Source organism: Paraconexibacter antarcticus (genome assembly GCF_024220175.1).
GTDB classification, from domain to species: Bacteria; Actinomycetota; Thermoleophilia; order Solirubrobacterales; family Solirubrobacteraceae; genus Paraconexibacter; species Paraconexibacter antarcticus.
Genome location: NZ_CP098502.1, coordinates 4,351,790 through 4,406,462, shown reverse-complemented (window position 1 = coordinate 4,406,462; position 54,673 = coordinate 4,351,790). Strand labels below are relative to the sequence as shown.

General features: G+C 70.6%; 61 protein-coding genes and 3 pseudogenes (2 of these 64 cut by a window edge). 43 read left to right on the top strand and 21 right to left on the bottom strand.

Annotation, left to right across the window (positions count from 1 at the left end; genetic code table 11):
* The 8 genes from NBH00_RS21605 to NBH00_RS21570 form a co-directional block, all read left to right on the top strand.
* Positions 1-440, top strand: the 3' end of a protein-coding gene (locus NBH00_RS21605; protein WP_254570642.1) for a lysozyme family protein. It extends 811 nt beyond the left edge of the window; 440 of the gene's 1,251 nt are visible here — the last part of the coding sequence; the start codon falls outside the window, past its left edge; its stop codon occupies positions 438-440.
* 286 nt (positions 441-726) lie between these two features.
* Positions 727-3,621, top strand: coding sequence for a type IV secretory system conjugative DNA transfer family protein (locus tag NBH00_RS21600; RefSeq protein ID WP_254570641.1), 2,895 nt, complete (start codon positions 727-729; stop codon positions 3,619-3,621).
* A complete protein-coding gene (locus NBH00_RS21595) occupies positions 3,618-4,508 on the top strand; it encodes a replication-relaxation family protein (protein WP_254570640.1) in 891 nt (296 codons plus the stop codon). The genes NBH00_RS21600 and NBH00_RS21595 overlap by 4 nt, the downstream gene beginning before the upstream one ends.
* Positions 4,505-5,575, top strand: a complete 1,071-nt coding sequence (locus NBH00_RS21590) for a DNA-methyltransferase (protein ID WP_254570639.1) — start codon at positions 4,505-4,507, stop codon at positions 5,573-5,575. The genes NBH00_RS21595 and NBH00_RS21590 overlap by 4 nt, the downstream gene beginning before the upstream one ends.
* Positions 5,572-5,883 (top strand): helix-turn-helix domain-containing protein, encoded by a 312-nt coding sequence (locus tag NBH00_RS21585; RefSeq protein WP_254570638.1) that lies wholly within the window; start codon positions 5,572-5,574, stop codon positions 5,881-5,883. Before NBH00_RS21590 ends, NBH00_RS21585 begins: the two co-directional genes overlap by 4 nt.
* A 45-nt stretch (positions 5,884-5,928) precedes the next feature.
* Positions 5,929-7,239: a tyrosine-type recombinase/integrase gene (locus tag NBH00_RS21580; RefSeq protein WP_254570637.1), complete on the top strand. Its 1,311-nt coding sequence runs from the start codon at positions 5,929-5,931 to the stop codon at positions 7,237-7,239.
* A complete protein-coding gene (locus NBH00_RS21575) occupies positions 7,236-7,538 on the top strand; it encodes a hypothetical protein (RefSeq protein ID WP_254570636.1) in 303 nt (100 codons plus the stop codon). Before NBH00_RS21580 ends, NBH00_RS21575 begins: the two co-directional genes overlap by 4 nt.
* A gap of 493 nt (positions 7,539-8,031) precedes the next feature.
* A complete protein-coding gene (locus NBH00_RS21570; RefSeq protein ID WP_254570635.1) occupies positions 8,032-8,670 on the top strand; it encodes a winged helix-turn-helix domain-containing protein in 639 nt (212 codons plus the stop codon).
* A gap of 255 nt (positions 8,671-8,925) precedes the next feature.
* Here NBH00_RS21570 and NBH00_RS21565 read toward each other — a convergent pair whose 3' ends face one another.
* Positions 8,926-9,177, bottom strand: coding sequence for a hypothetical protein (locus NBH00_RS21565; protein WP_254570634.1), 252 nt, complete (start codon positions 9,175-9,177; stop codon positions 8,926-8,928).
* A 133-nt stretch (positions 9,178-9,310) separates the two neighbouring features.
* On the opposite strand from NBH00_RS21565, the gene NBH00_RS21560 reads away from it, so the two are divergent.
* Positions 9,311-10,285 carry an ankyrin repeat domain-containing protein gene (locus NBH00_RS21560; protein WP_254570633.1) on the top strand — a complete coding sequence of 325 codons (975 nt, stop codon included), beginning with the start codon at positions 9,311-9,313 and terminating at the stop codon, positions 10,283-10,285.
* Positions 10,286-11,133: 848 nt separating this feature from the next.
* Here NBH00_RS21560 and NBH00_RS21555 read toward each other — a convergent pair.
* Complete coding sequence (locus tag NBH00_RS21555) at positions 11,134-12,045, bottom strand: hypothetical protein (protein WP_254570632.1); 912 nt, start codon at positions 12,043-12,045, stop codon at positions 11,134-11,136.
* Between NBH00_RS21555 and NBH00_RS21550 the strand changes: the two genes are divergently transcribed.
* The 4 genes from NBH00_RS21550 to NBH00_RS21535 all read left to right on the top strand — a co-directional run bounded on the left by NBH00_RS21550 (position 12,025) and on the right by NBH00_RS21535 (position 15,707).
* A complete protein-coding gene (locus NBH00_RS21550; RefSeq protein ID WP_254570631.1) occupies positions 12,025-12,621 on the top strand; it encodes a GIY-YIG nuclease family protein in 597 nt (198 codons plus the stop codon). The two genes, NBH00_RS21555 and NBH00_RS21550, sit on opposite strands and share 21 nt — an antisense overlap.
* Complete coding sequence (locus tag NBH00_RS21545; protein ID WP_254570630.1) at positions 12,618-13,115, top strand: hypothetical protein; 498 nt, start codon at positions 12,618-12,620, stop codon at positions 13,113-13,115. Before NBH00_RS21550 ends, NBH00_RS21545 begins: the two co-directional genes overlap by 4 nt.
* A gap of 207 nt (positions 13,116-13,322) precedes the next feature.
* Positions 13,323-14,606 (top strand): IS1380 family transposase, encoded by a 1,284-nt coding sequence (locus tag NBH00_RS21540; protein WP_254570445.1) that lies wholly within the window; start codon positions 13,323-13,325, stop codon positions 14,604-14,606.
* 314 nt (positions 14,607-14,920) lie between these two features.
* A protein-coding gene (locus NBH00_RS21535; protein WP_437126619.1) for an IS5 family transposase occupies positions 14,921-15,707 on the top strand; the annotation gives its coding sequence in 2 pieces (ribosomal slippage) (positions 14,921-15,255 and positions 15,254-15,707; 789 coding nt in all).
* A 3-nt stretch (positions 15,708-15,710) separates the two neighbouring features.
* On the opposite strand, the gene NBH00_RS21530 is transcribed toward NBH00_RS21535, so the two are convergent.
* Positions 15,711-16,175: an IS1096 element passenger TnpR family protein gene (locus NBH00_RS21530; protein WP_254569050.1), complete on the bottom strand. Its 465-nt coding sequence runs from the start codon at positions 16,173-16,175 to the stop codon at positions 15,711-15,713.
* A 243-nt stretch (positions 16,176-16,418) separates the two neighbouring features.
* Positions 16,419-17,554, bottom strand: a pseudogene (locus NBH00_RS21525) (IS3 family transposase); the annotation flags it as partial.
* Between the two features lie 40 nt (positions 17,555-17,594).
* Here NBH00_RS21525 and NBH00_RS21520 point away from each other — a divergent pair.
* A complete protein-coding gene (locus NBH00_RS21520; protein WP_254570629.1) occupies positions 17,595-18,119 on the top strand; it encodes a zincin-like metallopeptidase domain-containing protein in 525 nt (174 codons plus the stop codon).
* 23 nt (positions 18,120-18,142) lie between these two features.
* Here the strand turns inward: NBH00_RS21520 and NBH00_RS21515 are convergent, their stop codons facing one another.
* Genes NBH00_RS21515 through NBH00_RS21505 form a run of 3 tightly spaced genes read right to left on the bottom strand, consistent with a single transcriptional unit; the run spans position 18,143 to position 19,585 of the window.
* Positions 18,143-18,529 carry a DUF6262 family protein gene (locus tag NBH00_RS21515; RefSeq protein ID WP_254570628.1) on the bottom strand — a complete coding sequence of 129 codons (387 nt, stop codon included), beginning with the start codon at positions 18,527-18,529 and terminating at the stop codon, positions 18,143-18,145.
* Entirely contained in the window at positions 18,522-18,905 is a 384-nt protein-coding gene (locus tag NBH00_RS21510) for a hypothetical protein (protein ID WP_254570627.1), read from the bottom strand. The genes NBH00_RS21515 and NBH00_RS21510 overlap by 8 nt, the downstream gene beginning before the upstream one ends.
* Complete coding sequence (locus tag NBH00_RS21505; protein ID WP_254570626.1) at positions 18,836-19,585, bottom strand: tyrosine-type recombinase/integrase; 750 nt, start codon at positions 19,583-19,585, stop codon at positions 18,836-18,838. The genes NBH00_RS21510 and NBH00_RS21505 overlap by 70 nt, the downstream gene beginning before the upstream one ends.
* Positions 19,586-19,662: 77 nt before the next feature.
* On the opposite strand from NBH00_RS21505, the gene NBH00_RS21500 reads away from it, so the two are divergent.
* Positions 19,663-19,965, top strand: a complete 303-nt coding sequence (locus NBH00_RS21500; RefSeq protein ID WP_254569053.1) for a transposase — start codon at positions 19,663-19,665, stop codon at positions 19,963-19,965.
* Positions 19,962-20,852 (top strand): IS3 family transposase, encoded by an 891-nt coding sequence (locus NBH00_RS21495; protein WP_254569052.1) that lies wholly within the window; start codon positions 19,962-19,964, stop codon positions 20,850-20,852. The genes NBH00_RS21500 and NBH00_RS21495 overlap by 4 nt, the downstream gene beginning before the upstream one ends.
* On the opposite strand, the gene NBH00_RS21490 is transcribed toward NBH00_RS21495, so the two are convergent.
* Complete coding sequence (locus NBH00_RS21490; RefSeq protein ID WP_254570625.1) at positions 20,816-22,186, bottom strand: hypothetical protein; 1,371 nt, start codon at positions 22,184-22,186, stop codon at positions 20,816-20,818. The two genes, NBH00_RS21495 and NBH00_RS21490, sit on opposite strands and share 37 nt — an antisense overlap.
* Complete coding sequence (locus NBH00_RS21485; protein WP_254570624.1) at positions 22,183-23,196, bottom strand: tyrosine-type recombinase/integrase; 1,014 nt, start codon at positions 23,194-23,196, stop codon at positions 22,183-22,185. The genes NBH00_RS21490 and NBH00_RS21485 overlap by 4 nt, the downstream gene beginning before the upstream one ends.
* A 284-nt stretch (positions 23,197-23,480) precedes the next feature.
* Between NBH00_RS21485 and NBH00_RS25655 the strand changes: the two are divergent.
* The 11 genes and pseudogenes from NBH00_RS25655 to NBH00_RS21435 all read left to right on the top strand — a co-directional run.
* Positions 23,481-23,684: pseudogene (locus NBH00_RS25655) on the top strand (ArdC family protein); the annotation flags it as partial.
* A 21-nt stretch (positions 23,685-23,705) separates the two neighbouring features.
* Complete coding sequence (locus NBH00_RS21480; RefSeq protein WP_254570623.1) at positions 23,706-24,221, top strand: hypothetical protein; 516 nt, start codon at positions 23,706-23,708, stop codon at positions 24,219-24,221.
* A gap of 311 nt (positions 24,222-24,532) precedes the next feature.
* Positions 24,533-25,642 (top strand): hypothetical protein, encoded by a 1,110-nt coding sequence (locus tag NBH00_RS21475; protein ID WP_254570622.1) that lies wholly within the window; start codon positions 24,533-24,535, stop codon positions 25,640-25,642.
* A 4-nt stretch (positions 25,643-25,646) separates the two neighbouring features.
* The gene (locus NBH00_RS21470) at positions 25,647-26,495 is read left to right on the top strand and encodes a hypothetical protein (RefSeq protein ID WP_254570621.1); all 849 of its coding nucleotides are present in this window, start codon (positions 25,647-25,649) and stop codon (positions 26,493-26,495) included.
* A gap of 134 nt (positions 26,496-26,629) precedes the next feature.
* Positions 26,630-27,217, top strand: coding sequence for an RNA polymerase sigma factor (locus tag NBH00_RS21465; RefSeq protein ID WP_254570620.1), 588 nt, complete (start codon positions 26,630-26,632; stop codon positions 27,215-27,217).
* A 21-nt stretch (positions 27,218-27,238) separates the two neighbouring features.
* The gene (locus NBH00_RS21460) at positions 27,239-27,397 is read left to right on the top strand and encodes a hypothetical protein (protein WP_254570619.1); all 159 of its coding nucleotides are present in this window, start codon (positions 27,239-27,241) and stop codon (positions 27,395-27,397) included.
* A complete protein-coding gene (locus NBH00_RS21455; protein ID WP_254570618.1) occupies positions 27,394-27,657 on the top strand; it encodes a type IV toxin-antitoxin system AbiEi family antitoxin domain-containing protein in 264 nt (87 codons plus the stop codon). Before NBH00_RS21460 ends, NBH00_RS21455 begins: the two co-directional genes overlap by 4 nt.
* Positions 27,658-27,728: 71 nt before the next feature.
* The gene (locus NBH00_RS21450) at positions 27,729-27,893 is read left to right on the top strand and encodes a helix-turn-helix transcriptional regulator (RefSeq protein ID WP_254570617.1); all 165 of its coding nucleotides are present in this window, start codon (positions 27,729-27,731) and stop codon (positions 27,891-27,893) included.
* Positions 27,890-29,236 carry a tyrosine-type recombinase/integrase gene (locus NBH00_RS21445; RefSeq protein ID WP_254570616.1) on the top strand — a complete coding sequence of 449 codons (1,347 nt, stop codon included), beginning with the start codon at positions 27,890-27,892 and terminating at the stop codon, positions 29,234-29,236. The genes NBH00_RS21450 and NBH00_RS21445 overlap by 4 nt, the downstream gene beginning before the upstream one ends.
* A gap of 68 nt (positions 29,237-29,304) precedes the next feature.
* A complete protein-coding gene (locus tag NBH00_RS21440; protein WP_254570615.1) occupies positions 29,305-29,832 on the top strand; it encodes a mismatch-specific DNA-glycosylase in 528 nt (175 codons plus the stop codon).
* A gap of 39 nt (positions 29,833-29,871) precedes the next feature.
* Positions 29,872-30,297 carry a hypothetical protein gene (locus NBH00_RS21435; protein ID WP_254570614.1) on the top strand — a complete coding sequence of 142 codons (426 nt, stop codon included), beginning with the start codon at positions 29,872-29,874 and terminating at the stop codon, positions 30,295-30,297.
* A 355-nt stretch (positions 30,298-30,652) separates the two neighbouring features.
* On the opposite strand, the gene NBH00_RS21430 is transcribed toward NBH00_RS21435, so the two are convergent.
* From NBH00_RS21430 to NBH00_RS21420, 3 genes are all read right to left on the bottom strand, one after another.
* Positions 30,653-31,081 carry a hypothetical protein gene (locus tag NBH00_RS21430; protein WP_254570613.1) on the bottom strand — a complete coding sequence of 143 codons (429 nt, stop codon included), beginning with the start codon at positions 31,079-31,081 and terminating at the stop codon, positions 30,653-30,655.
* Entirely contained in the window at positions 31,078-31,872 is a 795-nt protein-coding gene (locus tag NBH00_RS21425; protein ID WP_254570612.1) for a nucleotidyltransferase domain-containing protein, read from the bottom strand. Before NBH00_RS21425 ends, NBH00_RS21430 begins: the two co-directional genes overlap by 4 nt.
* Before the next feature lie 319 nt (positions 31,873-32,191).
* On the bottom strand, positions 32,192-32,911 hold the full coding sequence (locus NBH00_RS21420) for a hypothetical protein (protein WP_254570611.1): 720 nt from the start codon (positions 32,909-32,911) through the stop codon (positions 32,192-32,194).
* A 185-nt stretch (positions 32,912-33,096) separates the two neighbouring features.
* Here NBH00_RS21420 and NBH00_RS21415 point away from each other — a divergent pair, with 185 nt between their 5' ends.
* On the top strand, positions 33,097-33,699 hold the full coding sequence (locus tag NBH00_RS21415; RefSeq protein WP_254570610.1) for a hypothetical protein: 603 nt from the start codon (positions 33,097-33,099) through the stop codon (positions 33,697-33,699).
* 24 nt (positions 33,700-33,723) lie between these two features.
* Positions 33,724-34,101, top strand: a complete 378-nt coding sequence (locus tag NBH00_RS21410) for a hypothetical protein (protein WP_254570609.1) — start codon at positions 33,724-33,726, stop codon at positions 34,099-34,101.
* Positions 34,102-34,516: 415 nt separating this feature from the next.
* Here NBH00_RS21410 and NBH00_RS21405 read toward each other — a convergent pair whose 3' ends face one another.
* A complete protein-coding gene (locus NBH00_RS21405) occupies positions 34,517-35,230 on the bottom strand; it encodes a helix-turn-helix transcriptional regulator (protein ID WP_254570608.1) in 714 nt (237 codons plus the stop codon).
* Positions 35,231-35,322: 92 nt separating this feature from the next.
* Between NBH00_RS21405 and NBH00_RS21400 the strand changes: the two genes are divergently transcribed.
* Complete coding sequence (locus tag NBH00_RS21400; protein WP_254570607.1) at positions 35,323-35,592, top strand: 4Fe-4S dicluster domain-containing protein; 270 nt, start codon at positions 35,323-35,325, stop codon at positions 35,590-35,592.
* Positions 35,593-35,697: 105 nt separating this feature from the next.
* Here the strand turns inward: NBH00_RS21400 and NBH00_RS25650 are convergent, their stop codons facing one another.
* Positions 35,698-36,231, bottom strand: coding sequence for a hemerythrin domain-containing protein (locus NBH00_RS25650; RefSeq protein ID WP_367401270.1), 534 nt, complete (start codon positions 36,229-36,231; stop codon positions 35,698-35,700).
* Entirely contained in the window at positions 36,204-37,676 is a 1,473-nt protein-coding gene (locus NBH00_RS21390; protein WP_254570605.1) for an ArnT family glycosyltransferase, read from the bottom strand. The genes NBH00_RS25650 and NBH00_RS21390 overlap by 28 nt, the downstream gene beginning before the upstream one ends.
* Before the next feature lie 96 nt (positions 37,677-37,772).
* Here NBH00_RS21390 and NBH00_RS21385 point away from each other — a divergent pair, with 96 nt between their 5' ends.
* Both NBH00_RS21385 and NBH00_RS21380 read left to right on the top strand, forming a co-directional pair.
* Positions 37,773-38,957, top strand: coding sequence for a benzoate/H(+) symporter BenE family transporter (locus NBH00_RS21385; RefSeq protein ID WP_254570604.1), 1,185 nt, complete (start codon positions 37,773-37,775; stop codon positions 38,955-38,957).
* A gap of 295 nt (positions 38,958-39,252) precedes the next feature.
* Entirely contained in the window at positions 39,253-39,750 is a 498-nt protein-coding gene (locus tag NBH00_RS21380) for a hypothetical protein (RefSeq protein ID WP_254570603.1), read from the top strand.
* Here the strand turns inward: NBH00_RS21380 and NBH00_RS21375 are convergent.
* A complete protein-coding gene (locus NBH00_RS21375; RefSeq protein ID WP_254569017.1) occupies positions 39,741-40,610 on the bottom strand; it encodes an IS982 family transposase in 870 nt (289 codons plus the stop codon). The two genes, NBH00_RS21380 and NBH00_RS21375, sit on opposite strands and share 10 nt — an antisense overlap.
* A 317-nt stretch (positions 40,611-40,927) precedes the next feature.
* On the opposite strand from NBH00_RS21375, the gene NBH00_RS21370 reads away from it, so the two are divergent.
* From NBH00_RS21370 to NBH00_RS21355, 4 genes and pseudogenes are all read left to right on the top strand, one after another.
* Positions 40,928-41,878, top strand: a complete 951-nt coding sequence (locus tag NBH00_RS21370; protein WP_254570602.1) for a sensor histidine kinase — start codon at positions 40,928-40,930, stop codon at positions 41,876-41,878.
* Positions 41,770-42,258: pseudogene (locus tag NBH00_RS25345) on the top strand (response regulator); the annotation flags it as partial. The gene NBH00_RS21370 and the pseudogene NBH00_RS25345, both read left to right, overlap by 109 nt.
* A gap of 371 nt (positions 42,259-42,629) precedes the next feature.
* Positions 42,630-44,339 (top strand): putative bifunctional diguanylate cyclase/phosphodiesterase, encoded by a 1,710-nt coding sequence (locus tag NBH00_RS21360; RefSeq protein WP_254570601.1) that lies wholly within the window; start codon positions 42,630-42,632, stop codon positions 44,337-44,339.
* Between the two features lie 21 nt (positions 44,340-44,360).
* Positions 44,361-44,741: a DUF1330 domain-containing protein gene (locus NBH00_RS21355; RefSeq protein ID WP_254570600.1), complete on the top strand. Its 381-nt coding sequence runs from the start codon at positions 44,361-44,363 to the stop codon at positions 44,739-44,741.
* Positions 44,742-44,803: 62 nt separating this feature from the next.
* On the opposite strand, the gene NBH00_RS21350 is transcribed toward NBH00_RS21355, so the two are convergent.
* Positions 44,804-46,030, bottom strand: coding sequence for an acyl-CoA dehydrogenase family protein (locus tag NBH00_RS21350; protein ID WP_437126629.1), 1,227 nt, complete (start codon positions 46,028-46,030; stop codon positions 44,804-44,806).
* A gap of 113 nt (positions 46,031-46,143) precedes the next feature.
* Positions 46,144-46,557: an SCP2 sterol-binding domain-containing protein gene (locus tag NBH00_RS21345; RefSeq protein ID WP_254570598.1), complete on the bottom strand. Its 414-nt coding sequence runs from the start codon at positions 46,555-46,557 to the stop codon at positions 46,144-46,146.
* 234 nt (positions 46,558-46,791) lie between these two features.
* Between NBH00_RS21345 and NBH00_RS21340 the strand changes: the two genes are divergently transcribed.
* The 4 genes from NBH00_RS21340 to NBH00_RS21325 are packed head-to-tail and all read left to right on the top strand — an operon-like array spanning position 46,792 to position 50,533.
* Positions 46,792-47,196 (top strand): nitrogen regulation protein NR(II), encoded by a 405-nt coding sequence (locus tag NBH00_RS21340; protein ID WP_254570597.1) that lies wholly within the window; start codon positions 46,792-46,794, stop codon positions 47,194-47,196.
* Positions 47,197-47,198: 2 nt separating this feature from the next.
* Complete coding sequence (locus NBH00_RS21335) at positions 47,199-48,062, top strand: MBL fold metallo-hydrolase (RefSeq protein ID WP_254570596.1); 864 nt, start codon at positions 47,199-47,201, stop codon at positions 48,060-48,062.
* Between the two features lie 59 nt (positions 48,063-48,121).
* Positions 48,122-48,997: a hypothetical protein gene (locus NBH00_RS21330; RefSeq protein WP_254570595.1), complete on the top strand. Its 876-nt coding sequence runs from the start codon at positions 48,122-48,124 to the stop codon at positions 48,995-48,997.
* Between the two features lie 9 nt (positions 48,998-49,006).
* A complete protein-coding gene (locus tag NBH00_RS21325; protein ID WP_254570594.1) occupies positions 49,007-50,533 on the top strand; it encodes a flavin-containing monooxygenase in 1,527 nt (508 codons plus the stop codon).
* A 60-nt stretch (positions 50,534-50,593) separates the two neighbouring features.
* On the opposite strand, the gene NBH00_RS21320 is transcribed toward NBH00_RS21325, so the two are convergent.
* A complete protein-coding gene (locus NBH00_RS21320; RefSeq protein ID WP_254570593.1) occupies positions 50,594-51,100 on the bottom strand; it encodes a universal stress protein in 507 nt (168 codons plus the stop codon).
* Between the two features lie 185 nt (positions 51,101-51,285).
* Here NBH00_RS21320 and NBH00_RS21315 point away from each other — a divergent pair, with 185 nt between their 5' ends.
* Positions 51,286-51,900: a hypothetical protein gene (locus tag NBH00_RS21315; RefSeq protein WP_254570592.1), complete on the top strand. Its 615-nt coding sequence runs from the start codon at positions 51,286-51,288 to the stop codon at positions 51,898-51,900.
* Here the strand turns inward: NBH00_RS21315 and NBH00_RS21310 are convergent.
* Positions 51,834-52,553: a transglutaminase-like domain-containing protein gene (locus tag NBH00_RS21310; protein ID WP_254570591.1), complete on the bottom strand. Its 720-nt coding sequence runs from the start codon at positions 52,551-52,553 to the stop codon at positions 51,834-51,836. The genes NBH00_RS21315 and NBH00_RS21310 overlap by 67 nt on opposite strands.
* A gap of 76 nt (positions 52,554-52,629) precedes the next feature.
* On the opposite strand from NBH00_RS21310, the gene NBH00_RS21305 reads away from it, so the two are divergent.
* The gene (locus NBH00_RS21305; protein ID WP_254570590.1) at positions 52,630-53,448 is read left to right on the top strand and encodes an ABC transporter ATP-binding protein; all 819 of its coding nucleotides are present in this window, start codon (positions 52,630-52,632) and stop codon (positions 53,446-53,448) included.
* Positions 53,445-54,251, top strand: coding sequence for an ABC transporter permease (locus NBH00_RS21300; RefSeq protein WP_254570589.1), 807 nt, complete (start codon positions 53,445-53,447; stop codon positions 54,249-54,251). Before NBH00_RS21305 ends, NBH00_RS21300 begins: the two co-directional genes overlap by 4 nt.
* A 256-nt stretch (positions 54,252-54,507) precedes the next feature.
* On the opposite strand, the gene NBH00_RS21295 is transcribed toward NBH00_RS21300, so the two are convergent.
* On the bottom strand, positions 54,508-54,673 hold the 3' portion of the coding sequence (locus tag NBH00_RS21295) for an acyl-CoA dehydrogenase family protein (RefSeq protein ID WP_254570588.1). Its footprint extends 1,034 nt past the window's final position; 166 of the gene's 1,200 nt are visible here — the last part of the coding sequence; its start codon lies off the right edge, out of view; the stop codon is at positions 54,508-54,510.

Below are 54,673 nucleotides of genomic sequence, written 5' to 3'. Positions count from 1 at the left end.
TGCGGTGCGACGCGAGGATCGTCCCGGACGTGGTCTGGCTCGCGCGGCGCTTTCACGTGCAGGTCACTGCCTGCCAGAGCATCCACTCCCAGGCCGGCGAGCACCCCCTCGGCGCCGCCACCGACCTCGTCCCTGAGCCCGGTTACACATGGCCCGAAACGACTGGTGCGCTCGCCCACGCGATCGGCTGGAAGAGCACCTGCGCCGCCTCAGGTGTCACCCCGGATTGCGCCCGGCCACCGTTCCACTTCGTGGGCTACAACGGCTACCCCGGGCACGGCGACCCCGGCCACTGCAGTCCCTGCGGCGGCGGGCCGCACCTCCACCTTTCCTGGCTCACGAGCGCTTCACCGGGCCAGGCGCAGAACGCCCCGCGGTCCTCATATTTCGCGGCGGCCTGGATCGACACCTTCACCCCCACACAAGGAGCAACCACATGACCACAGCCATCTGCCACCCCGGACCTCTCCTGAGGAGCAGCCCCTCGCCCGACACCATCGCGCCCGTCCACACCACGTCAAGGAGCACCGCCATGCCCGCACCGATCCACCCCGCCTGCACCACCACGATCAGCGCCCGGAGCGTTCGGCGAGCGCCGCGCACGACGCTCGCGGGCTGCCGGTCCTCGGCGGCATCGTGCTGCCGCAACATCCGAGCATCGGCGGCCCGTCGCGGCCACGCATCGCTGAACTCTTGGGGCCGGCTCCGCCATACCATCGCCGCGCGGTGGCCCGCGCTGGTGGGGGCGTCGGCGGGGGCGTTGGCCCCGGCGTCGGTGGGGGCGTCGCTGCCCGAGCGACGTTTGCCGTCTCGGCCACTGCTGGTCGGCGATCTGGCGCCCTTCGGGCGGCTCGACATCTATATGTCGGGAGTGGTCTCGTGAGGGGCACGGGCCCCCGCGATGCCGCTGGCCTTCTCGCCGTCGTGGCCGCCATCGCCGTCTTCACCATCGTCCGCCACGCCGCCGGCTGGCTCTCCCAGCTCCATCAACAGACCGACCATCTCACCCAGGCGGTCGCGTCTCCCGAGGTGCTGGGGTGCGCCGTCCTGACCGGGCTGCTGGTCGGGGTGGTGGTGGTGTGGCGCCGCCGGCTCGTTGACGGTCTGCTCGCTGATCGCCTCCAGCTGCTCATCGTCCCGACCGGGGATCTCGACGTGTCACTGGAGGCCGTGAGCCGTTTCGCATCGCAGCTCTCTCGTACCCGACGTCGGGGTCGCGGCTGGCTCGAGCGTCCCGCCGCCGGCATCCGCATCCGCATCTCCTCAGACGAGGAAGGCCGCCTGACCTACCACGTCAGTGCCCCTGGGCATGCCCGGTCGATCCTCCACGCCGCGCTCGGCGAGTACCCAGACATCGAGCTCCAGGAGACCTCCCCGGAGGTGCCCGATGCGGAGGCCGCGGTGACTGCGAAGGCTGGGCCTGGTCGGCGCCTTCCTGGGCGGCGCGGTCGTGCCGGCGTCGGGGTGGTGCGGTGTGAGCTGGTACTCGCTCGTGCGGCCCATGAGCCGCTCGGTCTGCTGGGCCTGGATCCCGATCCGCTGCAGCCCCTGGCGGCGGTCGTCGCCGGCCTGCAGAGCGGTCGCGGAGAGCGGGCCGCGGTGCACGTAGACGTCCTGGCGATGACGCCGGGTGAGGCGCGTCGCTGGCGGACCCGCACCCAGCGGACCGTCCGCCGCCAGCAACGCCGCGACGAACCCACACCCTCAAGCCCCGGCCGGTCGGGTGGCTCGGCGGGGCCGCTGAACCTCAACGACCTATTCGCCCGCCCGGAGTCAGCGTCCCGGAACGACGTGGTCCACGCCGCCCGACGGCAGAACGTCATCGAAGGGCTGCGCGCGAAGGCGGCCGGCCACGGGCAGCTCCTCGCCGTTCAGGTCCTGCTCGAAGTCCGCTCCCCGGACCGCGGCACGGCCCGGTCGCACCTGCGCGCGCTGCTCGCCTGCTTCGATCAGTTCGCTGCGCAGAACCACTGGCGCGCCGTCGGCGTCGACCTACCGGGCCTCGGCTTCACGGGGTCGGACGGGCCGCTGCGCCGGCGCCGCTTCGACGCCCGCCTGGCCACCGGCCGGTTCAGTCCGCCGAGGCGGAATGTGGTTGGGGTGGGGGAGATCGCCGGCCTCTTGAAGCCGCCGACCAAGCACTGCCACGCCCCGAACGTCCTACGGACCGCCGGCACCATCGCACCCCCGCCCGCGGGCCTGCCGACGTTCAACCACGAGGCGGAGCTGTTGCCGCTGGGCCGGGTCCGGGACCGGCATGGCGAGCGCGTCGTCGGGGTCCGGCTTGAGGACACGTTCTTCTCCTATATGGCTGGCCGTTCGCGGTACGGGAAGACGGAGTTGGGGCTGGTGCAGTTCATCCACCTGATGCGCTCAGGTCACGGCGGCCTGTTCCTGGACCCGCACGCGGACGCGATCACCGAGATCAAGCACTACCTCACCGACCACGGTCTCCGCGACCGCGTGGTCGAGATCAACCTCTCCGGCCCCCAAGCCCGAGAGCGGCAGCCCGGCTGGAACCCGCTCGCGATGCACGGGCACCCACCGGAGGCGGCCGAGGCGAAGGTCGAGGCGCTCGTGGATGCGTTCGCCTCCGCGCTGCAGTGGGATGAGCGGAACACCCGCGCCCTCGCGTTGACGACACAGGCCACGCAGGCGCTGATCGACCTGTCGATCAAGCTCCCCGCTGAGACGGCGCCGACGCTGTTTCAGATCCCGACGCTGCTCGGCAACGAGGACTGGCGAAGGGCCGTCCTGCCGCACGTGAGCGTTCCGACCCGCCGGTTCTTCCAGGAGCGCTTCCCCAGGCTGCCGGCCGAGGCGATCACGCCGGTGACGAACCTCATCGACCGGCTTCGCGCGTCAACACCGGTCGCCGGTTTGCTGGGGTCGTCGGTGAGCACGTACGACATCCGGGCGGCGATGGACGAGGGCAAGATCGTCCTCGCCTGCCCCGGCTCAGGCGGCACCCGCGACCGCCTCCTCGCGAACTTCCTCGTCTACGACCTCCTCCACGCCGCGAAGGCCAGAGCCGACACCCCGGCCCAGGAGCGGCGGCGGTTCTTCGTCTACCTCGACGAGGTGCAGACCTACGACGGCGCCAGCAGCGGCAACCTGGCGGCGCTGCTGGAGCAGACGGCGAAGTACGGGGTACGGGCGTTCCTGTTCAACCAGAACCCCGAACGCCTCACCCCCGCCACATTGAACGCAGTCACCACGAACCGATCGCACCTGCTGACCACGACGGTCAACGCGAAGGCCGCCGCACTGCTGGTCAAGGAGTGGGGCGGCACCCCGACCGCGCAGACCGTCACGCAACTGGCGCGGTACACCTACCTGGCCTCGGTCACCCTCAATCACGAGCCGACGACGCCGTTTCTCGTGCACGGCATCCCCGCCACCACAATGCACGCCGCGCATCGCCATCCCGAGCAGCTCCCGGAGCTTGAGGCGGCGATGGACCGTACGCTGCAGCGCCGTCCCGTGGCCGGGACGATCAGGGCGCTCGACACGCTCGATGACCGGATCCTGGGGCTCCTGGCGAAGCTCCCACGCACCGCCGGGACCGGGGCGCCAGCGGTGGCGCTGTCGGGCCGCTACAAGGGCGAGGACCGCTCATGACCCCGGCGACCTCGACGCTCTCCGGCCGTGCGAACCTCGTCCTTGCGTGCCTGCACCAGCACCGGCTGCTCACGACCCGGCAGCTCCACACGATGACCAACAGCGGCCCACGGCTTCGCGGGACGCAGCAGCTGCTGGCAGACCTCGCCGGCCGGGGGCTCATCTCAAGCGTCGCGGTCGGCGGCGGCCGCCGCGGGCGAGAGCTCGTGTTCCATTTGACCCCGCTCGGTGCGGGGGTGGTCCACGTCGCGCCCACACCGGCGGAGCCCCGCCGCAAACCGGTCACGCCGGAGATGGCCGCTGGTCCGCTGCAGCGCCACACGCTTGCCGTAAACCAGACGGGGATCGCGTTCATGCAGGCCGCGCGCCAGCGAGGGGACGAGTGCGGGCCGCTCGCGTGGCGGCACGAGGTCGCGCACCGCATCAGCCCCAACCGGACCGACGTGGTCATCGCCGACGCGGTGCTGCGCCACCAACCGGTGGCCACCGCGCCCGGAAAGGGGGTGGCGATGGACTATCGCTTCATCGAGCTTGACCGCGCAACGACCGCGGTCGATCAGCTCGCCTCAAAGCTCGGCCGCTACGCCGAGCTGGCCACCTATACCCCCGCCGGTGCGGCCAGGCCTGGGTGGGCCCGCGACTACCTCGCGCTGCCCGAGCTACTCGTCGTCTTCTCAGGCGCCTCGCCCGCCCGGCTTACGCTGCGGGCCGCGCACGTGGTGTCGCTGTGCCGCCAGCGGCGCGGCCTCGGCCTTGACCCGGCGATCCTCGTCTCGCTCTGCGAGCTGACCGACCTCACCGCTCGCGGGCCGTACGCGCCGATCTTCACCCGCCTGCACCAGCCACAGATCCGCTGTGACTGGCTCGGCGCGGAGGCCGGCTCATGACCCCGCTCCCGCTGAGTCACGGTCAGGCGTGGACGGTCATCACCGCCGACACCCTCACCCTCCTCCCACAGCTGCCCGACCAGTGCATCGACGCCGTCGTCTGTGACCCCCCGTACGGCATCGACTTCCAACAAGCCGCCTGGGACGGACGGACCATCCGCACCGCCGGCGCCACGGCCGCCGGCCGGCCGCTCACCAGCGGCCAGGCCTTTGAGCAGTGGACGGGCATCTGGGCCCGCGAGCTCGCCCGGGTCGTCAAGCCCGGCGGGCACATCGCCTGCTTCGCCGCCCCCCGCATGACCCACCGCCTCACCAGCGGGCTGGAGGATGCGGGCCTGGAGATCCGGGACGTGCTGATGTGGCTCTACGGCACCGGCATGCCCAAATCCCGACGCCTTCCCGGTGGCCGCGGCACGGCGCTGAAACCGGCCTATGAGCCGATCGTCCTGGCCCGCACCCCGCTGGCCGGCACGACCGCCGCAACCGCCGCCACGTGGGGAACCGGGGTCTTGAACACGGAGGCCTGCGCCATCCCCGACCCCGCCTCGTCGACGGAGGCGGCGATGGTGCGGTGGCCGGCGAACGTCTGCCTCACCCACCAGCCAGGCTGCCAATCCGGCCGATGCTCGACGGGGTGCGCGGCCGGCGACCTTGACCGGCACGCCCAGCGGGTGCGGCCGAGCCGGTTCTTCTACTGCGGCAAAGCCTCCCGCCGCGAACGCGACGCCGGCTGCCAGCAGCTCCCCGCCAAGACCCTGGACCTCTTCCCCTCCGCCGCCGGTCGTTCGCGCCGCCAGGTCCGAAACCCCCATCCGACGGTCAAGCCGATCGAGCTGATGCGCTGGCTCACCCGCCTCATCACCCCGGAGGGCGGCGTCGTGCTCGACCCGTTCTGCGGGTCGGGGTCCACCGGGTGTGCCGCCACCCTCGAGCGGCGACTGTTCATCGGCATCGAACGCGACCCCGACCACGCCCAGGTCGCCCGGGCCCGCATCACCCACCACCACCCCAAACCCGCAGCACCGGCCAGCCCGGCCGCGTCCACGCCGCCGACGGCTCGGCCATGACCGCCGCCGAGGGCCGCACGATGAACGTGACGATCACCGATGAGCTGGTCGAGGAGATCGCCCAGCGCGCCGCCAGCATCCTCACCGAGCAACGCGCACAGGCCAACCCGGAGACCGATGCCGAACCTGTCGACGGGTACCTGCCTCCCACGCGGGCAGCTGCCTACCTCGGCATCTCGCGGCAGCGGATCTACCAGCTCACCAGCGGCCGAGCGCTCTGTCCCGACGGCCGCGACGGCCGCACACCGCTGTACACGCGGCGAACCTTGGACCGCTACGTGAGGCAGTGCGCGGGGCGCGAGCGATGACTCTGACACCCGACTCGCTTACCAGCGGTAGTCGAGCTACGTTCGTTGAACACCGCCGCAAGTTGGGCGGGCGCCGCACGAACGGCCCCGCCCACGGCAGACGACGAAAGGACCATCGTCATGCTCGCTGAACCTACCGCCCGCAACGCTGCCCGCGTACGCCCACCCCCACCCGCGCGTGTCCGTGAGGACCTGCGGAAGCTGAAGAAGACCGGCACCCCCGGCATCTTCAAAAAGGGCAACACCTACATCGTCGTCTACCGCGCCGCCGGCCGGCAGCGCAAAGAAGCCGCCGACACCCTCGAAGAGGCACGCGCGCTCAAGCGCTCCCGCGAGACCGACCTTGACCGCGGCGAGTTTCAGCCCCAGGCCAAGGTCACCCTCAACGCCTACGCCAACGAGTGGATCGACCGCTACCAAGGCAACGGCCGCCGCGGCTTCAGGGAAGGCACCCGCGACGAATACCGCCGCCTCTTGGATCAGTACGCCGACAAGTTCTTCTCCCCATCGCTGCGGCTGACCGACCTCACACCGCTGCTGCTGGCGCAGTACGTCGGCTGGGTCGCCGACGACAAAGAGCAGGGCAAGCACCTCTCCGACTCCTCGATCCGCAACGTCCTAAACCCCACCCGGGCGATGCTCTCCACCGCCGTGCGAGAAGGCCTCATCCGCTACAGCCCCGCCACCGGCCTCGTGCTGCCCAAACGCGACCAGAACCAGGTCACCGACGAAGACGAAGAGGAAATCCGCACCTTCACCCGCACCCAGCTGCGCACCTTCCTGCAGGTCGTCGACAAAGACCACCAGCTGCTGTTCACCACCCTCGCCACAACCGGACTGCGGATCAGTGAAGCGATCGCGCTGCGGTGGCGAGACCTCTACCTCGAAGCCGACGAACCACACCTGCGCGTGCGCCGTGCACTGGTCAAAGGCCGGGTCGAGCCGCCGAAGACCAAGCACGGCCGCCGAAAGGTTCCGCTCCCCGCCGACCTCGTCGCGCAGATCACCCACGCCCGCCAGACGCTCGAGACCGCTGTGCAGGACGACGACCTCGTCTTCACCACCACGCAGTCGCGCACGGCGATCGACCCCGACAACATGCGCCGACGCGTCCTGAACCCCGCCACGAAGAAGGCCGGCGCCGCCTGGGCGGGCTACCACGCCTTCCGGCACACCTACGCCTCGCTGATGCTCGCCCGCGGCGCGAACCTGCTGCAGCTCTCCCGCGCCCTCGGCCACCACAGCCCCGCCTTCACCCTCGAGACCTACACCCACCTGCTCAAAGGCGAACACGCACCCGCCCTCGACCTCGCCCTCGAACTCGCCGATCACGACACCAAGGAGAACCGGTCATGACCGCCCTCACCAGCGCCGCCGCGCTTGCCGCGATCCTCGCCCTGACCGCCTGGACACTCGGTGGCCTCCTGCTCCGAACCCTCGGCAGCATGACCGTTCTCGCCGGCCTACTAATCACCGCGACCGGCCACCCCGCCGGTCTCCTCCTCACGACCGCCGGACTCGCAACTTGGCTCGCCGGCCACTACCTCTACGCCGCCCGCCACCACGCCTACAAATCGCCGCTCGCCCGCCGCATCTGCACCCACCCGCGCCTCACCAAGCTCGACGTCACCCGCGGCTGGACACCACTGCCATGACGAGGAACGCGCCGCGCCCCGGGCGGCACACGCCCGGCTACGGGCGCGCGCAGGGCCGTACGCCACGTCGCTAGGCAAGGTCAGTGACGAGCCGACACACCGCCCAACCCTGCCCCACCGAGGGGGCGATCCATGACCGCAAAGATCGCTGCCCCATGCGGCGCTCGCGCTTTGCCCGCAGACCCCACCAGCCTGTCCTTACCGCCGCCGCTCGGTGCCCTGGCTCCGTGAGTGGCATTCCGCCGCCACCACGAGCACCGGTCCCCGCTCGCCCCTCGCCTCCTCACGAGGACACCGCAGCCGCACGCCGCTTCTGACGCGGGGCAGCCGGCCGCGCGCCCGTGCGTGGTCGGCTCGGCACCGAGCAGCAGGGCCCCGGCAACCTGGTATGGACAGCAGCATCCGAGTGAATCCGCGTTGACTTCGCGGGCGACCCGAGCGACTGATGGACACGCCGCCGGACTTCCCCGGTAGCCCACCCACAGGAGCCAGCATGCCCACTCCGAGCAAGCCCGCCAGCACCCCTAAGACCAAGCCCGACAAGATCGCCGCCGTCGCCGCGAACGCTAGCCACAAGACGGGGGACGGCGCTAAGCCGCAGAGGGTCGCGGCGAAGCCGGCGGCGGCGGCGAAGCCCAAGACCGACGCGAAGCCGGCTGCCGTAGGCAAGCCCGCGGCGCGAGCGAAGAGCACACCCGCAGCCAAGGGCGCGACCCGCGCGAAGGCTGCCGCGAAGCCGGTCGCAGCGCACCCGACCACCGCCGAGCCGGCGATCACCGCGGCGCCCGCCGGGGCGCCCTCGGCCGGCACGGCGGCACCGGCCGCGACGGCCACGCGCGTTGCGCCGACTGCCACAGCGGTGCCGCCAGCGCCCTCTGCGCCCGCTGACGCGAAGTCTCCGCGCGCGCCGCGCGAAGGGACGGCCATGCACGCGGCGCTCACGATCCTGCGCCAGGCCGACGGCCCACTCACGCCCACCGAGATCTTCGACCGCGCCTCCAAGGCCGGCCTGACCAAGAACCTCAAGGGCAAGACCCCGATCGCCACCCTCGGCGCCCAGCTCGCCGTCGCCAACAAGAACGGACGCCACGTCGAACGCGCCGCCCCCGGCCGCTACCAAGCCCGCACCTAACCAGGAGCGCCGCTGGAGGCGACGCGCCGTCAGCGGCGCGCGCCGCCCGGACGATTCGGCGGCGCGCAATAGCCGCAGCTCCACCACCACGGCCCCAGGAGAACGCGGCACGCCTCCGACGGCGCGAGCACGTACCGCGACTCGTGTTCTGCGTCAGTAGGGCGCGGCGGTTATCTCGAGCCGTCGTGTCGTGGACGGGTTGATGCGGGGCGGGGGGATGGCGACATGTCGCCGACGGCCTCGCGACCGCGGTGCTCATCTTCGGCGGCAGTACCCGTCGAGGGCGAGCTTGATCGTTTCGGGCTGCAGCGGCAGTGTCTCGGCGAGTGCGAGGACGTAGCGGGACTCGGCGAGGTCCAGGCCGCGCTCGGTCGTGATCCGGGCGGCGAGCCGGGCGGCGGCTCGCGGGAACCGCGGGTCTCGTTTCTCGGCCATCACGACCAGGACGCGGAGCGCGTCTTCGAGCCCGATCTGTGGAAGTTCGCGGGCTGCGGCGTCGATCAGCATCAGATTCTTGGTCAGAATCGCGCGGCGGAGCCGGGAGTGGGCGGATCCTTGACTGGTCAAGACGAACACATGTTCGCATGACGGTCGATGTGCGTCCGCTGGACAGGTGTCGGTGGTCGGGGAGAATGGCCGGGTGACCTGGTGCCTTCCGGCTCAAGCTGACTTTGCGGCGCTCGACGAAGTCGTCGCTCAGCAGGAGACGGCCGATCTGGATGAGGCTCGGCGGCTGGTTGGTGCGCGGTTCGGGTTCGCGTCGTGGGATGCGTTGCGTGACCAGGTCGACCGCCGGCTCATGTTGAACGCTCGCGATCTGGAAGGTGCGCGTGCGCGAATCGCCGTGGACGCGGAATGGGCGACAAGGGACATGACGGGGTGGTGTGATCACTGCCTCGGCGCGGCGCCGCTGAACTACATGGCGATGCTCCGCTTCGACGCGCCGCGGCTCGGGCTCAGCGGCCCGCTCGAGGGGACCGGCGAGATGGCCAAGCTGCTGCTCGATGCCGGCGCCCCGGTGAACGGGAACCCCGGCGAGAGCGAGACCCCGTTGATGACCGCGGCCAGCTACGGCGACGCGGATGTCGCGAAGGTGTTGATCGCGGCGGGCGCCGATGTCGATGCGCTCGCGTCCCCGGATGCTGGCGGTGTTCGGAGCGGAAGCGCGCTGCTGCACGCGGCGGTGTTCGGGATGACCGATGTCCTCGACGCGGTCGTCTCCGCCGGTGCAAAGGTCCGGTCCTTGGTGGAGGCCGCGGCCGCCGGCGACCTCACCGGCTGGCCGATCGCAGCGGCCGACGCTGAGGAGCGGCTGCGCGCACTGATCATGGCCGCCGACCACCAGCGCTTCGCGGTGATCGACGCGCTCCTCGAGGCCGGGGCTCCGATTGACGGCATCGATCCGGCGTGGGGTCGCCAGGCGCTGTGTGTCGCGGCCGAGCACGGTCGCCCGGCCAGCGTCCGGCATCTGCTTGAGCGGGGTGCTGACCCGGCCGCGACCGATGGTGAGGGCCGCACACCGGTCGATCTCTGCCAAGGCGAGCTCCGCTATCTGCCGGGCCCACACCATGACGAGGTCCTCGCGCTGCTCACCGCCGCGCTCGAAGCACCCTGAGGCGGAGGCCTCGGTCCGCGGCCGCTGGTTCTCGGCGAGTTGCTCGATCTCGACGCGGATCTGGGGCTGGCGATCGAGCCATCTGGCGTTGGGGAGCTGCTGCGCCGCCAAGGGCGAGACGTCCGCGAAGCGCGACCAACGATGCGGTCAAAGCGGCGAGCGGAACTCTGTCTGTTCAGACGGTGGTTTTTCGGCCACCGTACCTCGGAGGCGCTCGGAGCGCCGATCCCTTCTTGAGGCGAAGCGAGCGCCTATCCGGCGCGTATCCGCAGCGTCCGCGCGATTCGCTCGCCGCTGGCTACGCTCCGGCCATGTTCTTTCCGCTCCAGCTCCTGACAAGCGCGCTACGCCGCGCGCTCGCCGTGCTCCACCCACACGACACGAACGCGTCGAGCAAACCGGCGGCAGCGCCGGCGCCTTCCCCCGCCACGAGCGGTCGCACGCAAGCAAAGTCAACTGCAGCGAGCCGCACGAAGTCCACCGGCACGCAGCAGCTCTGGTGTGAACGTGGCGCCCACGAATGGACGCGCCCCTCGGCACCCGGTCGCAAGCCGAAGGCCTGCCCCGCCCACACCTGAGCCGTCGAGGCGGTGCCGACGCCCCAACTAGCGATAACCCTTAGTTATCCGAAGAGTCGGTCATGTCTGCGTGATCGTAGAGGACAACTCGATTCCAGCAATCGAGTTGGTGATGCGTTGTGCACGCGCGTCGAGCCGGCGTGCCCTGGCTCAGGCCGCCAAACCGCACGGGTCACCTCGGTGTCAGCGGTGGCGAGCTTGCAGGGATGCAACGACGGCACAGGTGCCGCCTGCCGTGTCGTGATGGTCGCGGCAACACTCTGCGACGGGTCACTCCCAGGGGTAGCCTGTGAGGGCGCGCCGGGCGCAGGTCGTGACTGCCTGCGCCGCGGACTTCGCAACCTGCTGGGACTGCAGCTGGATCTTGTCGCCTAGCTCGCGACGCCGCGAGCCCTGGGCCTTCTTGCGCGCTGCCTGGTACCGCTTTAGCTTCACCCGCGCGTTGGCCGCGTGCTTGCGAGCGGCCGAGCACTGTTCCGTCGGCGCAAGACGCGTGCCGAGGACACCGGCCGGCGCGATCGCAAACGAGTAGCGAGCGCCTGGGCAACCGGACTGCGTGACGTGGAGGTAGTAGCGACGGCCAACGTCGGAGGTGAATGAGGCGGTGTCGATCGTCACCGGTGCGTCGGGTGTCGCGTAGCTGTATCCGACCTTCATCGACGCGAAGGGGAGGCTGCCGCCGCCGTCGGGATCCAGGAGGTCGAAGGTCACCGAGCCGTACGACTTGTCGCAGCCAGCGATGAGACCGGCGATGATCCCGACCTGCCGCACTCCTTGAGGCTGCAGCAGGTACCAGTCTTCATCCTGGGGAGTCTCAAGGCTCGCATCAACGCGTGGCGCGGTCAGCGGAGCGGCGATCATCAGCGCGGTCTCGTTCGGCTCGAACGGCCCGTCCGCCGAAGCTACAGCGGTCAGACCGCTGATGCAGAATGCCGCGAGAAATGGGGCGATGCAAAGGTGACGCACTCGCGTGGTGTCGGCAATACGACCTTCCGGCGCGCGCGAAGCCGGACGGATGTTGTCGGTGTGGCCTCGCCGCGGTGCCGCGTCTGCCGCCTTGCGATTTTCCCCCAGCCGCCGTGGGCGCGACCCGGTCTCGAGGGCGGAGTAGCCTGCCGCTGGCGGAAATGGTGCGCTCGGCGTCCATTTGCGCTCTAACGAATGAGTGAGATCGACGAACATCCGCCTGTCGCGCTGGTGCGGTTCCCGCCAGCGGCTACGCATCCGATCATCGTGCGCTTCGAGGGAGTCGAGATCGAAGCCGCGATCTGTGCGAGGCAAACGTATGGTGCCAAGCGCGATTTGCCGCCGAGTCGGTGGAGTGTTCTCGGCGTGTACGTCCTGAGCGGCCTGGTCGGCGACGGCAGCCGTGAGGTGAGCGCGCGCCCCGGCACGGTGCAAACCCGGCCGTTGCTTGAGCGGGTCGATGAGCATTTCCGGGACGCGGAATGGTGGGACCAGGTCATCCTTATCCGTCGAGTAACTCGGGCATTCGACAACGCCGAGACGGGTTACCTCGAGCGTCTCATCCACGATGTCGTTGACCAGTCCGCTTACCTTCGCCGTCGCGCCGGGGACAACACTTCCAACTACGGTGGTCCTTCGAGTAGCGATGCAAAAGCAGACCTCGAGAATCGAATCTTGCCGGCAATCAAGATCGCGCTTCGCCTCGGCGGTCTGAAGATCGAGACCGCAGCCGAGATGACCGCGCTCAATGACCTGCCGACTGTCCGGCGCGCGGTAGGAGGCGACCTATGACGAACTTCGACGAGTTCATTCTCCGATTCCACGGTTTCGCGAGCACGCTGAGCACATGTCACGCGATGGTGGCGCCGGGGCTCGGCGTGGTACTCGGTGAGCTCGACGACAATGAAGGCACATCTCTCACCAACGCGCTCGAACTCGCGTGCGCTGCAGTTGCTTTCAGGGACTTCGGGGGTAGGTCGGACTTCGAAGTGTTCGAGTGGTTGCCGTCTGACCCTGTCAATCGGCGGTCGTCGATGTTGAAGATCGAGTGGCGAGCTCCCGGCATCCGTATGCCGCTCTGGGTGGACTCGTCGGACCCGCCGGCGTACGTGCGGCAAGCCTTGTCAAGGATCAGAAACGTTGTCCCCTACACGGCTAGAGCATTGGACCTGCTCGGCGTTCCGGTCTTCGACGCCGGCGACACGCGCGAGCAACTCGCCGAAATCAGGCAGCGGTACCCGTCTAACGAACCACCCGCGCCAGAAATCGCACCCCGCCGCTCGTAAGGCTCCAGCGCCAGCTCGCAGTGCTGCGAGCTTAGGCCGCGTCGAGCCAGGCCTCGTGCCGCGGACGCCATAGATCGAACTCAGGGCACCGTGCGGTCTTAGCCTTGATCCACCGTTCCGCCGGACGGTTCGCTTAAGTGACCTCCCAAGCAGGGCTTGAAAGCGACAGATTGCGCCTGTCGCGGCTCTGCTCAGGAGGTCACCCTCATGGTGAACGAGTCGGCGGTCGTGGTGTTCGATGATGCGCGGGCGGTGGCGAACGCGGGCGTGATGCTCCCGGCACTGCTCGCCGGCCGCCTCGGCCTGGAGGCGCTGGTCGACGATTGTGTTGATCTCGGCGACCGTCCGGGCGCGGCGAACCCGGGCCGGAAGGTCATGACGATGTGCTCGGCGATGGTTCTCGGCGCGGACTGCATCGATGACTGCGACCTGCTTCGGTCGGGGCAGACCGCGGCGGTGCTCGGGCATCGTGTTGCGGCGCCCTCGACCTTGGGGACGTTCCTGCGGGCGTTCACGTTCGGGCACGTCAGGCAGCTGGACCGGGTGCTCGGCCTCGCGCTTGAACGCGCGTGGGCGGCGGGCGCCGGCCCGGGCGATCAGCGGCTGGTGATCGACGTTGATTCGTTCGTCGGTGAGGTCCACGGCTACAAGAAGCAGGGCGCGGGCTACGGCTACACCCGCCAGCTCGGCTACCACCCACTCCTGGCGACCCGCGCGGACACCGGTGAGGTCCTCCACATCCGGCTGCGAAAGGGCTCGGCGAACACCTCCCGCGGCATGCTCCGCTTCTGCGAGGAGCTCATCGCCCGCGTTGACCGCGCCGGCGCCACCGGCCAGAAGCTCATGCGCACCGACTCGGGGTTCTGGGCGAAGAAGACGTTCGTGCGGCTTGACCGGGCCGGCTGGCAGTTCTCGATCGGGATCCGCATGCAGCCCCATGTTCGCGCGCTCGTAGAAGCGATTCCCGAGGACGCCTGGGCCACGTTGGAGGACTACCCCAAGACGTCGATCGCGCAGATCGCCGAGACGACGATCGGCGACTTTCGGATGATCGTCAGGCGGGTTCGCACGCTCTCCCAGCAGGGCGAGTTGCTCCCGAGTTGGGAGCACTACCCGTTCGCCACCAACCGCACCGACGACCTCCAGATTGTCGAGGCCGAGCATCGCCAGCACGCCGTCGTTGAGCTCGCGATCCGCGACCTCAAAGACCAAGCGCTCGCGCACTTCCCTTCGGGCAAGTACAACGCCAACGCCGCCTGGACCGTCATCGCCGCGATCGCGCACAACCTGCTGCGCTGGACCCAGAAGATCGCCCTCCCCGACGCCACCACCCGCACCGCGCGGACCCTCCGCCGCAGGCTGCTCACGATCCCCGGACGACTCGCCCGCAGCGGCCGCAAAACGCTGCTGCGGATGCCCGCCCGCTGGCCCTGGGCCCACGACTTCCTCACCGCCCTACAGCACATCCGGGCGCTCCCGCCACCCACCTGACACTCGCCGGCCACCGACGATAATCAGCCGCAGCACTGCCGGCCTCGGCCTGCCCGCCACCGGCCGCAATCACGCTGGCGCGACGGCCTCAACTGGCCCCACCCGCACGCCGAGTCCCTCAGCGCGCTCGATCACCCGCGCCGCCACTCCGAGCTGACCCACTCGGCCGCTGACGCGGCCGACCGCAGGGGCGAACGGTGGATCGAGGCTTAGAAGCTGTCTCAATACCTCGGCGGGGAGGGCTTGGGGGCGGCGTGGCGAACGTAGCCAGGGAGACATAACCCTGGCTGTGGAGGTGGCTGGTGGCCGCGTCGATGTGGAAGGTCCGCGACGAGCTTTGGGAGGTCGCGGCACCGCTGCTTCCGGTGCACCGACCTGATCCTCGGGGCGGGCGGCCGCGCGTGGATGATCGGGTGTGCTTCAACGCGATCGTGTTCGTGTTGTTCACCGGGATCGCGTGGCAGCATCTGCCCCGTGAGGTCGGCTGCTCGCCGGCGACCGCGCACCGCCGCCTGGCCGAGTGGCAGGCCGCCGGGGTGTTCCACCGACTCCATCAGGAACTGCTGCGCCGACTGAACACCGCCGGGCGGATCGACTGGTCCACCGGGGTTGTCGACGGCAGCCATGTCCGTGCTCTTCAAGGGGGCCTTGACCGGGCCCTCGCCGGTTGACCGTGCCCGCACCGGGTCAAAGCACCACCTGCTGACCGACAGTCACGGCATTCCGCTGGCGATCAGCCTGACCGGCGGCAACCGCAACGACGTCACCCAGTTGCTGCCGCTCGTCGACGGCGTCGGCCCGGTCCGCGGGAAGGTCGGCCGCCCCAGGACCCGCCCCGACAAGGTCCTCGCCGACCGCGGCTATGACCACGACAAGTACCGCCGCGAACTGTGGAAACGCGGCGTGAAGCCGGTCATCGCCCGTCGCGGGGTCGAGCACGGCTCACACCTGGGCCGCGAGCGCTGGGTCGTCGAGCGGACCTTCGCGTGGCTGCACAACCTGCGCCGGCTGCGGATCCGCTACGAACGCTCCGGTGAGCTGCACCTGGCGTTCATGCTGCTCGGCTGCGCCGTGGTCTGCCAGCGCAAGCTCGCTGAGTGACGGTCACTCACCATCGTCATCGAAGGCGCGACGGCCGTACTGATCGGGGATCGAGCCCCACCCCCAGATCGCCACCGGGCCCGGGGGCACCGGCCCGTACTCCTCGGCGGGGTCGGCCTTCTCTGGAAGCACGGTGCAGTGGTGCTGCCAGTTGTCGCCGAAGTCAAAGACGTACTCAAACTCATCACCGGGCTTCAGCTCCCGCGCGACCTTCAGCTTCGCGTGGTCAAGCCACGTCATCTCCGGGCCGAACGAGTCGTCGGGGTAGCCGATCAGCCGCTCGTCCGCGAGCTCGAAGTTATGCAGATGCGAAAGGTCCCACCGCGCGAACGCGGAGTTGATCGCATCCGCGAACTGCTGAAACGTGTGCCCCGGACCAACGATGAAGATCCGACCCGGCGAGGGACGACACCGCACTCCACGCCCACCGACCAGGTCGACCTTGATCTGCAACCACGTCCGCGCCATCCCCGCGACAGCCTACGCAGGTATTGAGACAGCTTCTTAGGTGGTGGTCGACATCAACCCAAGACGTTGCGCGCCGCGCCGCTGAGCGTCGTTCCACGCCCCGGCCGGCAGGCCAAACGATGGAAGTCCCCCGGTCTGGTGGACAGGTCGGGGTTAGGCCGCGTGAGCGGCCGTTGTTGTAGTCAACAGGGTCTGGTCGGGGGAGGGGGAGAAAGCCGTTCCCGTATCGCGTAGAGGGGTGTTCTCGTAGTCCACGGGGCTGAGCATCCCGAGGCGGGAGTGGCGTCGGCGGCGGTTGTAGAACGTCTCGATGTAGCCGAACACCGCTGTTCGCGCCTCGGTCTTGGTCGGCCACGAGCGGCGGTGGATGAGGTCCTTCTTCAGGCTCGCGTGGAAGCTCTCCATCGCGGCGTTGTCGTAGCAGTCGCCCTTGGATCCCATCGAGATGTCGATGTCCACGCTGCGGCAGCGCTGGGTGAAGATCAGAGACGTGTATTGCCCGCCCTGGTCGCTGTGATGTATCGGCCGCCCGTCGGGCCGGCGCCTGGCGACGGCCATCTCCAGCGCGTCGATGACGAGCTCGGCGCGCATGTGATCGGCCATCGCCCAGCCGACGATCCGGCGGCTGTAGCAGTCCATCACCGACGCCAGGTAGAGCCACCCTTCCCACGTGCGGATGTAGGTGATGTCGGCGACCCACAGCTGGTTGATCCGGGTCGGGTTGAAGTCGCGCTCCACCAGATCGGGTGCGGTCCGCACGCCCTGCACGCGGATCGTGGTGCGTCCGCGCCGTCGTTTGTGCAGGCCCGAGAGGCCGGCGTTGCGCATCAGCCGCTCCACGCGTTTGCGGCCGACCAGAACGTCGTGCTGCAGCCGCAGCTCGGCATGGATCCGCGGGGAGCCATAGGTCTTCAGCGCGTCCGTGTGGATGACCGAGATCTGGTCGGTGAGCGCCGCGTCAGCGACGGCCCGGGCCGACGGCGGCCGAACGATCCAGGCGTGATAGCCCGAGCGCGAGACCGCGAGCACACGGCACATCAGGCTGATCGAGTGGCAGGCCTTGTTCGCCAGAACGAACCGGAAGGCGATCACCGGTTCTTGTTCTCTGCCACGAAGAAGGCCGCTGCTTTTTTTAGGATCTCACGCTCCTCCGCGAGGATCCGGTTCTCCTTGCGCAGGCGCCGCAGCTCCTCGCGCTCGCTGGTGCTCAGGCCCTCCGAGCGACCTTCGTCAGCGTCAAGCTGCTCGCGCCAGCTGCGCAGCGACCCTTCCGAGACTCCGAGCTCCTTCGCCAGCTGCGGGACGGTGCGGCCGCTGGACCGCAGGAGCCGAACGGCCTCCAGGCGGAATTCCAACGAGTACGGCGGGACCTTGGGCATATGCAGACATCCTCTCGGGCTGAGCAACCTCAGCCATCAGATGTCCACGAAACCGGGGGAACTCCAGCTGGATCCGCCGATCGAGCCGCTGGAGGGCGACAGCTTGGCGTGGGCATTCCCGCGGCTCGTTGCGCTGGCCGCCGAGCTTGGCTGCACGCTGGTGGTCGAGCCGCATCCCGATGGGTGCGGTGGCTGCTTCATGCCGGAGCTGCGGATCATTTCGCTGAGCGAGCGCAGCTCGATGAACCATCAGGTCAAGACGTTCGTGCACGAGCTTTCGCACGCGCTGCTGCGCCAGGCCGCCGAGCTCGACGAGACCTCACTGACGTATTCGCAGGAGGAACTGGTCGTTGAGTCGATCGCTCTGAGCGTGGTCGCCGGGCTCGGCATCGATACCTCCGGCTACTCGATTCCGTACATCGCATCGTGGAGCGAGAACGAGCAGGACCTCGCGATCGTCGAGGCGTGCGCCGGTCTGATCGACCGGCTCGCCAACCGGATCGAGGACGCCGTGCGCCGCGCTCCGCAGGCCGAGACCGCGGACGCGGACGCGGTTGCGGCGTAGAGGCATCGGAGGTGTCCCGGCGGTTACTCGATCGTCGGGACGCTCGGCGAGGCCGGCGCGCGCTGCGTTCCGTAGACGATCGCGAGCTCGTGCTTGAGGTCGCGGTTCTCCTCGCGCAGCCCCCGGTTCTCGTCGGCCAGGGTCCGCAGCCGCTGGTGCAGCGATGCCTCGCTTGACCGCTCGCGCGCGGGAACGCCGCGGCGCGGGCGGTCGCGGAGGTCCTCGATCTGTGCGCGGAGTGCGGGTTGGCCGTAGAGCCACTGGCGCGAGACGCCCGCGCGTCTGGCGACCTGCTGGAAGGTGATCTCGGCGCCTTCGGCGGCCATCTCGCTCACGGCTGTTGTCGCGCGCGCGATGGTGTCGGCGCGCTTTCGCTGCGCCGCGATCTGCAGCCCGGTCACGTCAGCCATCGGCAGGGCCGGGGAGCGTCGGGAGCGCGTCGAGGCCCTCGATGATCCGGATGAGGTTCACGCGGACCGGCTCGTTCATGTCGACCAGCCGCTGCGCCCCGGATGCCTGCGCGGAGGCGATGAGCTCGTCGGTGCGCTCGAGTTGCTCGCGGTGCGCGGGGAGGAACTCGGTCGTGGTCAGGAAGCTGTCGCAGGTCAGGCAGGCGTTGGGGTGCGGACATGTCTGCTGCAGCGGCAGACCGCAGTAGCCGTTCGGCAGCGTCTGCTTCGCGCGGGCGAGGTTCTCCTTCGCCCACGCCGCATCGCTCAGCGGCCCGCCGGGTCCAGGCGAATGACCTCGCCTCGGATCGTGATGCGGTCCTGGTAGCGCTCCCATTCGCGCCGCAGCGTCTGGTCCTTGATCCGCGCGTAGCGCAGCGTCATCTGCGGCGAGTCGTGATCGAGCATCCGCTGGATCGCGGGCAACGAGACGTCGTTGTTGATCATCCGCGTGCCGAGCGTGTGCCGGAACTGATGCGCGGTCACCCGCACCGGCTGGCCCGTCGCGTCGCGGACGTCGCAGTCCAGCAGCCACCGCTCAAGGCGCGCCTGCAGGGTCGACCAGCTCAGCGGCCGGCTGCCGTCGACGTTCGCGCGGATCCCCGGCAGCAGGAACGGCGGGCGCGGCGTGCCGAAGCGCTCGTCCAGGTCCGCTTGCTGCACGCGGATCTGATGCAGCAGCCGCTGCGAGATCGGGATGATCGCCTCGCGCGAGAGCTTGTGGTTTGTGTACATCAGGTACGGGGCGCCGGCCTCGTCGACGGTCACCGGATCAAACGGCAGGCGCAGCGCGTCGACCGACCGCAGGCCGGTCTCGATCAGGATCACGATCGCGGTCCGCGAGGTGTGGTCCGGGAGCCGCGCGAGGCTCATGTCGTTGTCGATCTGGCCCATCACGAACTCGTCAATGAACCTCGGCAGGTGCTGGCGGTCGCGCGGGACCTCGCCCTTGAAGTAGGTCGCGTTCGCCGGAAGGCCCGGCGCCCAGTCGTGCAGGCGCACGTCATCGAGGAACACCTTCAGTGAGCCGTCCCGGGATCGACGGGGACTTCTGAAACAGGCATTCGGTCTGTTGAGAGGAAGTACGTGGTCATATGGCTCGTGGAAGGAAGTACCCGCCGGAGTTGCGTGAGCGGGCCGTCAAGACGGTGCTGGAGTCCGGGCGTCCGATCGCGCAGGTCGCCCGCGACCTGGACGTGCACAAGGAGTCGCTTCGGAACTGGGTGCGGCTCGCCGAGGCCGACGCCGGAACGCGCAGCGACGTGCTGAACACGGTCGAGCGCGACCGGATGCGTCTGCTCGAACGTGAGGTCAAGGAACTGCGGCGGCAGAACGAGATCCTCAAGGCCGCTTCGGTGTTTTTCGCCAAGGAGCTCGACGGGACCCCGCGGAGGTGAGCGCCTTCATCGAAAAGCAGCGGGCGGCCGGCTTCGCTGTCGAGCTCACCTGCCGCACCCTCGGGACCTCGCCCTCGGCGTTCTACCAGCGCGCGACCGGGGTGTTGTCGACCCGCGCGCAGGAAGACGCCGTGTTGCTCGAGCAAATCCGGGCGGTGTACCGCGCCAACTACGAGGCGTACGGATCGCTGCGCGTGTGGAAGGCGCTGCGCCGTCAGGGCGTGCAGGTCGGCCGCGGCCGCGTTGAGCGGCTCATGGCAGCGGACGGTCTGATCGGGGCCAAGCGCCGCGGCCGAGCGTGGAAGACCACGGTCGCTGACCCGGCCGGCTCAGGGCGACCGGACCTGGTCAACCGCCAGTTCACCGCGACCCGGCCGGACGCGCTGTGGATCGCCGACTTCACGTATCTAAAGTCGTGGGAGGGCGTGGGGTTCTTCAGCTTCGTCCTTGACGTCTACTCCCGCCGGGTCGTCGGCTGGCAGCTCGCCGGCCACATGCGCACCGACCTCGTGCTCGACGCGCTGAAGATGGCCTTGGGCACCCGCCGACACGGCGCCGATCTACAACTTATCCATCATTCGGACAGGGGATCGCAATACACGAGCTTCGACTTCACCCAAGCGCTCCTGGACAACGACGTGCTCGGCTCGCTCGGCTCGACCGGTGACGCGTACGACAACGCGATGGCCGAGAGCTTCGTGGACAGCTTCAAGACCGAGCTGATCCGCGACCGCGTCTGGCAAACCCGCACCCAACTGGAGCTCGCCGTTGTGGAGTGGGTCGGCTGGTACAACCACGACCGCCTGCACTCCGCGATCGGTCACATCCCGCCCGTCGAATTCGAGACCCTCTACGCGATACGGTCCGGCTCACCCCTCTCCCACTGACGAGAGAGGAAACCCAAACAACAAGTCTCCGTGAAACCGGGACGGCTCATCAGATCCGTCACCAGACTCGACTTGCGACCGACCGACCGGTCCAGCTGGCGGACACTCGTCAGGTACCGCTCAAGCAGCGGCCGCGTGATCGCGGCCGGCGTCGTGAGCGTGACGTGCTCCTCTTCGGCCCAGCGGCAGAAGCGGCGAATCGAGCTGGTCGTGCAGGCGATCGACGCCGGCGACTTGGTGCCGGTCGTGATCCGCCAGCGCGCCCAGCGCTTGACCAGGGCGCGAAGCCACGGCGGGTCGATCTCGCTGAAGTAGATCCGCCGGCCCGGCTGGTGGGCGTAGCGCCCATCAATGTCCAGGCGGTCGACCGGCCAGGTGTCGAAGCCCCAGATCTCAAGGCCCCCCTCGCGTTCGCGCAGCCGCAGCGCGCTCTGACGCACGAACCGCAGCCAGCCCAGCGGATTGCCCCGCACCGACGCCGGAAAACGTTGCCGGGCGCTGGCGACCCAAAACGCCTCCGACCGCTCGAGGACCGACTCCGCGCCGATGTCGCGGAGCCAGCGGACGACCTGGCCGAAGGCCAGCGGCAGGATCGCGGCCCGACCCGCCTGCTGCCGGCACTGCAACGCCAGCGCGAGCTCCAGCCCGACGACCGCGGGCAAGCCGCGCATGTCGAATCTGGGGGCGATGATCCGCCGCGCGCCAGCGATTAGCGCGAGATAGCCCGCGGCGCTCAGGCCGACCCGGCGGGAGCGGGCGTTGAAGTAGCGCTGGGTGTGCGTGTCGCAGAACCCGTCCCGCCTCACAGGTGGGAACCCGCAGGCCGGGACCTCGCAGCGCCCGTCGCTGACCCTGACCGCCGTCGCGGCGTTGGCGAACGCGGTCTTGTCGAGCGGGCGCCCCGCGCTCACCCAGCGGCTCATGTGCCCGTTGCAGAAGCCGTTCGAGCGGGCCGAGCGCCGGCACGCTGAGACGATGCATCCGACCGGCGGGCTCTGGCCGCGGCCGGTCAGGCGGGCGTTGCGCACCCAGCCATCGATCGGCGGCTCGCCGTCGCGCCGCCAGACCCGCACGTGCGAGAGGCACAGGTACCCGCGAAACCGCGTCCCGGTCGAGTGGTTTGCCCCCTTGGCCTTCAGGCCCAACGACCGGTTCACGCCGCGGCCCGGGCACGCGCGGACCGCGCACGTCGGACCGAACAGCACCGGATCACCCGGCGCAGGCCGATAGACATCGACCTGGAACTCTGCGCGCACCGCGCCCCGCAACACGTCCGCCCACGAGTGGTCGCCCTCATCCGGGTTCGGCAGCGCTCGCAGCGCGGCGCCGCTCACAGCGGCCGGTCGAGCACGGTCATCACGCCGGCACGCTCAAGCTCGCCGCGCAGGTCCTCTGCCGTTGAGTGCACGTAGATGTCGCTCGTCGTCTGCAGCGAGCTGTGCGTGAGCAGCCGGCTGATGACTTCCATCGGCACACCGCCGCGCCGCGCGAGCGTCGCGTAGGTATGGCGGAGCATGTGCGCGGTGAAGTGAAACCCGACGCGTGCGCGCGTGCGCGCGACGATGTCCACGACGTTGGCGTAGCTCATCGCAGCCCCAACGTGGCCGCCCCACAGATTCACGAACACGTAGTCCGAATCCAGGTCCCCGTACTCGCCGTGCATGTAGTCCGAGTAGCAACGCACGAGCTCGCTGCTGACCGGCACCGAGCCCTCCCCGCCCTTGCCGCGCGCGCCGTTGGCGTTGTCCGCCCGAGCCACGATCTCGATCCGTCGCTCCTGCGTGACGAAGTCCCCGTGGCGCAGGCCGAGCGCCTGGCCGATCCGCATCCCCGTCCCGAACAGCAAGCCGAACAAGAACCGGTCGCGTAACCGCGGCTGCGCGGCGATGATCGCGGCGACCTGCTCAAGCGTGAGCGTCGCGGGCAGCCGCCGGCCCTCCCGCAAACGGCCGACGCGGCCACGCGACTTGGCCGTGGCGATGCCGTGCAGAAACGGCTTGTAGCTGCCGCGCCCCGCCCTGGTCTGATCGATCAGCACCTTCGTGACCTCCACGCCGTGCCGGGCGTGGAAGTCATAGAACCCGAACACCGCAGTCAGCATCCGGTTCACCGTCGACGCGCTCCGCGCCGGCCGGCCCGTCGCGAGCACGACCACGTTGTCGGCCGGCTGCCGCAGCCACCCGGTGAACTGGCCGAGCTGCTCGAGCGTCACCCGATCCCACGCGATCCCTGTCGCGTGCAGGAACGCGAAGTACGTCTTCAGATCCAGCGCATACGCGCGCACCGTGTTCGGGGAGCGCTCGATGTGCGACAGCCACGCCAGGTAGCTCTCGATCGCCGGCACCGGCCGCAGATCACCACCTATCACCGTCCACGACTCAGGTCCGCCGCCCGGCAACTGGACGCGCTGGACCCTCACCTCGTGGCCTGACCAACGAGCCCGCCACGCCGCGGGGCCGGCCCGGGGCCGCGTCGCGGCCGGCCGGGCTCCGCGACCCTCCGGGTCACTCCGCCCGGCCGGCCGCACCCACCACCGCTCACGCTGATCACGACCCCAAGATAAGTCGCCCACCACGGCCCCAAACCACCATCCCGTGAACGTCAACGACGCTCGCCCGAGGACCCCAGATAACCGTCGGGAACCAGCTGCTGATCGCGGCGGACTGCTGGAGCCGCGGCGTCACCCCGAGGTACGTCGCCGGCTTCCGCGCCTTCCTCGATCTCAACCGCTGCGTCCGTAAGGGCGAGCGCGCGATCAAGATCCTGGCCCCGTGCGTCGTCAAGCCCCGCGATGAGGACGAGGACGGCAAGAAGCGCGTCTTCTTCCGGACCGTCTCGGTCTTCGACGTCAGCATGACCGACGCGCTGCCCGGCAAGCACCCGGTCCCGCTCGAGCCGCCGTGTGAGCCGCTCACCGGCGACAGCCACGCCCACCTCATCGACCCGCTCACCACCCTGGCCGCCGAGCTCGGGTACACCGTTGAGATCCGCGACCTGCCCGAGCACGGACCGGGCGGCTGGTGCGACGCCACCGCCAAGCAGATCGTCATCGCCGACGGCCGCGGCAACGCGCAGGTCCGCACCCTCGTCCACGAGATCGCCCACAGCTTGGGCGTCGGTTACGACACCTACGGCCGCGAGCAGGCCGAGGTCCTCGTCGACTGCGTCACGTACGTCGTGTGCTCATCCGTCGGGCTCGACGTCGGCGGCGAGTCGATCCCCTACGTGGCCGGCTGGGGCGAGGACGGTGCGCTCGACACGATCCGCGAGTACGCGACGACGATCGACACCGTCGCGCGGCGCATCGAAGACGCCCTGCAGCACGACGCCATCGAGACCGTTGACGGCGTGCACAGCACCGCGGCGTAGCGTCGTTGTCACAGAGTCGAGGCTGGGCCGTCCTCTACGGGTATGCATGACGACCTGAGAAGGCTGCCCGCGTTTGAGCACCTGCGCCTCGAGTTCGTGCGCTTGGGGCGAGAGCACGCCCGCCGTGAGCGGCGGCGCCGGCACCGTGAGTTCGATCGCTGGCGCAAGCGGCGCGTGCGAGCCGGGGCGCGTTCGCGCCGCTGAAACGGCCGTGGGGCCAGGCAGATAGGCAACGTTGTCTGGCACTAGTGATTTGCGAGGTCCGCAAATCATTGTCCTCAGGCAATAACGCGGCTAGACTGTGATTTGCCATGTCGGCAAACGGCATCATCCAGGAAACGGAGCTCATCGACGCGGCCACCCGATGGCTCGGCGAGCGCATGCCCGACACCTGGATCGTCGAACGCGCCAAGCGAGATCCGATCAACGTCGCCGAGCCGGGTGTCGACGACCTCATCGAGCTGCGCGCGCCCAACGGGACCTACTCAACGGTGGCCGTCGAGGCGCGGGCGGCGATGGAGCCGCGCGACGTCGATCGTCTGCTCACCGGTATCGCACGATCGCTTCGTGCACTCGCCGGCTACGTCCCCCTGCTGATTGTCGCCCCGTGGCTGAGTGGGCGCACACGCGAGCTGCTCGCCGGCCAGAACGTCAACTACCTCGACCTCACCGGCAACGCGCTGCTCAAGCTCGACAACCCGGCGGTCTTCATCCAGTCCGACGGCGCCGCACGCAACCCCAACCCGGAGCCTCGCAAACCGGCGTCGATCCGCGGACCTCGTGCCGCGAGATTGATCCGCTTGCTCGTCGACGTTCGTCCGCCCTACGGGGTGACTGAGATCGCCTCAGCCGCAGACGTCAACCCCGGATACGTCTCAAGACTGCTCGACGCCCTCGACCGCGACGCGCTCATCACCCGCGGCCGCCGCGGCGTCGTCGACACCGTCGACGTGCCGGCGCTGCTGCGCGCCTGGGCCAGCGACTACGACGTCTTCAAGCGCGAGCTCGTCACGACTTACGTCGCGCCCGCCGGCGCCGCCACGGCCCTCGCCAAACTCGCCGACACGTCAATGCGCACCACCGTTACCGGATCGTTCGCCGCGGTGCGCCTCGCTCCCGTCGCCGCCCCGTCGCTGCTCGCGATCTACTGCGAGGACCCACGCACCACCGCTGAGGACCTCGGCCTCCTGCCAGCCGACGACGGCGCCAACGTAACCCTGCTGCGCCCGTTCGACGACGTCGTCTGGGAACGCGTCACCGTCAGCGACGGCGTCAGCTTCGCCGCCGCATCGCAGGTGGCCGTCGACTGCCTGACCGGCAACGGACGCATGCCTGCCGAGGGCGAGGCCGTCCTTGGTTGGATGGCTGAGAACGAGGATCAGTGGCGCCAGGCGAGCCTCCCGGCGCGCCCTCTACGCTGACTGAGTGACCAGCATCGACCCGCGCTACGTCGCTGCTCGACGCGCCCTGTTGGACGCGCTGTTCGCGCTGCGCGGTCACGCTGACTCTCTCGTCATCGCCGGCGCGCAAGCCGTCTACCTCCACACCGGCGACGGCGACTTGGCGATCGCTCCGTTCACGACCGACGCCGACCTCGCGCTCAACCCACAGGGGCTCAGCCCCGATCCGCTGATCGAAGCCGCGATGAAGGAGGCCGGCTTCGCCCTCGCCCTCTATGACGGTCACGTCGAGCCGGGGATCTGGGTCACCAAGCTCACCGTTGACGACGAGGAGATCGACGTGCCCGTCGATCTCATCGTCCCTCAAGCCGCGACAACCGGCGGCGGGCGACGCGGTGCCCGCCTGGGCGTCCACGGCAAACAGGCAGCCCGCCTCATAACCGGCCTCGAGGCCTGCCTCGTCGACCACGCCCCGATGCCGATCACCGCGCTTGAACCGGACGACGACCGCCGCACCACGGCCGAGGTCGCCGGACCTGCAGCTCTGCTCGTCGCCAAGGCCCACAAGCTTCACGACCGCCTGACGTCGCCTCGTCCCGATCGGCTCAAAGACAAGGACGCCGCCGACGTCCTGCGCCTGATGCAGACGACTGATCCCGCGAAGGTCGGCACGAAGATGAACCAGCTCGTCGCTGACGAAATGGCCGGAGACGTCACCGCCGCCGCGCTGGGCTACCTCAAGACGTTCTTCGGTCGGCGCGGCGCACCTGGCATCGAGATGGCCGTGCGCGCCACGCGCCTGGCGATCCCCGAGGAACGCGTGCAGGCGATCTGCCTGGCGTACAGCTCGGCCCTCTCAACCGCGACAAGCTGACGCTGGCCGGACGCGACGGCTGTCCCGGAGCGGGGCTGCGGCGACCCCGATGATCGGGCACGGCCGGACGGCGGTGATCGGCGGGCCGACCGCTTGCGAGGCACGAGCCGGCCGGCCGTACCCGGTCGGGGCGCATGCAGCCCCGCTCCGAACCACCTCCCGCTCACGGCGACGAAGCCGCCCTCTTCCACCAGCACCACCGCGACCTCCACCGCGCGATCGCACGCCGGGTCAACGGCTCGACTCAGCTGGTCGAGGATGCCTGCCAGTTCGCCTGGATGCGCCTCATCGACTGCCAGCCCGACCGCGACAAGATCTTCGGCTGGCTGTACGTCGTCGCACTCCACGAGGCATACCGCCTCTCCGGCATCGAGCGCCGCGACGCACACCTGGATCGCCTGCCGTCGAGGGAAGGCGACTGGATAACGCTCATGACCGACCCGCGAACGATCGACCTGGTCCTCGATGCGCGCGAGGCACTACGGGCGCTGGCCGCGCTCCCCGAGCGCCAACGCCGCGACTTCGCATTGCACGTCGGCGGACGCAGCTACCGCGAGATCGCGGCAGCGACTCGCCGGACCTACACCAACGTCGACAAGACGCTCGACCGCGCCCGTGCCCAGGTCAAGCTCGAGCGCCTCTGCGCGACACAGACAACTCGGGGGCCAGAACGTCCGCCCAACCCTCTTCGTCATGCAATGAGGAACTCCGCGACAACGTGAAGCGAGGGCAGTGTGCGACACGTGCTGATCGACCTCGACGTGCTGAGCCCTGGTGAGCAGCGCGACCTCGCCAACGCCCTGCTTCGCGCCGCGTGGAGCGCGGCGCTCGAGGAGACCCGCATCGTGCTCCTCGACCTCTTCCTCGAAGTCGACCACTCCCAACCGGAGGCAACACCATGACCACCGTCCCTTCCACTCCTGACCGCGCGCACCACCCGCTGCCCGCGCACCTAGTCGCGATCGAGGTCTGCGCCGAGCGTCCCGAGCCACCGCTCACGCGCGAGCAGGCCGCCGCCGCGATCGGCATCCACCCGCGAACACTCGACCGCTGGGTCGAGCGCGGCCGCGTGGCCACGATCAACCTGCACGGCACCCTGCGTATCGCCGCGGCCGAGGTCCGCGAGGCGAGCCGCTACACGCGCTGGACGCGATTTGCATGACCGAGCGGCAGGTCATCCCACTGCGGCGAGCCCCAGAGGTCGAGCCCCCGCAGCAACAGCCGTGCTGGACGGTGCCCGAGCTCGCCGCCTACCTCCAGCTCAACCGTCGGACCATCGCCGACTGGATCTCGCAGGGACGCCTGCGCGCCCATAAGCTCTCCAACAGGGTGACCGTCATCGAACCCCGCGAGGTCCAACGCTTCCTCGACGCACACGCGACAACGCGGTCGCAATGAAACCGCGCCGCGGACGCCCACGCGCTCAGCCTGGCCTCGCACGTGCCATCTCGCCGACGCCTGTCCGCAACGCGCACGGCAGGGTCGTAGAGTGGCGCGCCCAGTACCGCGACGGCGACAACATCAAGCGCCGCGCCGGCAACTACCGCACGAAAACGGAAGCGCATCGCGCGACCGAGGACCGCGTCGCCGAGCTCAACAAGGGCCTATCGCCCGACGGCGGCCTCACGCTCGGCGACTGGATGAGCATCTGGCCCGCGCGCGTCGGGCGCGACCCGCGGACCGTCAAGACCCACCAGGCGCGGATCGAGGCGTACGTCTACCCGCACCTCCCCGGGGGCGAGGACCGACCCCTCGAGACGATCAAGCGCCGCCACGTCCACGACATCCAGACCGCACTCCTCGCCAAGGGACTATCGAAGACGACAATCGACGGTGCGATCGCCAGTCTCTCCGCCGTGCTCGGGTACGCGCTGCGAGAGCACCGCATCGACGTCAACCCAGCCCTCGGCTCCCGGGTAGATCCTGCCGACACCCGCCTGCAGCCGACGCGCAAGCGCGTCGAGCGCCGATGGATCCCGCCGAGCGAAGCGGGCAAGTTGCTCGAGGCCGTCGCCCCGCGTCACTGGGCGCTGGTGCTCACGCCATTCCTCACCGGCGTCCGCCCGGAGGAACTCCTCGCTCTGCGCGCTGCGGACATCGACTCCGAGCGCGAGCTCATCCTCGTGCATCAGCGCGCCGCCCCGGCGGGCGGCCGGTCCGACAAGCCCGGGACCCTGAAACCCGGCCTGAAGGAACGCCGACGCCTGATCCGCGAGGAGCCGGAGATCCGCGGGCGCTGGGTGCTCTTCCCCAAGGTGCTGCACCCCGACAGGACAGGCCATGCGATCCCTGGGGCGCGCGGCACCAACGTGCTGCAACTCAACCGCAGCGAGTTCCTCTATACGACGACTCGCACACGAGGTTCGCGCACGGAGACGCTCGCGGCGGAGCAGAAGCTCCAAGGTTCGATTTGGTCGCAGCGCAACCTCTATCGCGACGTGATCGAGCCCGCGCGTGAAGCGGCCGGCATGGCTTTCACGTTGTACGACGCGCGCCACACCTTCGTCTCGACGCTCATGGCCGCGGGTATCCCGGTGCCGGAGGTAGCGGCGTACAGCGGTCACTCAGTCGGCGAGCTCGCGGCCGTCGCTGACGGCGACAAGCGGCTGCGCAATCAGACGACGCTCGCCGTCTACACGCACGCTACAGGCCAGGCGCGCGAGGACGCGCTTGCCGCGATCAACGGCTACCTGACTGAACTCCTCGCCGCGGCACCGAGTCTTCGGACCGCCATCGCCTGACAGGCGGGTCGAGGCCTTGTGCCGTGAACGATCGCGAGGGTCGCGGATCGCGACGTATGCTCATCGCGATGATCCTTCCGGACCTGATGCCGGCGGGACTGCGATTGGTGATCTGCGGAACCGCAGCCGGCACCGCCTCAGCGCGGGCCAAGGCGTACTACGCCGGACCCGGAAACAAGTTCTGGGCGATCCTCCACGAGTCTGGGCTCGTCAACGTGCGCCTCGCGCCGGCGGACTTCGCCCGCCTTCCGGAATGGGGCATCGGGCTGACCGACGTCTCGAAGACGCGACACGGAATGGACCACGAGCTCGGGAGCGGGGCGTTTGACCCGGAGCGGTTGTGGGAGGCCGTGAGGGTGGCCGCGCCGCGCGTGCTCGCGTTCAACGGCAAGGCCGCTGCGCGTGCGGCCTTCGGGCTTCGCCCCAGAGACTCGCTGGCATACGGACCTCGCCCAGAGCGCACCGACGTATGGGTGCTCCCGTCGACTTCCGGAGCGGCCAGCGGAAGCTGGGACGCCTCGGTGTGGCACGCATTGGCTGCATCGTTGGCCGACGCGCACACAGTCCGATCCGGTCGCGGCGGCCGAGCCGGTTGAACGCCGTGTGCGTCAATGCCACCGGTCTAGGCTGCGCGAATGCCGGTCAACTCCCTGGTCGCACACGTCCTCCTCGCGGCCCTCGACAGCGGCGAAGTCCGCGACGTCCGGAACGGTGCGCTCCATGGAGCCGTGCACGGCTGGATGGAGGGTCACCTCGCGGCATCAGGACACCGCGAGGGCGCGGTAATGCCCGGCGACATGCCGAGCCCGCCCTTCCCCGATCCGGACGACCCGGACGGACTGCTGCACGGGATCGTGAGCACCGTGATGGACACGTACGACCCCGACCAGGTCGTCGAAGCGTTCCTGCACGCGGTCGCACTTGGAATGCGGGCCGGCTCGGAGGCGGGGCAGCGCTGCGGCGGGTGCAGCATCTCGCTGGATCTCACCGACCGGTACCTCAACGCGGCGAACATCCGCGCCGGACTTGGGCACTTCGCCTACATCCCGCCCGGGGGTTGAACCAGCCGGGTCGCAACGAGTCGACGGCCGGGAGACGTGTGCGCCGATCAGCCGCTGGGCGGGAGGTGACGCTTGAGGCGTGGGTCGTCGAATCGCTCGATCAGCGCGGCGAGGGCCTCTTCGAGGATCGGTCCTTCCCAGCCGTCGTCCAGCAACGCCAGGAGAGGTTCGATCGCTCGCTCGTCGCCCCGGAGGGCGAGCCCGCCGAGTGCTTCCTCGGCGGCGTCGCCGTGGCGATCGTCCAGTCGCTCGGCCAGCGCTCCGCGGATCGCCGGGGTGTCGGTCTCGATCAGCGAGCCGAGTCCGAAGGTCGCCTAGTCCCGGATCTCGTCGTCCTCGTCTCGGGACAGCTCGATCAACGCAGCGATCGCTGTCTCGTCCTCATGGCCGAGCAGGCCGTGGACCACACCCATCCCACGCCGGGATCGGGATGCGCGAAATGCGCGGCAACGGCTGCGACTGCCCGATCGGCGTGTAGATGTCCGAGCGCCGTCGTCGCGGAGTCGAGGACTCGTGGGTCCTGCTCGCGGCCGAGCAGGTCGATCAGGAAATCAACGGTCGGCTCGCGATAAGGCCGGTCGGCATCGTTTTGACCCGTGCCGAGCTGAGCGAGGATGTCAACGCCCATCTCGCGCTCCTCGGACAACTCGCTCTGCAGCAGGCGCATCGCCGCGTCGTACGTGGCCGGGTCGCCGCGGTGATGCAGTTCGCGAATGTGAGCCCAGCGCTCATCGCTGTCCCACTCCTCCGCCAGTGCGGGAGCGATGAGCTCGCTGGGGTTCACGCCTCGGCGCTCCACCCGCGCAGGTACGCATCGGCAAGGAACTCGTCGATTCGTGCCGCGTCCGGCTCGGGTGGGAGCTGCACGGCCGCCGCGAGCGCGCTGAGGCGCTGCGTCACGTCGTCGAGTTCCGCGAGGATCTGCACGAGCGGCGGTTCGCCGGCACGAACGGAGCGCAAGTGCGCGCGCGCCGGCTCGCGCATCGGCAGCGAAATCACGCCGGCCTCAAGCAACTCGATGCCCTGGTATCCGATGCGCAACGCGTGCATGGCGAACTTCGTGTCGTACCCGTGCGTGGCTGAGAGCTCGCGCGTGCGCGTCGCGTGCCGCTCGCCGCGCAGGCTGCGTGCTTGCGCATCCAGGTATCCGAGGAACGCTCGTCCTGTCCGCTGCGACAAGAACGCCGGCGCCAGGTCCTGCAGCTCGCGACTGAGCTCATTGCGCTCCAGGATGTCGTCGCCGCGGACGTAGAACAGCAACAGAACGGTCGGGCTGCCCTTGCTCGCCAGCCGGCAGAACTTCTGAAGCCCGTAGACGGTGAGGTCGATGTCGCCCGGCCCCGACGGGACACCTTCGGGCTGCGTGCGCGCAACGCAATGCTCAAAGCGCCGCAACCCGAGCAGGTACTCACGCGGCTCCACGCACACGCCCATCTCGTCGCGGTCATCGGTGCCAGGGTTCGACAGGCCGTGGACCGTCGAACCGACCAACCCGCGGAGTACGCAATGGTCGCGAGCGACTTGGAGCGCGCGGTCACGGTCCTTCTCCAAGCTGTTGACCGAGACGAACGGCATACGCAAAGCCTGACCGATCACAGCGCACAGAGTCGACCTGCGCAGACAAGCTCGCGTCGAGCACGTAGCCGGACCGACTTGCGCGGAGGGTTCGAATCTGTGGTGACCGCGAATGCGATGCGTTGCGACAGGGCGCCGACGGTGAGACGCCTGACGGCCGCGATCTGGCGCAGCGAACCGCGGAGCGTGCGACTGGCGCATCGGCGATCACCTCGATGATGCGGTCGCGTCCATTCGCGAGCGCGCGCCGTCCATCCGGACCGACGAATGTGCCCACCTGCCCGTCGACTTGGGTGGGGCGCGACAGGCTCAAGCTTGGTCACTGCCGCTCGGCGTCGCGCTTCTTCTTTCGGTAGTTGCGCTGGGTGAACCGGCGCGCGCAGACGGGTGAGCAGAACATCGCGTCTTTGCGGGGCGAGCGGACCGTTGCCACGCCGTCTTGCCTGGAGAACAGCTTGCCGCAGCGGTCGTCGGCGCACGTCCGTACGTCGCGCCAGTCATTCGCGATCGCATGGGCCATTTGGAGGACGAGGACATGAAGCAGCGGGGCGAAGTCGGAGTGAGTAGTCGCCGGGTCGAGGTGGACGGCTTCTTCTGGCGAGACGTAATCCACGCGAGGCGCGAAAGCCCTGAGGCCGTCTTCGAGCATGAGGGAGAGACGCTGCCCGTCCTGCCACCCCCGCCCGCCCTCGATGCCTTCCCAGATTTCGAGCATTGTCTTAAGGAGTTCGATCCCGGCGACGAGGGATGCCCTCGACTCGACGAACCAGCTGCGATGCCGACGCCTCGCCCGGTCGGCTTCCGATCGGGCGTCCGTCAGCACGCTGCGCCGCTCCGCTCCGAGATGTCGGCTGAGCGAGAAGCCGCGCCCAGACAGGTACTGATCATTGCTGTGCCCATCGAGGTTGAGCTCTCGGTCCACGCCGAAGCTGCCGAACCGATTGACGGCGGCAGTGATCGCGTCGACGTCGTCGGAGTGGGTCTGCGCCACTCGGAGAAACCAATCCTCCGGCAGCGGCGGCGACGCGCCGTCGTCCACCACGGTCCCATCTAGGACGAAGGCGTCTGTGACTGGGTCCAAGACGAACCGATGGCGAGGGGGACCCACCGTTGGTACCGGCGGCAACCCCGAGCCTAGAACTATGCCTCTGTGCATCGACATGCCGTGAGTCTACATCGTAGCGATCCTTGTCTTATCACGCTAGCTCTGCTTTCCTTCGGCGCATGAGACGCACGAACACGACCACCAGCCCCGCCGAAATTCGCGATTTCGTGCGCCAACTTGAGCAAGAACACCCTGATCTCACCAAGCGCGAGCTCGCGCAGCTGACTTCTGGTCGGTACCTCATTCCCGTTGGGCGTTGGGCGTGGGCTCGCGCGCGACTGAGGGCCAGTGCCCCGGACGGCGAACTCCCATGCGGCGGCGCGCATTCCGAGGACCTACTCCGAGAAATGGTCTTGACGATTGCGACCATCTCCGGACGCGACCCTGCAGGCCCTGCGCGATCGGCCGAGGTAGCCGCACTGCTGTCGCTCGCTTCCCGCGAGACGGAGTCGGTCAGACGGGACGCCACGGACCTCGTCGCGCGATTCATCGTCGACGGCTGGGCCTCGATGGCGCCGCCGCGCACGCCCGCCGGCCCTGCGCGACCCTACGTCGAAGCCACGGTTGAGGGCGCGGTTTACGGGCTCATGGCCTGGACGATCGCCAGGGAAGCGATCGGGTTCTACGGTCTCACGGGCGACGCTTCGTGGCCCGTGCAGGCAGGGACCCACGCCAGGCTGGTCACCCGTCGGGCCGAAGCGGACCCCGCGTCCGGGGCCTGAGTGGCGACGAGCCGCTGGCCGGGCATGGACTTCACGCCGCTCTCGGACGCCACGCACCTCAGCGCGTCGTTCTACCCGGACAGTGCCCAGGTCCCGTTCCCCGCGATCAACGTGATCTGTCGCCTTGAGGCCACCACATCGATCCCCGAGTTGGCGGTCGACTACACCGGCCGGCTGTTCGACGAGCTCTGCGAGGCCTTCGACGCGGACGTGTTCGGCGTGGCCCTTCCGCTGCCCGAGGCATGGGCCACCGTCAAAGACGGCCTCGGCGCCTTGATCGGGTTCGAGTTGCTGCCGGTCGTCGGCAGCGACCCTGTCGCTCGCCTGGCCCACATGATCGCGCACGTCGCCGCCGACTTGCCCGCCGAGTTGACCGTCAGCGTCCCTGGCGTCGACGACTAGATCGCGCCCACCGGATGGGTCGACGCGGATGAGTTCGGAGCGTTCGGTCGGCGTGCGCGGCGTGCGCCGGCGTCCTCCTTCACGCGGTCAGCAAGTGACGCGGCGCTCGCCGCCCCGTCGCACTCTCTTCGGAATCCAGGCCGGTTTGACGGCGCGCCACGGTTTTTGGCGCTTTATTGGCGCCCCTCGAAGCCCCGCAATGGCTTGTTAGAGCCATAGACACCCCGAACCGCCGCGGACTACGGAACCGAAGGTCAGAGGTTCGAATCCTCTCGGGCGCGCTCGGTGTTCTCGGAGGTTCGTGCGCACGCTGTCGAGCAGGGGATGCCCGACGGCGTCGTCTCCGGTCGTGACCGAATCGACGGGTCGGGCCACGCGAGAGCGAGCCGATCGCCGGACCGCGCTCGACGGCCGGTCAGCTCGAGGAAGGCGCCGGGGCCTCGGTCGCCTCGGCTTGGATAGCGCTGTCGGCAAGCGCGCCGCGCACCTCGATCAGGCATCCAGCGGTGTCGGGGTCTCGCGGGACGAATCCGGTCAGCCTGGTCTCGGGGGATATCGCGTCGAGCAGCCCGCGGGTCACGCCGCGGTGAAGCGTGCAGACGATGTGCTGATTCTCGCGAGCGACGTCGCGATAGGGGCAGTTGCACAGGCGATACGTCAGGCGGCCGGTCGGCTCGACGACGTGCGTCGGGGCGAACCCCAGGGACACCAGGGATGCGCGCATGAGCTCCTCGGAGGAGCCGGCGCTGTCGGTCGGGGCGAGGTCACGACCGATCTGGCGGCCGGCGGCCTCGACGGCCCGCTGGCTGGTCTTGCCGGACGACACGATCTGGGCCAGCCAGCGTCCGACGTCGGCGTACGCGCGGGGAGGACCGCCGCCGGGCTGGGCGCCCGGGGCGATCGACCACATGTCGCGTGGGCGGCCGATGCTCCTGCGCTCCCGGTGGCGCTCGAGCAGCCCGGCCTCGCGCATCCGCTCGAGGTGCACGCGCACGCCGTTGGGGTGCAGGTCGAGGCGCTCGGCGAGTTCCTCCGTGCCGGCGGGCCTGCGCAACTCGCCGAGCTCACCGAACAGGCGTGCCCGCGTGGGTTGGCTCAGGACGTCGTGAGCAACGTGAGGGGGGTCCATCCGGAACAGCTTTGCATACGAGGGCTGGAAAAACTATCGACGGTGATGTACTTTCCATAGAAAGACTGTGTAAAAGCAAAAGGAGTCCGGCCGTGGCGTACGTCATCAACCAACCCTGCATCGGCACCAAGGACACGTCGTGCGTCGAGGTCTGTCCTGTCGACTGCATCCATCCGACCCCCGACGAGCCGGACTTCGACACGGCCGAGCAGCTCTACATCGATCCCGAGGAGTGCATCGACTGCGACGCGTGCGTGGAGGCGTGTCCGGTGGACGCGATCACGCCCGAGGATCAGGTGCCACCCGAGTGGCAGCAGTACATCGAGATCAACGCGGCCTTCTACCGGAACCGCCCGTCATGACCGCCGTCCACGACAGCGCGGCGACGCTCGGCGATCTCGTCATCGCAAACCCGGGGGCGGCCGCGCTCTTCGGGCGTGCCGCCGCGCTCCGGCAGACCGGGTGCGTCAGGCCCGCGGCGGACGATGCTCGCCGCCGGCCGACTCCAACGCCGCCCCCAAGGCCGCCAGCTGCTCGTCATCCAGAGCCGCCTCGACCCGCCCGAAGAGGGTGCGCTCCTCATGGCGGACGTGGTCGCGCAGCACCTCACCGAGGCTCGTGAGAGCCGCGACCTCGGGGGTGCGCTGAGGCTCCAGCTCATCGATCCGGCGTCGGATGTCGGCGTGCTCGGCGAGGACCCGGTCGACGTCCGCGTCCTGCCCGCCGACGTGAGCCGCGAACGCCGGCAACAGCAGTTCCTCCTCCAGCCGGAAATGCTCGCGTCCTTCGTCACGCCAGAATCCGAGCGCGCCGACCCTGAGCTCGGCCGCGTCCGCCTCCGTGGCTCGCTGGAGGCGTAGTGCCAGCTCGAGCGCGACGTGATGCTCGCGGGAAGCACGGCCAACTCGCTCGATCGCTTCATGCCTCGATCGTACGCCTCGCGGGCGGCGTGCCCGCGGCCTCGCCCCCGCGGTCAGTCGAGGTGGTGCAGCCGCGGCCACACGGCGGCCCACCCGCCCCGCGGGGCGCCGCACACCGCGATCCGCCCCTGCTCCTCCGTGTCGACCCCGACGCCGTTCTCGAGCGTCCCCGCCCGGTGGCAGCCGTCGGCGAACAGGCGCGCGGCCGAGCGGCCCTGCTCGCCGACGAAGACGACGACGGTCGCGCCCGCGGGTGGGCGCGCCCGGTCGTAGAGCGCGTTCTGCCCGCTGAAGACCGGGGGCAGGTCGCGGCCGAACCGCGCCACGGCGCCGGCCTCCCCGTAGTTGCTCGTCACGATCGCGACGTGCCCGGCCGCGGCCGCCGGCAGCCCCCCGACCACGGCGCGGACCTGCGCGACGTAGCGGGGCCAGCCGACCGTGTCGCGGGCCCCCTGGTTGATGTCGGGCACCGGCGAGGAGCCGAAGGCCGACAGGGGGAGCACCGGCAGCGCGATCGTGCCGGCCACGACGAGGTTCAGCCCGAGCAGGGCCGTCAGGCCGCGGCGCGCCGCGCGCGAGCGGCGGAGCGCCGCCGCCACGGGCACAGCCCCGGCGGCGAACAGGACCGCCAGGTACCCCGCGGTGTAGTAGTTCTGCGAGCCCATCGCGAAGACGAGCACGAGGAGCACCCCGAATCCGAGGGCGAGCCCGCGCACCGGCCGCGACCCGGCGTCCCGCCACAGGCCCCGCAGCCCGCGCCAGCAGACCCAGGCCTGGGGCGGACCGAGCAGGACGAGGAGCATCGGCCACATCGACACGCGCACCCCGGCCGCGTTGTGCTCCGCCAGCGCGCGGCCGACCCGCAGCTGCGGCAGGTCGTGGGCGAGCTGGTAGGCGACGTTCGGCGCGCCCACCGCCGCGGCGAGCAGCAGCCCGATCGCGACGTCGCGCTGCCACAGGGCCCGTCGCGGGCCGGCGAGCAGCACCCCCGCGCCGATCGCCAGGAGCAGGGCGACGACGAGGAGCTTGTTGTAGGTCGCGAGGCCGACGACGAGTCCGGCCGCCCACCACCAGCGCCCGTCCTCGCGCAGCAGGGCGCGCATGATCATCAGCGCGACCGCCGGCCAGACGAGCAGGTCGAGCGAGCTCGTCAGGAAGAGGTGCCCGAAGACGAGCGGCGCCGAGGCGAGCGCGTAGCCCCAGGCGCACAGCGTCTGCGCGGGCCGGTCGCCCCCGAGCTCCGGCGTGATCAGGACGACGACCGGCACCGACGCGACGGCGGGGAGGCGCAGCGCCCACGGCGAGTCGGCCAGGTGGGTGCTCGCCCGCGCCAGCAGGGGCGTCAGCGGCGGCTGGTCGACGTAGCCCCAGGCCGGGTGCAGCATCCGGAAGTAGAGCTCGTCGCGGTTGTACCCGTAGCGGTCCGCGAAGACGAGGAGCAGCACGGCCAGGACGCCCATCGCGGCGAGGACCGGACCGCGGGCGAACGGCGGCAGGGTCCGGACGGAAGGCGCCGCGGCGGTCACGTGCGCGGCATCGTAGCCCCGGCGGCGGCCACCGCCACCGCGAACGTCAGGGGAACGGCAGAGGACGGGCGCGCGGCCGAATGTAGGGTGGCGGCCGTGCACGCACCCGGACGACGCGAGGCGGCCGACGCGCTCCAGCCCGCCCTCGCCGGGGCCGTCGCCTCGGTCGTCGGGTTCGCCGGCGCCTTCACGGTCGTCCTCACCGGGCTGCGGGGCGTCGGCGCGAGCGAGCGGCAGGCGGCGTCGGGCCTGCTCGCGCTGTGCGTCGGCATGGGGGTCGTGGCGATCGGGCTCGGGCTGCACGAGCGGATGCCGATCGCCATCGCCTGGTCGACCCCCGGCGCCGCCCTGCTCGTGACCGTCGGCGTCCCGTCCGCGGGCTGGCCGGCGGCGGTGGGGGCCTTCCTCGTCGCCGGGGCCCTGACCGTCCTCGCCGGCCTCTGGCGGCCGCTCGGCCGGGCCATCGCCGCGATCCCCGGACCGCTGGCGAGCGCGATGCTCGCGGGCGTCCTGCTCCCGATCTGCGAGGCGCCGGCCCGCGCGGTCGTCGACCTGCCGGGACAGGCCGTCCCGGTCGTCCTCACGTGGCTCGTGCTCCTGCGCGTCGCCCGGCCGTGGGCGGTCCCGGGCGCCCTCGCGGCGGCCGCCGTCGCGGTCGCGACGCACGGCGGGTTCCACGTCCCGGCCGGCGGCCTGCTGCCCCACCCGGACCTCACCACCCCGGTCTTCGACGCGGCGGCGATCACCGGCATCGCCCTGCCGCTGTTCATCGTCACGATGGCCTCGCAGAACGTGACGGGCATGACGGTGCTCGCGTCCTTCGGCTTCCGCCCGCCGCTGCGGCCGATCCTGCTGAGCACGGGGACGGCGTCCTTCCTCACCGCGCCGTTCGGCGGGCACGGCATCAACGTCGCCGCGATCACGGCGGCGCTCTCGGCGGGGCCCGACGCGCACCCCGACCCCGCGCGCCGGTGGATCGCCTCGGTCACCGGCGGCGTCGTGTACCTCGCACTCGGCGTGGGGGCCGGACTGGCGACGGCGCTCGTGTCCTCCGCGCCGCCCGTGCTCGTCGAGTGCGTCGCGGGTCTCGCGCTGCTCGGCGCGCTGGGCGGCGCGCTGGCGGCCGCCGTCGCCGACCCGGGGCTCCGCGAGGCGGCCGTCACGACCCTCGTCGTGAGCTCGTCCGGCATCACGGCCCTGAAGATCAGCGCCCCGTTCTGGGGGCTTCTTGCCGGAATCCTGTTCCTCGTCGGGCAGCGGGTGCGGGCCGCTCCCGCCTGAACCCGCAGGGAGCGGGCGGACGGACGCCGGGATCGTGTTGCGCGGGGTCGCGCGCCGGGCGTACAGTCGCCCCACGGTCACACGGAGGGAAGCCACGATGGTGCAGGTCGACGGCAGGGCACGCAGCGCGCGCAGGTCTGCATGACGCAGTGGATCGACGCGCTCCCCGCGGGCGGCGAGATGGTCACCCGCGTGGCCGAGACCGACTGGGCGGCGACGGCGCTCGGGCCCGTCGCCGGATGGCCGGAGCCGATCCGCGGGGCGGTGGCGCTCGCGATGACGTCGCGCTTCCCCGATGCTCGTCTGCGGCGGCGCGGACCTCATCCAGGTCTACAACGACGCGTTCATCCCCCTGTTCGCCGAGAAGCATCCGCAGATCGGCGTGCCGGTGCGGGAGACGTGGCCCGAGATCTGGGACGTCATCGGCCCGATGATGCGCGACGTCCTCGACACCCACCAGGCGACGTGGGCGGAGGATCAGATGTTCTGGATCGACCGCGTCGGCTTCGTGGAGGACATCTACTTCACGTTCTCCTACAGCCCGATCCTCGACCGGGGCGGCGTCGCGCAAGGGCTTCTCGCCACCGCGGTCGAGACGACCGAGCGCATCGTGGAGGCCCGCCGCCGAGCGCATCGTGGAGGTCCGCCGCCATGCGCTCGTGGCGGACGTCGCGGCGCAGACCGCGCCCGGGGTCGAGGCGACGGCCCGGCTCGCCGCTGCGGCCATCGGCCGCCACCCGGCCGACGTCCCCTGCGCCCTCGATGGTTCGTTCCACGGATCGGTCAGGCGTAGTAGGCAGTGAGGTTGCGTGGTGGGCGGCCGAGGCGTTCGTTGAGAGCGATCGCGGCGGTGAGAGCGAGGAACTTGGCGGCCAGGCGGGTGCGGAGCGTGTGGAGCTCGCGGGCGCGGTGGTCCTCGAGGTTGAGCATGTCTTTGCATGTCCAGAAGATCGATTCCACGCATTGCCGGATCGGGGCCAGGTGCGGCTCTTTGCCGGCCTCGTCCTTGCGTCGGGGGCGGACGATCGTGGCGCCGAGCGCGGAGGCTTGGGCGTGGAAGTCGCGGCCGGAGTAGCCCTTGTCGCCGATGACGGTGACCGGGCCGTTGCGGTGGCAGCGGGCGAGCATGTCCAGCGCGACGTCTCGTTCGCCCGTTTTCGGGGAGGTCAGGGCAAGGGCGCGTGGAGTGCCGTCGGTCGCGAACAGGCCGTGCAGGCGGAAGCCCCAGAAGAAGCGGGAATGGCTGGCGCAGTAGCCGTACTCCGCGGCGTTGCCCAGGGCGCTGCGGCGCGTCGTTTCGACCGAGCGACCGCATTCGACCGGTGTGCTGTCGACCACGAGCAGGTCGTCGTCAAAGCCGTTGGTGTGGCGGGCGAACTCGAGGATCAGCGCTTCGATTTTGTCCGACAGGCGCTGGCGGCGTTTGACGAAACCCGGGCGCTTGGGCAGTCGCGGGAACAGGTGCCCCAAGCGATGCGGTGCCATCGCCCAGAACTGCTCGTCAGAGCTGATCCGCAGTACCTGCTGAGCCACGCTCAACGTGACGACCTCCGCGTCGGTCAAGATCCGTTTGGCGTTCTTGCCCTTCGCAGGCAGGAGATCGTCGCAGGTGCAGTAAACAGCGATCAGCAGCAGGTCGAGGTCGGCGTCCATCGAGGCCCCCAGGGTCGGCGTTGGCGAGATAGCACCGCCGACTTCGACCTGCCTGCTTATGTCACCTGCCTACCCGACTCCTCCGCCCCCGCCGTGGAACGAACCATCTCGTCTACCTCCGGGACGACGAGGGCGGGCACCGCCTCGCCGCCGCCGCCGGCCCCGCCGGGGGCCACGCCGCGCCGGCGCGCCTGGCGCCGCGGGCGAGCGCGCCGTGGACCCTGCCGCCCGCCGGCGCGAGCGAGGTCACCGTCGTCGCCGGCGGCGCCGCGAGCCTCGGCGCGACCCACGGGCTCTCCGGGCGGCCCGTCACCGACGTGGCCCTGATCCCGCTCGGCAGCCACGGGACGCTCGTCGCCGGGCTCAGTGCCACGCGCCGCGTCGACGACGGGCTGCGGGCCTTCCTCGGGCTTCTCGGCACCCAGCTCGGCGGCGCGCTCACCGTCGCCCGTGCGGTGCAGGAGGAGCAGGCGCGCGTCGACGAGCTGCAGGAGCTCGACCGCGTCAAGAGCGCCTTCTTCGCCAACGTCTCGCACGAGCTGCGGACCCCCGTGACGCTCATGCTCGGGCCGCTCGCCGACGCGCTCGGCGACGTGCACGAGCCGCTCCCGCCGGCGCAGCACGCCCGCATCAGCACCGCGCACCGGAACGCCGGCCGCCTCATCGGCCTCGTCGACGACGTCCTCGACTTCACCCGCGACGGCGAGACCGCCCGCCGCCCGCGCCGCGTCCGCGTGGACGTCGGGGCGCGGACGGCCGACCTCGCGGGCGCGTTCGGGCCCGCCGCCGAGCAGGCCGGGATCACGCTGCACGTCGACTGCCCGGAGCCGGCGACGCCCACCTGGATCGACCCGCACCTGTGGGAGCGCATCGTCCTCAACCTCGTCGGCAACGCCCTGAAGTTCACGCCGAGCGGCACGATCGGCGTGCGCCTGCGCGGCGAGGGCGAATCCCTCACGCTCGAGGTGCAGGACACCGGCACCGGCATCCCGCCGGAGGAGCACGAGCGGATCTTCGAGCGCTTCCACCAGGTGCCGAACCCGAGCGCGCGCACGAGCGAGGGCGCGGGGATCGGCCTGTCCCTCGTCCGGCGCCTCGTCGAGCTGCAGGGGGCGAGATCACCGTCCGCAGCACCCTCGGGGAGGGGAGCACGTTCACCGTGCGCCTCCCGAGCGGCGCCCCGGACGGCGAGGTCGCGAGCGGGCCGGACCCCGCCCCGCTGGTCGACCGGGCGGCGCTCGCCGCGGTCGACGCGCTCGGCTGGGTGACGGGCGGGACCGAGGAGCCGCCGGACGAGCCGGGCGAGGCGCACGGGGACCGGCCGCGGGTCCTCTTCGCCGAAGACAACGCCGACATGCGCGCGTACGTCAGCTCGGTCCTGCACCCGCGGTTCGAGGTCGAGACGGTCGCCGACGGCGCCGCCGCCCTCCGATCGGCCCGGGCCGCGCCGCCCGACCTCGTCCTCACCGACGTGATGATGCCGGTGCTCGGCGGGTTCGACCTGCTCGACGCGCTGCGGTCGGACCCGATCACCGCGGCGCTGCCCGTCGTCATGCTGTCCGCCCGCGCCGGCGACGAGGCGGTGGTGGAGGGGCTCGAGCGGGGCGCCGACGAGTACCTCCTGAAGCCGTTCTCGTCGACCGAGCTCGTCGCGCGGGTCGCGCGCACGATCGAGCTCACCCGCACCCGCACCCAGCTCGCCGAGGCGGCGGCCCGTCACGAGGCCGACCTGCGGCTCGTGCGCGCCGAGGCCCGCTACCGCCACGCCGGCCGGGCCGCCCGCGTCGGCACGTGGGCGCTGAACCTCGTCACCGGCGAGGCGCAGTGCGACGCGAACCTCGAGGACCTCTTCGGCGTGCCGGAGGGGACGCTCACGTCGCTCGCGGCCTGCCTGGACTACATCGAGCCCGCCGACCACGAGGCGGTCGTCGCGGAGGTCGCCGCCGCCGGGGCGTCCCCCGACGAGACGATCCACGAGTTCCGCGTCCTCCGCGGCGACGGCGAGCGGCGCGTCTTCCAGTGGCGCGCGTCCACCGACGTCGGCGAGACGGCCAGCAGGTCCTCTTCGGCGCGACGTGGGACGCGACCGCGCTCGCCGATGCCCAGGCCGCGCTGCGCGAGTCCGAGCAGGCCGCGCCGGCGGGGATCGCCATCGTCGAGCTCGACGGCAGCATCTCCCGGTCGAACCGGGCGCTCGGCGAGCTCCTCGGCCGCGGCAGCGAGGAGCTCGCCGGCATGGCCTTCGCGTCCCTCGTGCACCCCGACGAGGACCCGCCGGCGGTCATCGCCGCCGACCACGCCGTGACGCGGGAGCTGCGGCTGCTCGGGGCCGACGGGGAGGCGGTGTGGGCGACGGTGAGCGCCGCCCCGGTCCGCGGCGCCGACGGCGTGCCGCGCCACCACGTCGTCCACGTGCAGGACGCGCGGGAGCGCAAGCGGTTCGAGGGGGAGCTGCAGCACCTCGCCGAGCACGACGCCCTGACGGACCTGTGGAACCGCCGCCGCTTCAACGAGGAGGTCGACCGCGCGCTCGCCGACGCCCAGCGGTCGGGAACGAGCGGCGCGCTCCTCCTCTTCGACCTCGACGGCCTGAAGCACATCAACGACACGCTCGGCCACGCCGTCGGCGACCAGCTGCTCGGCGCGGTCGCCGACGTCCTGCGCGGGCGGCTGCGCGCGACCGACACCCCCGCCCGGCTGGGCGGCGACGAGTTCGCCGTGCTGCTCCCGCGGGCGGACGAGCAGGCGGCACGCACCCTCGCCGCCGGCCTGCTCGAGAGCATCGGCGCGGTCAGCCCGCTCGCGAGCTCGGCGGGCGCCGGGACGATCACCGCCTGCGCGGGGATCGCCGTGTTCGGGGGGAGCGACGACATCGTCAGCGGCGAGCAGCTGCTCATCGAGGCGGACGTCGCGCTGTACGCCGCGAAGGACGCCGGGCGCGGGCAGCTGCGCCTGCGGCACATCGGCGCGGAGCCCGGCCCGGCGACGGCGCGGCGCCCGCGGTGGAGCGCGCGGATCCGCGAGGCGCTCGACTCGGACCGCTTCGTCCTCCACGCGCAGCCGATCGTCGCGCTGGCCGGCGACGGCGGTGGCGAGCGGGCCGAGATCCTGCTGCGGATGCGCGACGACCACGGGCAGCTGCAGGCACCGACGACGTTCCTCCCCACGGCCGAGCGGTCGGCGCTCATCCAGGAGATCGACCGCTGGGTCGTCCACGCGGCGCTCGCCGACCTCGGCGCGCGCGGGCGCGCGGGGGAGGACCTCTGCCGCCACGTCAACCTGTCGGCCCGCTCGGTCATCGACCCGGGCATGGGCCGCTACGTCTGCGACGAGCTCGACGCGAGCGGGGTGGACGGGCGCCGGCTCGTCGTCGAGGTCACCGAGACGTCGGCGATCGTCAACCTCGAGCGCGCCCGCGACTTCGTCGACGCGATCCGCGCGCGCGGCTGCCGGCTCGCGCTCGACGACTTCGGCGCGGGCTTCACGTCGTTCCACTACCTCAAGCACCTCGACTTCGCCTACGTGAAGATCGACGGCGCGTTCATCGAAGGACCCGACGCCGACCCGACGAACCAGAGCCTCGTGCGCGCGCTCGCCGACATGGCGCGCAGCCTCGGCAAGAAGACGGTCGCCGAGTGCGTGCAGCACGAGGCGACCGTGCGCTGGCTCCGCGACCTCGGCGTCGACTACGCCCAGGGCTTCCACCTCGGGCGCCCGGCGCCGCTCTGATCCCTCCCCGAAAGGCTGTCCGTGTCACCTGTCGATCCGACCTCCGCCCAGGTCTCCGCCCTCGCCGCCTCCCCGCACGAGGGGCCGGTCCAGATGATCAATCTGCTGCGCTTCCGCCCGGACGGCGGCCGCGAGGGCTACGGCCGCTACATGGAGGCGGTCACGCCGCACCTCGAGGCGGTCGGCGCGCACGTCGTCGCGCTCGGCGCGGCCCGTGTCGTCGTCATCGGTGACGCGGAGCGGCCCTGGTGGGACGCGATCCTCACGGTCGAGTACCCGTCGGTCGCCGCCTTTCTGCAGATCGTGACGAGCGACGCCTACCAGGCGGTCACGCGCCTGCGGACCGACGCGCTCGAGCGGGCCGAGCTCATCGCGACCGCGCCCGGCACGATCGCGGACTGACCCCGCACGCGCGCCGGCCCCGCCGCGGGGGGGGCCGGCGCCACGAGCGGGTCCGCGGGCGACTAGTCCTCGAGCTCCTCCGGCTGCAGGAGGTACTCGCCGATGTACGTCCGGGACTGGTCGCCGTTGAGCGGCTGGAACAGCGAGGCGGCCGAGTCGCGGTAGAGGCGCTCGAAGATCGCGCCCTTGCGGAACGACTGCCCGCCGACGAGGCTCATCGCGGACTTCGTCATGTGCATGACGTTGTCGGCGATGAACGTCTTCGCCAGGCCGATGTACGGGAAGCGCAGCTCGAGCGGCCAGTCGTCGTCCGCGCCGGACATGACCTCGCCGATGGTCTGGTAGAGGACGCGGCGACCCATCTCGTAGCGGTAGGCCATGTCGCCCACGCCGTCGATGATGTGCCCGACGCTCGCGACCTTCACGTCCTCGGCGACGACCGCGCCGAAGACCGCGCCGAGCGTCTTCTTGGCGAGGGCCTCGCGGGACTCCTCGAGGACCCGGGCCATCATGCCGAGGTAGATGCTCGCGAACATGAGCGACGCCCACTCGAGGACGCCGAACGCGCCGGCGCGCCACTCGCAGACGAAGCCCGACTCGGGGACGTAGAACCCGTCGAAGACGATCGTGTGCGTGCCGGTGGCGTGCATGCCGCAGGCGTCCCACGTGCGCTTGATCGAGATGCCGTCGCCCTGGTCGGTCTCGCGGTCGATGTCGAAGTCGGCGACGAAGAAGCTCTCCGCCCCGACGCGCTCCTCAAAGTCCTCGGGGATGTTGCCTTCGGCGTCGGTGATCGTCGCGTTCGTCGTGATGATCGTCGCGGCGTCGCAGCAGGTGCCCCAGGTCTTCTTGCCGTAGAGCTTCCAGCCGCCGCCCTCCTGCGGCACGGCCTTCATGTCGGCGAGGCCGCTGAAGCCGGCCCGCTTCTCGGAGAACGGGCCGAACATGAGCTCGCCGTGGGCGACGCGGCCCATCCAGTACTTGTTCTGCTCCTCGCTGAACAGGCCGAGGCACATGCCCGCCATGATGTAGTGCATGTTGTAGGCGAGGGTGATCGCCGAGTCGCCCTTGGAGAGCTCGCTGACGATCTTCGAGGTCTGCAGCAGGTTGCCGCCGTGGCCGCCGAACCGCTTGGGCACCTGCAGGCGGCCGAGGTCCGACGCCTTGAACTTCTCGATCGACGGGAACGCGAAGGTGTTCTTCGTGTCGTACTCGGGACCGATCTCCCGGAAGTACTGCGAGAGCTCCTCGGCCTTCTCGAAGAGCTCGGCGAACTCGGCCTCGCTCATGCCCTCGTCGAAGCCCGAGTCGATCGAGGCGGGCTGGAATTCCTCTGTCGTTGCCATGGTGGGTCTGCTCTCTCTCGTGGTGTGTCGGGTGACGTCTGCTGGGTGCGGTGCGGCTAGGCGACGAGGAGGTCCTCGCGGCCGGACTCCTTGAGCCGCTGCCGGTAGGTCTCGAAGAGGTCCTCGGTGAGGGGGAGGAGCTTCAGCGCCGTCGACCGCTTGCCGTCGAGCTTTACCTTCCGCTGCGCCATCGCGAGGGTGAAGTTGAGCTTCCCCTGCCAGAACTTGTTCGCGTTGTCGGAGGACATCCGCAGCTGGACGGTGTGCTTGCCCTCGAGGGCGGCGTCGCCGGTGACGACGGTCTGCTTCGGGAAGTCGATGAGCATCGTCGCGTCGGGCGACGTCTGCTTCAGCAGGACGACGAGGTTCGTGCCCTCGGTCGCCTCGACGAACGACGGGGTCTGCGTCGCCGTCTCGAACATCTTGCCGATGTACTCGTAGACCTCATCGGCATCCTTGAACGCGCTCATGGCCTTGCACCTTCTCCTCGTCGGGACGGACACGGGGCGGGCCAGGGAGCCGTCCCGTGCATTGACGAGAAGCTACGGCCGGGTGGTTGCGCGAACCTCCCCCCGCCGAGGGGGGTACGTGGGCGAAAGGGGGTGATTCGGGCGCGCGCGCCTCGTCGGGCCGGGCGCGGACGCCTCATCTGCCGCACGATCGTTCCCTCCGGACCCGCCCCGGGTTAGGCTCGCCGGATCGCCATGAGTCCGACCGGTCGCCCGCTCCAGCTCATCCTCGCGCGCAACCTGCTCGCGAGTCTCGACACCGCGGCGTTCCTCATCGACGCCCGCGGGGAGGTCGTCTTCTACAACGAGGCGGCCGGCACGGTGCTCGGCCGGCGGTTCGAGGAGTCCGGGCCGATGCCCGCCGAGGAGTGGACGGGGATGTTCGGGCCGGTCGACGCCGACGGCAGGCCGCTCTCCTACCGGGACATCGGCGTCACGAAGGACGTGCGCGGCGATCGTCCCGCGCACGCGACGATGACGATCCGCTCCGCGAAGGCCGAGCAGCACCGCGTCGCGGTGAGCGCGTTCCCGATCCACGGGGACGACGGCTTCCACGGCGCGATGGTGTTCTTCTGGCCGCACCCGGGGGACGAGGGCTGACCGTGGAGGCGCGCGTCTGGGGAGCGCGGGGGTCGATCCCGTCGCCGGGCCACGAGACCGCGCGCTACGGGGGCAACACCTCGTGCGTCCACGTCGCGCTGGAGGACGGGACGAACCTCATCCTCGACGCGGGGACCGGCATCCGCAACCTCGGGCTCGCCCTTCCCGAGGTGCTCGACGGACCGCTGCACATCCTCCTCACGCACCTGCACATGGACCACATCCAGGGGCTCATGTTCTTCGCGCCGGCGTTCCGCCCGGACTCGGAGATCGTCATCTGGGGGCCGGCGTCGCCCGAGGCGTCGCTCGAGGACCGGATCGCGCGCTACATCTCGGCGCCGCTCTCGCCGGTCGAGGTGCGCGAGCTGCCGTCCCACGTGTCCTTCCGGGACGCCGAGGCGGTCGAGTGGCAGATCGGCGGTGCGACGATCCGCGCGGACTCCGTGACCCATCGCGGCCCGACGCTCGGCTACCGCGTGACCGAGGGCGCCTCGTCGCTCTGCTACATCCCCGACCACGAGCCGGGCCTCGGCACGCCGCTCTCCGCCCTCGAGGACGAGTGGATCTCGGGCCTCGCTCTGGCCCGTGACGCGGACGTCCTCATCCACGACAGCCAGTACACGGACGAGGAGTACCCGTCCCATCTCGGCTGGGGGCACCCGCCGCTCACCGACGCGCTCGAGTTCGCCCGCCGCGCGCACGCGGGCCGGCTGCTGCTCTTCCACCACGACCCGCTGCACTCCGACGACTTCCTCGACGCCGTGGCGGTCACCGCCGCCGAGCGCTGGGCGGAGATGGGCGGGCCCCCGGGCGCGGTCGTCCTCGCCGCCGAGGGCGCAACGGCCTCGCTGCCGTCGGCGGCGTAGCGATCGGCGCGCCGCCGACGCCGCGCGCGGGTCCCGACGCGGGGGGTAGCATCGGCGGCGTGCGGGCGTGGCCACCGATCACCGAGCCGGAGCTGCTTGCGCGCCTCGCGCTGGAGCCCGAGGCGTTCCGCGACTGGCTGCAGGGGCTCGCCGCGATGATCGGCGCGCGGGAGTACGCGCCCGAGCACCTCGAGCGCGCGCTCGGCTACCCGTGGGGCCGGCCGCCGGGCTCGTACCTCCTGCGCGACGGCGTCACGACGACCCTCGCGTCGCTCGAGCCCGCCGTCCGCACGTCGCTCGTCGAGTCCTACACCGCGGGCCGCCACCCGATCGTCACGATCGGGTCCAACGGCTCACCGCAGACGCTGCGCATCAAGTTCGGCCACTTCCCGGAGGCGGCCGACCGCGACGCCCTCGTCCTCACCGGCGAGCTGCACGACCTCGACGTGGGCGCGGTCCCGACGGTGACGCTCTACGGCTCGATGCCGGCCGCCCTCTTCGAGAGCCCGGGCACGGCGGTGCGCGTCTGCGTCGTGTGGGTCACCGACGCGCAGGCGACGCAGCTCACCTGGTCCGAGCTCGGGTACCACCTCGCCCGCATCGACGGCGCCCGCTTCGAGGTCGACGACGCGGACGCCGTCGTCGACGACGTCTTCGCCTACGTCGCGCGGCTCGGGGCCTACTGCCCGGGGGAGGGCGGGCCCGTCGCGCTCGCGGCCGTCCCCGCGACCGGCCGCACGGCGCCGGCGCTCACGCAGGAGGACCTCCTCGACCACGTCGCGCCGTCCCTCGTCGGCCCGGGTGCCCGCGCCGAGGACGTCGTGCGCAGGGTCTTCGAGGATCCGGTCGGCGGGGTCGCCCGCGCGCGCGAGGTGCTGTGGTCGCAGGGTCGTGTGCTGCCCGAAGGGCGTGTGACGCTGCTCCCGACCGGATAGCGTCTTCCCATGCATACGACCGAGATCGACCACGAGGTCGTCGTCATCGGCGGCGGCTTCTCCGGCATCGGCATGGCGATCGCGCTCGAGCGCGCCGGCATCCCCGACTACCGCATCATCGAGGAGGGCACCGGCTTCGGAGGCACCTGGTACTGGAACCGCTACCCCGGCGTGGCGGTCGACATCCCGTCCTTCAGCTATCAGTTCTCCTACGACCAGCGCTCGGACTGGACGCGCGTCTACGCGCCCGGCGCCGAGCTCCTCGCCTACGCCGAGCGCTGCGCGGCCGACCACGCGCTCTACGACAAGGTGCAGTTCGGGACGCGCGTCACCGGCGCGACGTACGACCCCGACCGTCACCGCTGGCAGCTCGAGACGAGCACCGGCGAGCGGCTCGTCGCGCGCCACGTCGTGGACGCGACCGGCGTCCTCACGCAGCCCAAGCGCCCGGAGATCGAGGGCGTCGACGACTTCGCCGGGGTGACCGTCCACACCGCCCGCTGGGACCACGCGCAGGACCTCCGCGGCAAGCGCGTGGCGATCATCGGCACCGGCGCCTCGGCGATCCAGCTGCTCCCCGCGATCGCGCCCGACGTGGCGAAGGTGACGGTCTTCCAGCGCACGCCGATCTGGTGCCTGCCGAAGTTCGACGCCCCGCTCCCCGGCGTCCTCGGCTGGATCCTCGGGCACGTCCCCGGGGCCAAGCGCGCCGCCCGGCTCGTGAGCCAGACCTTCGTCGAGCTCCAGTTCCCGATCGCCGCGCACTTCCACAAGCCGCTCGGGATCGCGCCCCTCTTCGAGAAGAGCGCCCGCCGGTACCTCGCCAAGCAAGTGCACGACCCGGTCCTGCGCGAGAAGCTCACCCCGAAGTACGGCCTCGGGTGCAAGCGGCCGAGCTTCCACAACGAGTACCTCGCGACGTACAACCGGCCGAACGTCGAGCTCGAGACGACGCCGATCGCGCGGATCACCGAGCACGGCGTCGTGACGACCGACGGGACCGAGCACGAGATCGACGTCCTCGTCCTCGCGACGGGCTTCAAGGTCTTCGACCCGGGCAACTTCCCGAAGTACCCGGTGACCGGGCGCGGCGGCGTCGACCTCGAGCGCTGGTGGGACGAGAACCGCTACCAGGCCTACCACGGGATCAGCGTGCCGGGGTTCCCGAACTACTTCACGATGTTCGGCCCCTACGGCTACAACGGCTCGTCGTACTTCAACCTCGTCGAGACGCAGTCGCACCACATCGTCCGCGCGCTGCAGCACGCGCGGGCCGCGGGCGCGACGCAGATCGAGGTCACGCGCGAGGCGAACGACCGCTACTGGGCCAAGGCGCTCAGCCGGCGCAGCCGCCAGGTCTTCGCCCAGCCGAGCTGCCAGCTCGCCAACAGCTACTACTTCGACCGCCACGGCGATACGCCGCTGCGGCCGAGCCTCACGATCGAGACGGTGTGGGACAGCCGTCGCTTCCCGCTCTCGGACTACCGGCTCGAGACGGCGGACGCGGCCGTGCCGGTGGCGGCCCCGGCGGCGTAGCGGGGCCCCTCGGGACCAGGCGGGCGGATGGCGCTCGCCTGGACCCGGGAACGGTGGGGCCTAGGCGGCGTTGACCGGCGCGGGGTGCGGGTCGGGTTCGACCGCGCGGACGAAGCGCGGCGGCGAGACACGGGCACGGGCGGGCGCGGCCGCCGGGGCCGGGACCGGCACCGGCACCGGCACCGGGCGGGCGGCCGGCACGCGCGCCGGCGCGGGCGCCTTCGCGAGCTCTCGCGTCACCTGGCGGACGCCGGCCTTCAGCGAGCCCCGGTGCACGTGCTCGACGACCTCGACGCCCATGCGGGTCGCGATCGCGGCGAGCTCGTGCACGACGAGGGCCGCGTCCGCCTTCGGGCTCATCTGGTACGCCACGTCGCACGGCCCGTTCACGCGGGCGGCGCGGTGCGTCCAGCTGTCGTGCAGGACGTAGGCGACGACGAGATGCAGCGTCGCGCCTTCGCGCCACGCGAGCTCCGCCGCCTCCCTGACGGCCTGGCGGCTCGCCCCGTCGTCGTCGACACCGAGAACGAATGCGTCGGCCCCGGCCGACCTGCCTGCAAAGAACATCTCCGGCCTCCCCGTTTGAACGTGGGCCGCACGATGAACGACCGGGGGCCGTTGGTCATGGGTGATACCCCTGAAACCGGAGTGAGGGCGGTCACACGCCGCGCCGGGTCCCGGCCACCGGGCCGTCCACGGTGTGCGAGCGGGCAGGTCCGAAGGCCGGACCGCGGGCGTGCTTTAGTGGTGTGATGCGCCGGCCGACGGTGAACGAGTTCCTCCGCAGGTGCCGTGCCCAGGACGTGAGCCGGGGCCGGGTCGTGCCGGTCTGGGCCCCCGTCCTGCTCATCGGCTGCACCGTCGCCCTCGTGCCGTGGACGGTGCTCCTCTTCCTCACGCTGCCGAGCAGGCACTCCTCGACGCACTGGGCCCTCGCCTGGAGCGGGTTCGACGTGGGGATCGGGACGATGCTCGCCGCGACGGCGGTGTCGATCGCCCGCCGCTCGGTGTGGGTGACGGTGACGGCGACGGCGTCCGCGACGCTGCTCACCGTCGACGCGTGGTTCGACGTCGTGACCGCGGCCGGCCGCGACGAGCGGGTCGTCGCGGTCGCGATGGCGGTGCTGTGCGAGCTGCCGCTCGCCGTCATCTGCCTCCTCATCGCGCGCAACGTCGAGCGCGTGCTCGAGCAGGCGCGGCGGTACGCGCTCGCCGCCGGGTACACCGTCGAGGGCCAGGAGCTCGTGCCGCCGCCGGGCGCGACAGAGGCCGCCGGCCCGGCCGTCGCGGTGCGGGAGGTTCAGGCGCCGGGCGCCGACGCGTCCCGCTCGAACGCCTCGGCGCCGTCGCCGTCGGCGGCGCCCTGACCGGGCTGATCGCCGGCCGCCTTCAGGTAGTCGTACGCCGCGAACAGCGCCTGCTTCATCTGGTCGACGGGCACGTCGGGGTAGGCGCCGTGGTCGACGAGGTACTCCATGTGCCGGCGGCCGTCCACGTCGAGCGGCTGCAGCAGCGAGTCCTCCCGCCCGTCGAACTCGAGCGGCTTGGTGTGCGTCTTCTCGCAGAGCGAGCGGTTGAACGCCGGCGTCGCCTTCACCCAGCGGCCGTCGAGGAGCAGCTCGGTGTAGCCGTGGTAGACGAAGCGATCGGTGCCCATGAGCGCCAGGAGCTTCGGGCTCGACAGGTGGTTGCGGACGTCCGCGAAGCCGACACGCGACGGGATGCCGACGACGCGCGCCGCGGCGGCGAGCAGCGCGGCCTTGGGCACGCAGTAGCCCGCGCCCCGCTCGAGCACGGTGCTCGCGCGGAACCCCGCCGGGGTCAGGTCGAGGGTGTACGGGTCGTAGCGGAACCCGTCCCGCACCGCGTAGTACAGGGTGACCGCCTGCTCGCGCGGGTCGTCGATCCCGGCCGTGTGCTCGCGGGCGAACGCGACGACCGCGGGGTGCGCGGAGTCGACGGACAGGCCCGGCTGCAGGTACGGCGTGAGGTCCTCGGACGTGTCGGCGACGGTGCTCATGGGATCCCTCGGACCTTAGCTCGTCCCCGTGGCGCGCTTGACCTCAAGTGCGCTTGAAGCGCCATAGTGCATGCCAATGGCTTTTGAACCACTGGACCGGCCGGCCGCACCGGCCGCGGGTGAGGGCAGCACCCTCGCCCTGCAGATCACCGACCTCGTCAAGCAGTACCCGACCGGCACGCAGGCGCTGCGCGGCGTCTCGCTCGAGATCGAGGAGGGCCGCTTCTTCGGCCTCCTCGGCCCGAACGGCGCCGGCAAGTCGACGCTGATCCACTGCACGACCGGCCTCGCGGCCCCGACCTCCGGCGCCATCCGCGTCTTCGGGCACGACGCCGTCGAGCACTACACCGAGGCCCGCAAGGCCGTCGGCCTCGCGCCGCAGGACCTGAACATCGACCACTTCCTCACGCTCGAGGAGACGCTCGACTTCCACGCGGGCTACTTCGGCATGCGCAAGAGGGACCGGCAGGAGCGCATCGCCGAGCTCCTCGACGCCTTCTCGCTCACCGCGAAGCGGAACGACCGCACGCGCACGCTCTCCGGCGGCATGAAGCGGCGCCTCATCCTCGCGCGCGCGCTCATGCACCGCCCGCGCTTCCTCATCCTCGACGAGCCGACCGCCGGCGTCGACGTCGAGCTGCGCCTGGAGCTGTGGCACTACGTCCAGCGCATCAACGCGGAAGGCACGACGATCCTCCTGACGACGCACTACCTCGAGGAGGCCGAGCAGCTCTGCGACCGGATCGCCTTCATCAACGACGGGCAGATCGTCGCGGAGGGGACGAGCCCAGAGCTCGCCGAGAAGTTCGGCGTCGACTCGCTCGAGGACGCGTACCTCGAGCTCGTGGGCCGCAAGGAGCTCTCGCGCGCGACCGTGAGCGAGGCGATCTCATGAGCACGCGAGACCTCACCGCCCGCCGGTCCTTCGCGTTGAGCGAGGCCCAGATCCGCTTCGGGGCGCTGCTGCGCCGCGAGGTCAGCCGCTTCATGAAGATCAAGCGCCAGACCGTCGGCGCCCCGCTGCTGGAGACGTTCCTCTACATCAGCGTCTTCGGCGCCGCGCTCGGGTCGCGCGTCGGGCATCTGCACGGCTACAAGTACGTCGTCTTCGTGGTCCCCGGCCTCATCATGATGGCCTGGGCGATCAACGCCTTCTCGAACAACTCCTCGTCGATCCTCCAGCAGAAGTTCCAGCGGGCGATCGACGACCAGCTCTCCTCGCCCGCATCGCCGCTGGAGCTGCTGCTCGCGTTCTCGCTCGGCGGCTTCCTCCGCGGGGCGCTCATCTCGACGCTGACGTTCATCGCGGCGTCCCTGCTCGTCGACCTCCCGGTCCATCACCCGGTCGTCCTCGCCCTGTCCCTGTCGCTCGTCGGGTTCTTCTTCGCCCAGCTCGGCGTGCTCATCGGGGTCCGAGCCGAGCAGTTCGACGACGTCTCGTTCGCGCAGACGTTCGTCCTGCAGCCGCTCATCTTCCTCGGCGGCGTCTTCTACTCGTCGGCGCTGCTGCCGCAGCCGTACGAGACGATCACCCACCTGAACCCGGTCTACTACATGATCAACCTCGTCCGGTACGGGTTCCTGGACTACACCGAGGCGAGCGTCGCGCTGTCGCTCGGTCTGCTCACCGTCGCGGTGACGGCGCTCTTCGCCCTGAACCTGCGGCTCTTCCGGATCGGGTACCGGTTACGGGCCTGACACTCCGGGCGGGATCTTCACGCGTCCGGCCAACCCTGGCCGGGCGCGCGCGTTCTCGCTCGTATGAACAGGCGCTCCCTGTGCACGCTCTCGGAGATCGCGGCCGTCGGCGGCTCGCGCTCAGGCGCATGCCGGCCGACGTCGGCGCGTACACGCAAGATCTTCGGGTAGGACGGACCCGACCCGGGGAGAGGAACCCCACCCACTCCGGCGGCGGGCACGCGCCGCGGGGCGGGTGGGTGGGGTCCTCCGCTGCTCAGTAGCTCTTGGGCAGGCCGAGCGAGTGCTCGGCGACGTAGTTGAGGATCATCTCGGCCGACACCGGGGCGATGCGCGTCAGACGCGCCCCCCACCACATGTCGCTGATGCCGTACTCGAGGGCGACGCCGTTGCCGCCGTGGGTCTGGATCGCCTGGTCGACC

Bases quoted from the DNA above. Each gene is read 5' to 3' on its own strand.
- NBH00_RS21565 (WP_254570634.1), bottom strand. From the start codon at position 9,177: ATGCTGATCGACGCCGCAGCCCGCGAACTTCCACAGATCGGGCTCGAA.
- NBH00_RS21345 (WP_254570598.1), bottom strand. From the start codon at position 46,557: ATGAGCGCGTTCAAGGATGCCGATGAGGTCTACGAGTACATCGGCAAG.
- NBH00_RS21595 (WP_254570640.1), top strand. From the start codon at position 3,618: ATGACCCCGGCGACCTCGACGCTCTCCGGCCGTGCGAACCTCGTCCTT.
- NBH00_RS21440 (WP_254570615.1), top strand. From the start codon at position 29,305: ATGATCCTTCCGGACCTGATGCCGGCGGGACTGCGATTGGTGATCTGC.
- NBH00_RS21340 (WP_254570597.1), top strand. From the start codon at position 46,792: ATGAGTCCGACCGGTCGCCCGCTCCAGCTCATCCTCGCGCGCAACCTG.
- NBH00_RS21570 (WP_254570635.1), top strand. From the start codon at position 8,032: ATGCCCACTCCGAGCAAGCCCGCCAGCACCCCTAAGACCAAGCCCGAC.
- NBH00_RS21480 (WP_254570623.1), top strand. From the start codon at position 23,706: ATGACCGACGCGCTGCCCGGCAAGCACCCGGTCCCGCTCGAGCCGCCG.
- NBH00_RS21315 (WP_254570592.1), top strand. From the start codon at position 51,286: ATGCGCCGGCCGACGGTGAACGAGTTCCTCCGCAGGTGCCGTGCCCAG.
- NBH00_RS21575 (WP_254570636.1), top strand. From the start codon at position 7,236: ATGACCGCCCTCACCAGCGCCGCCGCGCTTGCCGCGATCCTCGCCCTG.
- NBH00_RS21375 (WP_254569017.1), bottom strand. From the start codon at position 40,610: ATGGACGCCGACCTCGACCTGCTGCTGATCGCTGTTTACTGCACCTGC.
- NBH00_RS21325 (WP_254570594.1), top strand. From the start codon at position 49,007: ATGCATACGACCGAGATCGACCACGAGGTCGTCGTCATCGGCGGCGGC.
- NBH00_RS21415 (WP_254570610.1), top strand. From the start codon at position 33,097: ATGAGACGCACGAACACGACCACCAGCCCCGCCGAAATTCGCGATTTC.
- NBH00_RS21425 (WP_254570612.1), bottom strand. From the start codon at position 31,872: ATGCCGTTCGTCTCGGTCAACAGCTTGGAGAAGGACCGTGACCGCGCG.
- NBH00_RS21530 (WP_254569050.1), bottom strand. From the start codon at position 16,175: ATGGCGCGGACGTGGTTGCAGATCAAGGTCGACCTGGTCGGTGGGCGT.
- NBH00_RS21305 (WP_254570590.1), top strand. From the start codon at position 52,630: ATGGCTTTTGAACCACTGGACCGGCCGGCCGCACCGGCCGCGGGTGAG.
- NBH00_RS21435 (WP_254570614.1), top strand. From the start codon at position 29,872: ATGCCGGTCAACTCCCTGGTCGCACACGTCCTCCTCGCGGCCCTCGAC.
- NBH00_RS21380 (WP_254570603.1), top strand. From the start codon at position 39,253: ATGCTCGTCTGCGGCGGCGCGGACCTCATCCAGGTCTACAACGACGCG.
- NBH00_RS21310 (WP_254570591.1), bottom strand. From the start codon at position 52,553: ATGAGCACCGTCGCCGACACGTCCGAGGACCTCACGCCGTACCTGCAG.
- NBH00_RS21520 (WP_254570629.1), top strand. From the start codon at position 17,595: ATGTCCACGAAACCGGGGGAACTCCAGCTGGATCCGCCGATCGAGCCG.
- NBH00_RS21515 (WP_254570628.1), bottom strand. From the start codon at position 18,529: ATGGCTGACGTGACCGGGCTGCAGATCGCGGCGCAGCGAAAGCGCGCC.
- NBH00_RS21405 (WP_254570608.1), bottom strand. From the start codon at position 35,230: ATGGACCCCCCTCACGTTGCTCACGACGTCCTGAGCCAACCCACGCGG.
- NBH00_RS21590 (WP_254570639.1), top strand. From the start codon at position 4,505: ATGACCCCGCTCCCGCTGAGTCACGGTCAGGCGTGGACGGTCATCACC.
- NBH00_RS21320 (WP_254570593.1), bottom strand. From the start codon at position 51,100: ATGTTCTTTGCAGGCAGGTCGGCCGGGGCCGACGCATTCGTTCTCGGT.
- NBH00_RS21585 (WP_254570638.1), top strand. From the start codon at position 5,572: ATGACCGCCGCCGAGGGCCGCACGATGAACGTGACGATCACCGATGAG.
- NBH00_RS21540 (WP_254570445.1), top strand. From the start codon at position 13,323: ATGGTGAACGAGTCGGCGGTCGTGGTGTTCGATGATGCGCGGGCGGTG.
- NBH00_RS21465 (WP_254570620.1), top strand. From the start codon at position 26,630: ATGCAGCCCCGCTCCGAACCACCTCCCGCTCACGGCGACGAAGCCGCC.
- NBH00_RS21300 (WP_254570589.1), top strand. From the start codon at position 53,445: ATGAGCACGCGAGACCTCACCGCCCGCCGGTCCTTCGCGTTGAGCGAG.
- NBH00_RS21545 (WP_254570630.1), top strand. From the start codon at position 12,618: ATGACGAACTTCGACGAGTTCATTCTCCGATTCCACGGTTTCGCGAGC.
- NBH00_RS21550 (WP_254570631.1), top strand. From the start codon at position 12,025: ATGAGTGAGATCGACGAACATCCGCCTGTCGCGCTGGTGCGGTTCCCG.
- NBH00_RS21510 (WP_254570627.1), bottom strand. From the start codon at position 18,905: ATGGGAGCGCTACCAGGACCGCATCACGATCCGAGGCGAGGTCATTCG.
- NBH00_RS21455 (WP_254570618.1), top strand. From the start codon at position 27,394: ATGACCACCGTCCCTTCCACTCCTGACCGCGCGCACCACCCGCTGCCC.
- NBH00_RS21555 (WP_254570632.1), bottom strand. From the start codon at position 12,045: ATGTTCGTCGATCTCACTCATTCGTTAGAGCGCAAATGGACGCCGAGC.
- NBH00_RS21475 (WP_254570622.1), top strand. From the start codon at position 24,533: ATGTCGGCAAACGGCATCATCCAGGAAACGGAGCTCATCGACGCGGCC.
- NBH00_RS21350 (WP_437126629.1), bottom strand. From the start codon at position 46,030: ATGAGCGAGGCCGAGTTCGCCGAGCTCTTCGAGAAGGCCGAGGAGCTC.
- NBH00_RS21410 (WP_254570609.1), top strand. From the start codon at position 33,724: ATGGACTTCACGCCGCTCTCGGACGCCACGCACCTCAGCGCGTCGTTC.
- NBH00_RS21500 (WP_254569053.1), top strand. From the start codon at position 19,663: ATGGCTCGTGGAAGGAAGTACCCGCCGGAGTTGCGTGAGCGGGCCGTC.
- NBH00_RS21445 (WP_254570616.1), top strand. From the start codon at position 27,890: ATGAAACCGCGCCGCGGACGCCCACGCGCTCAGCCTGGCCTCGCACGT.